At 64.7% G+C, this 52,782-nt stretch carries 64 protein-coding genes (2 of these 64 only partly in view); 17 read left to right on the forward strand and 47 right to left on the reverse strand.

The genetic code is table 11. The annotated features are described in order from the left end of the window. The 7 genes from pip to cysS form a co-directional block, all read right to left on the reverse strand. A protein-coding gene (gene pip / locus GGQ99_RS09435) for a prolyl aminopeptidase (RefSeq protein ID WP_183262226.1) crosses the window boundary here: on the reverse strand, positions 1-109 show its beginning. The gene continues 848 nt to the left of window position 1, outside the view; 109 of the gene's 957 nt are visible here — the first part of the coding sequence; it begins with the start codon at positions 107-109; its stop codon lies beyond the left edge, outside the window. Then, complete coding sequence (locus GGQ99_RS09440; RefSeq protein ID WP_108608730.1) at positions 106-582, reverse strand: GFA family protein; 477 nt, start codon at positions 580-582, stop codon at positions 106-108. The genes pip and GGQ99_RS09440 overlap by 4 nt, the downstream gene beginning before the upstream one ends. Continuing rightward, on the reverse strand, positions 579-1,055 hold the full coding sequence (locus tag GGQ99_RS09445; RefSeq protein ID WP_108608731.1) for a GFA family protein: 477 nt from the start codon (positions 1,053-1,055) through the stop codon (positions 579-581). The genes GGQ99_RS09440 and GGQ99_RS09445 overlap by 4 nt, the downstream gene beginning before the upstream one ends. After that, on the reverse strand, positions 1,052-1,543 hold the full coding sequence (locus GGQ99_RS09450; RefSeq protein ID WP_183262228.1) for a GFA family protein: 492 nt from the start codon (positions 1,541-1,543) through the stop codon (positions 1,052-1,054). The genes GGQ99_RS09445 and GGQ99_RS09450 overlap by 4 nt, the downstream gene beginning before the upstream one ends. Positions 1,544-1,555: 12 nt before the next feature. Then, entirely contained in the window at positions 1,556-1,936 is a 381-nt protein-coding gene (locus tag GGQ99_RS09455; protein WP_183262230.1) for a VOC family protein, read from the reverse strand. After that, complete coding sequence (locus GGQ99_RS09460; protein WP_183262232.1) at positions 1,933-2,331, reverse strand: endonuclease domain-containing protein; 399 nt, start codon at positions 2,329-2,331, stop codon at positions 1,933-1,935. Before GGQ99_RS09460 ends, GGQ99_RS09455 begins: the two co-directional genes overlap by 4 nt. A 223-nt stretch (positions 2,332-2,554) precedes the next feature. Next, on the reverse strand, positions 2,555-3,991 hold the full coding sequence (cysS, locus tag GGQ99_RS09465) for a cysteine--tRNA ligase (protein ID WP_246389458.1): 1,437 nt from the start codon (positions 3,989-3,991) through the stop codon (positions 2,555-2,557). Between the two features lie 348 nt (positions 3,992-4,339). Here cysS and GGQ99_RS09470 point away from each other — a divergent pair, with 348 nt between their 5' ends. Then, positions 4,340-4,495 (forward strand): transcriptional regulator, encoded by a 156-nt coding sequence (locus tag GGQ99_RS09470; protein ID WP_108608735.1) that lies wholly within the window; start codon positions 4,340-4,342, stop codon positions 4,493-4,495. Here GGQ99_RS09470 and GGQ99_RS09475 read toward each other — a convergent pair. Continuing rightward, positions 4,478-5,098, reverse strand: coding sequence for a LysE/ArgO family amino acid transporter (locus tag GGQ99_RS09475; RefSeq protein WP_108608736.1), 621 nt, complete (start codon positions 5,096-5,098; stop codon positions 4,478-4,480). The two genes, GGQ99_RS09470 and GGQ99_RS09475, sit on opposite strands and share 18 nt — an antisense overlap. A 20-nt stretch (positions 5,099-5,118) precedes the next feature. Further along, positions 5,119-5,898, reverse strand: a complete 780-nt coding sequence (locus GGQ99_RS09480) for an SOS response-associated peptidase (protein ID WP_183262234.1) — start codon at positions 5,896-5,898, stop codon at positions 5,119-5,121. 115 nt (positions 5,899-6,013) lie between these two features. Between GGQ99_RS09480 and GGQ99_RS09485 the strand changes: the two genes are divergently transcribed. The 4 genes from GGQ99_RS09485 to GGQ99_RS09500 all read left to right on the forward strand — a co-directional run bounded on the left by GGQ99_RS09485 (position 6,014) and on the right by GGQ99_RS09500 (position 8,264). Next, positions 6,014-6,436 (forward strand): NUDIX hydrolase, encoded by a 423-nt coding sequence (locus tag GGQ99_RS09485; protein WP_183262238.1) that lies wholly within the window; start codon positions 6,014-6,016, stop codon positions 6,434-6,436. A 58-nt stretch (positions 6,437-6,494) separates the two neighbouring features. Beyond that, on the forward strand, positions 6,495-6,872 hold the full coding sequence (locus GGQ99_RS09490; protein ID WP_183262240.1) for a TIGR02301 family protein: 378 nt from the start codon (positions 6,495-6,497) through the stop codon (positions 6,870-6,872). Positions 6,873-7,005: 133 nt separating this feature from the next. Further along, the gene (locus GGQ99_RS09495; RefSeq protein WP_055978591.1) at positions 7,006-7,263 is read left to right on the forward strand and encodes a hypothetical protein; all 258 of its coding nucleotides are present in this window, start codon (positions 7,006-7,008) and stop codon (positions 7,261-7,263) included. A 182-nt stretch (positions 7,264-7,445) separates the two neighbouring features. Then, positions 7,446-8,264, forward strand: a complete 819-nt coding sequence (locus GGQ99_RS09500) for a hypothetical protein (protein ID WP_183262243.1) — start codon at positions 7,446-7,448, stop codon at positions 8,262-8,264. A gap of 138 nt (positions 8,265-8,402) precedes the next feature. Here the strand turns inward: GGQ99_RS09500 and GGQ99_RS09505 are convergent, their stop codons facing one another. Continuing rightward, on the reverse strand, positions 8,403-9,734 hold the full coding sequence (locus GGQ99_RS09505) for a dihydroorotase (protein ID WP_183262245.1): 1,332 nt from the start codon (positions 9,732-9,734) through the stop codon (positions 8,403-8,405). A 71-nt stretch (positions 9,735-9,805) separates the two neighbouring features. Between GGQ99_RS09505 and ygfZ the strand changes: the two genes are divergently transcribed. Both ygfZ and GGQ99_RS09515 read left to right on the forward strand, forming a co-directional pair. Beyond that, entirely contained in the window at positions 9,806-10,660 is an 855-nt protein-coding gene (gene ygfZ / locus GGQ99_RS09510) for a CAF17-like 4Fe-4S cluster assembly/insertion protein YgfZ (protein WP_183262247.1), read from the forward strand. Further along, positions 10,660-11,271 carry an HD family hydrolase gene (locus tag GGQ99_RS09515; protein WP_246389460.1) on the forward strand — a complete coding sequence of 204 codons (612 nt, stop codon included), beginning with the start codon at positions 10,660-10,662 and terminating at the stop codon, positions 11,269-11,271. The genes ygfZ and GGQ99_RS09515 overlap by 1 nt, the downstream gene beginning before the upstream one ends. Here the strand turns inward: GGQ99_RS09515 and GGQ99_RS09520 are convergent, their stop codons facing one another. The 11 genes from GGQ99_RS09520 to GGQ99_RS09570 form a co-directional block, all read right to left on the reverse strand. Then, positions 11,272-11,898, reverse strand: a complete 627-nt coding sequence (locus tag GGQ99_RS09520; protein WP_183262249.1) for a glutathione S-transferase family protein — start codon at positions 11,896-11,898, stop codon at positions 11,272-11,274. Between the two features lie 52 nt (positions 11,899-11,950). Then, a complete protein-coding gene (locus GGQ99_RS09525) occupies positions 11,951-13,135 on the reverse strand; it encodes a low temperature requirement protein A (RefSeq protein ID WP_183262250.1) in 1,185 nt (394 codons plus the stop codon). An 82-nt stretch (positions 13,136-13,217) separates the two neighbouring features. After that, a complete protein-coding gene (locus GGQ99_RS09530; RefSeq protein ID WP_183262253.1) occupies positions 13,218-13,601 on the reverse strand; it encodes a DUF4087 domain-containing protein in 384 nt (127 codons plus the stop codon). An 84-nt stretch (positions 13,602-13,685) separates the two neighbouring features. After that, complete coding sequence (locus tag GGQ99_RS09535) at positions 13,686-13,958, reverse strand: DUF3303 domain-containing protein (protein WP_108609973.1); 273 nt, start codon at positions 13,956-13,958, stop codon at positions 13,686-13,688. A 62-nt stretch (positions 13,959-14,020) separates the two neighbouring features. Beyond that, on the reverse strand, positions 14,021-14,812 hold the full coding sequence (locus GGQ99_RS09540) for an SDR family NAD(P)-dependent oxidoreductase (protein WP_183262255.1): 792 nt from the start codon (positions 14,810-14,812) through the stop codon (positions 14,021-14,023). Between the two features lies 1 nt (position 14,813). Further along, the gene (locus tag GGQ99_RS09545) at positions 14,814-15,380 is read right to left on the reverse strand and encodes an SRPBCC family protein (protein WP_183262257.1); all 567 of its coding nucleotides are present in this window, start codon (positions 15,378-15,380) and stop codon (positions 14,814-14,816) included. After that, complete coding sequence (locus tag GGQ99_RS09550) at positions 15,377-15,766, reverse strand: ArsR/SmtB family transcription factor (RefSeq protein WP_183262407.1); 390 nt, start codon at positions 15,764-15,766, stop codon at positions 15,377-15,379. Before GGQ99_RS09550 ends, GGQ99_RS09545 begins: the two co-directional genes overlap by 4 nt. A 60-nt stretch (positions 15,767-15,826) precedes the next feature. Next, entirely contained in the window at positions 15,827-17,287 is a 1,461-nt protein-coding gene (locus GGQ99_RS09555) for a RimK family protein (protein WP_183262259.1), read from the reverse strand. Beyond that, entirely contained in the window at positions 17,284-18,390 is a 1,107-nt protein-coding gene (locus GGQ99_RS09560) for a peptidase C39 family protein (RefSeq protein ID WP_183262261.1), read from the reverse strand. Before GGQ99_RS09560 ends, GGQ99_RS09555 begins: the two co-directional genes overlap by 4 nt. A 178-nt stretch (positions 18,391-18,568) precedes the next feature. Next, entirely contained in the window at positions 18,569-19,363 is a 795-nt protein-coding gene (locus tag GGQ99_RS09565) for an anti-sigma factor family protein (protein WP_108608751.1), read from the reverse strand. After that, positions 19,360-19,878: an RNA polymerase sigma factor gene (locus GGQ99_RS09570; RefSeq protein ID WP_183262263.1), complete on the reverse strand. Its 519-nt coding sequence runs from the start codon at positions 19,876-19,878 to the stop codon at positions 19,360-19,362. The genes GGQ99_RS09565 and GGQ99_RS09570 overlap by 4 nt, the downstream gene beginning before the upstream one ends. Positions 19,879-20,105: 227 nt before the next feature. On the opposite strand from GGQ99_RS09570, the gene GGQ99_RS09575 reads away from it, so the two are divergent. Further along, positions 20,106-21,347, forward strand: coding sequence for an MFS transporter (locus GGQ99_RS09575; RefSeq protein ID WP_183262264.1), 1,242 nt, complete (start codon positions 20,106-20,108; stop codon positions 21,345-21,347). Positions 21,348-21,372: 25 nt separating this feature from the next. On the opposite strand, the gene GGQ99_RS09580 is transcribed toward GGQ99_RS09575, so the two are convergent. The 12 genes from GGQ99_RS09580 to GGQ99_RS09635 form a co-directional block, all read right to left on the reverse strand. Continuing rightward, positions 21,373-21,795, reverse strand: a complete 423-nt coding sequence (locus GGQ99_RS09580; protein WP_199914498.1) for a type II toxin-antitoxin system VapC family toxin — start codon at positions 21,793-21,795, stop codon at positions 21,373-21,375. Continuing rightward, a complete protein-coding gene (locus GGQ99_RS09585) occupies positions 21,792-22,037 on the reverse strand; it encodes a type II toxin-antitoxin system VapB family antitoxin (RefSeq protein WP_108608754.1) in 246 nt (81 codons plus the stop codon). The genes GGQ99_RS09580 and GGQ99_RS09585 overlap by 4 nt, the downstream gene beginning before the upstream one ends. 106 nt (positions 22,038-22,143) lie before the next feature. Continuing rightward, positions 22,144-22,773: an outer membrane protein gene (locus tag GGQ99_RS09590; protein WP_246389462.1), complete on the reverse strand. Its 630-nt coding sequence runs from the start codon at positions 22,771-22,773 to the stop codon at positions 22,144-22,146. Positions 22,774-23,078: 305 nt separating this feature from the next. Beyond that, positions 23,079-25,811, reverse strand: coding sequence for a DUF2339 domain-containing protein (locus GGQ99_RS09595; protein ID WP_183262268.1), 2,733 nt, complete (start codon positions 25,809-25,811; stop codon positions 23,079-23,081). A gap of 26 nt (positions 25,812-25,837) precedes the next feature. Then, the gene (locus GGQ99_RS09600) at positions 25,838-26,356 is read right to left on the reverse strand and encodes a PaaI family thioesterase (protein WP_183262270.1); all 519 of its coding nucleotides are present in this window, start codon (positions 26,354-26,356) and stop codon (positions 25,838-25,840) included. Further along, complete coding sequence (gene recO / locus GGQ99_RS09605) at positions 26,353-27,114, reverse strand: DNA repair protein RecO (RefSeq protein WP_108608758.1); 762 nt, start codon at positions 27,112-27,114, stop codon at positions 26,353-26,355. The genes GGQ99_RS09600 and recO overlap by 4 nt, the downstream gene beginning before the upstream one ends. Positions 27,115-27,168: 54 nt before the next feature. Beyond that, positions 27,169-28,350, reverse strand: a complete 1,182-nt coding sequence (locus GGQ99_RS09610) for an MFS transporter (RefSeq protein ID WP_183262272.1) — start codon at positions 28,348-28,350, stop codon at positions 27,169-27,171. A 168-nt stretch (positions 28,351-28,518) separates the two neighbouring features. Further along, entirely contained in the window at positions 28,519-29,871 is a 1,353-nt protein-coding gene (locus GGQ99_RS09615) for a PepSY-associated TM helix domain-containing protein (protein ID WP_183262274.1), read from the reverse strand. 54 nt (positions 29,872-29,925) lie between these two features. Further along, positions 29,926-30,318, reverse strand: coding sequence for a DUF2946 family protein (locus GGQ99_RS09620; RefSeq protein WP_183262276.1), 393 nt, complete (start codon positions 30,316-30,318; stop codon positions 29,926-29,928). A gap of 67 nt (positions 30,319-30,385) precedes the next feature. Next, positions 30,386-31,705: an MFS transporter gene (locus GGQ99_RS09625; RefSeq protein ID WP_183262278.1), complete on the reverse strand. Its 1,320-nt coding sequence runs from the start codon at positions 31,703-31,705 to the stop codon at positions 30,386-30,388. Between the two features lie 87 nt (positions 31,706-31,792). After that, positions 31,793-32,074, reverse strand: coding sequence for a metal-sensing transcriptional repressor (locus GGQ99_RS09630; protein WP_183262280.1), 282 nt, complete (start codon positions 32,072-32,074; stop codon positions 31,793-31,795). A gap of 100 nt (positions 32,075-32,174) precedes the next feature. Next, positions 32,175-33,083, reverse strand: a complete 909-nt coding sequence (locus tag GGQ99_RS09635) for an SDR family oxidoreductase (RefSeq protein WP_183262282.1) — start codon at positions 33,081-33,083, stop codon at positions 32,175-32,177. 94 nt (positions 33,084-33,177) lie between these two features. On the opposite strand from GGQ99_RS09635, the gene GGQ99_RS09640 reads away from it, so the two are divergent. Then, entirely contained in the window at positions 33,178-33,798 is a 621-nt protein-coding gene (locus GGQ99_RS09640; RefSeq protein ID WP_183262284.1) for a TetR/AcrR family transcriptional regulator, read from the forward strand. Here GGQ99_RS09640 and GGQ99_RS09645 read toward each other — a convergent pair. The 3 genes from GGQ99_RS09645 to GGQ99_RS09655 all read right to left on the reverse strand — a co-directional run bounded on the left by GGQ99_RS09645 (position 33,741) and on the right by GGQ99_RS09655 (position 36,330). Further along, complete coding sequence (locus GGQ99_RS09645) at positions 33,741-34,940, reverse strand: NAD-dependent formate dehydrogenase (RefSeq protein ID WP_183262286.1); 1,200 nt, start codon at positions 34,938-34,940, stop codon at positions 33,741-33,743. The two genes, GGQ99_RS09640 and GGQ99_RS09645, sit on opposite strands and share 58 nt — an antisense overlap. 215 nt (positions 34,941-35,155) lie before the next feature. Then, positions 35,156-35,386 (reverse strand): DUF4287 domain-containing protein, encoded by a 231-nt coding sequence (locus tag GGQ99_RS09650; protein ID WP_183262288.1) that lies wholly within the window; start codon positions 35,384-35,386, stop codon positions 35,156-35,158. 26 nt (positions 35,387-35,412) lie between these two features. After that, entirely contained in the window at positions 35,413-36,330 is a 918-nt protein-coding gene (locus GGQ99_RS09655) for a DMT family transporter (protein WP_183262289.1), read from the reverse strand. A gap of 50 nt (positions 36,331-36,380) precedes the next feature. On the opposite strand from GGQ99_RS09655, the gene GGQ99_RS09660 reads away from it, so the two are divergent. The 3 genes from GGQ99_RS09660 to GGQ99_RS09670 all read left to right on the forward strand — a co-directional run bounded on the left by GGQ99_RS09660 (position 36,381) and on the right by GGQ99_RS09670 (position 38,797). Next, entirely contained in the window at positions 36,381-36,932 is a 552-nt protein-coding gene (locus tag GGQ99_RS09660) for a MarR family transcriptional regulator (RefSeq protein WP_183262291.1), read from the forward strand. 156 nt (positions 36,933-37,088) lie between these two features. Continuing rightward, a complete protein-coding gene (locus tag GGQ99_RS09665) occupies positions 37,089-38,111 on the forward strand; it encodes a serine hydrolase domain-containing protein (RefSeq protein WP_210307757.1) in 1,023 nt (340 codons plus the stop codon). Beyond that, on the forward strand, positions 38,108-38,797 hold the full coding sequence (locus GGQ99_RS09670; RefSeq protein WP_183262293.1) for an HD domain-containing protein: 690 nt from the start codon (positions 38,108-38,110) through the stop codon (positions 38,795-38,797). Before GGQ99_RS09665 ends, GGQ99_RS09670 begins: the two co-directional genes overlap by 4 nt. A 71-nt stretch (positions 38,798-38,868) precedes the next feature. Here GGQ99_RS09670 and GGQ99_RS09675 read toward each other — a convergent pair whose 3' ends face one another. The 3 genes from GGQ99_RS09675 to GGQ99_RS09685 all read right to left on the reverse strand — a co-directional run bounded on the left by GGQ99_RS09675 (position 38,869) and on the right by GGQ99_RS09685 (position 42,017). Continuing rightward, positions 38,869-39,582 carry an outer membrane protein gene (locus tag GGQ99_RS09675; protein ID WP_183262294.1) on the reverse strand — a complete coding sequence of 238 codons (714 nt, stop codon included), beginning with the start codon at positions 39,580-39,582 and terminating at the stop codon, positions 38,869-38,871. Between the two features lie 150 nt (positions 39,583-39,732). Continuing rightward, positions 39,733-40,965, reverse strand: a complete 1,233-nt coding sequence (pepT, locus tag GGQ99_RS09680) for a peptidase T (RefSeq protein WP_183262297.1) — start codon at positions 40,963-40,965, stop codon at positions 39,733-39,735. Positions 40,966-41,108: 143 nt separating this feature from the next. Beyond that, the gene (locus tag GGQ99_RS09685) at positions 41,109-42,017 is read right to left on the reverse strand and encodes a LysR family transcriptional regulator (protein ID WP_183262299.1); all 909 of its coding nucleotides are present in this window, start codon (positions 42,015-42,017) and stop codon (positions 41,109-41,111) included. Between the two features lie 87 nt (positions 42,018-42,104). On the opposite strand from GGQ99_RS09685, the gene GGQ99_RS09690 reads away from it, so the two are divergent. Further along, on the forward strand, positions 42,105-42,740 hold the full coding sequence (locus tag GGQ99_RS09690) for an NADPH-dependent FMN reductase (RefSeq protein WP_210307758.1): 636 nt from the start codon (positions 42,105-42,107) through the stop codon (positions 42,738-42,740). 13 nt (positions 42,741-42,753) lie between these two features. Beyond that, positions 42,754-43,332 (forward strand): GNAT family N-acetyltransferase, encoded by a 579-nt coding sequence (locus tag GGQ99_RS09695; protein WP_246389464.1) that lies wholly within the window; start codon positions 42,754-42,756, stop codon positions 43,330-43,332. A gap of 17 nt (positions 43,333-43,349) precedes the next feature. On the opposite strand, the gene GGQ99_RS09700 is transcribed toward GGQ99_RS09695, so the two are convergent. Beyond that, positions 43,350-44,093, reverse strand: coding sequence for an SDR family oxidoreductase (locus GGQ99_RS09700; RefSeq protein WP_183262300.1), 744 nt, complete (start codon positions 44,091-44,093; stop codon positions 43,350-43,352). Positions 44,094-44,191: 98 nt separating this feature from the next. Between GGQ99_RS09700 and GGQ99_RS09705 the strand changes: the two genes are divergently transcribed. Then, positions 44,192-45,094 (forward strand): AraC family transcriptional regulator, encoded by a 903-nt coding sequence (locus GGQ99_RS09705; protein ID WP_183262301.1) that lies wholly within the window; start codon positions 44,192-44,194, stop codon positions 45,092-45,094. 71 nt (positions 45,095-45,165) lie between these two features. Here GGQ99_RS09705 and era read toward each other — a convergent pair whose 3' ends face one another. The 7 genes from era to rpoZ form a co-directional block, all read right to left on the reverse strand. Then, on the reverse strand, positions 45,166-46,119 hold the full coding sequence (era, locus tag GGQ99_RS09710) for a GTPase Era (RefSeq protein WP_183262302.1): 954 nt from the start codon (positions 46,117-46,119) through the stop codon (positions 45,166-45,168). Next, entirely contained in the window at positions 46,092-46,814 is a 723-nt protein-coding gene (rnc, locus tag GGQ99_RS09715; RefSeq protein ID WP_108608778.1) for a ribonuclease III, read from the reverse strand. The genes era and rnc overlap by 28 nt, the downstream gene beginning before the upstream one ends. Before the next feature lie 2 nt (positions 46,815-46,816). Further along, positions 46,817-47,563 (reverse strand): signal peptidase I, encoded by a 747-nt coding sequence (gene lepB / locus GGQ99_RS09720; protein WP_183262303.1) that lies wholly within the window; start codon positions 47,561-47,563, stop codon positions 46,817-46,819. A 77-nt stretch (positions 47,564-47,640) separates the two neighbouring features. Then, positions 47,641-48,057: a holo-ACP synthase gene (acpS, locus tag GGQ99_RS09725; protein ID WP_108608780.1), complete on the reverse strand. Its 417-nt coding sequence runs from the start codon at positions 48,055-48,057 to the stop codon at positions 47,641-47,643. Positions 48,058-48,289: 232 nt separating this feature from the next. Then, positions 48,290-48,868: an orotate phosphoribosyltransferase gene (pyrE, locus tag GGQ99_RS09730; RefSeq protein WP_108609978.1), complete on the reverse strand. Its 579-nt coding sequence runs from the start codon at positions 48,866-48,868 to the stop codon at positions 48,290-48,292. 43 nt (positions 48,869-48,911) lie between these two features. Then, positions 48,912-51,143, reverse strand: coding sequence for a RelA/SpoT family protein (locus tag GGQ99_RS09735; protein ID WP_108608781.1), 2,232 nt, complete (start codon positions 51,141-51,143; stop codon positions 48,912-48,914). A gap of 208 nt (positions 51,144-51,351) precedes the next feature. After that, positions 51,352-51,747, reverse strand: a complete 396-nt coding sequence (rpoZ, locus tag GGQ99_RS09740; protein ID WP_108608782.1) for a DNA-directed RNA polymerase subunit omega — start codon at positions 51,745-51,747, stop codon at positions 51,352-51,354. A gap of 280 nt (positions 51,748-52,027) precedes the next feature. Here rpoZ and GGQ99_RS09745 point away from each other — a divergent pair, with 280 nt between their 5' ends. Further along, positions 52,028-52,609, forward strand: coding sequence for a LabA-like NYN domain-containing protein (locus GGQ99_RS09745; RefSeq protein WP_108608783.1), 582 nt, complete (start codon positions 52,028-52,030; stop codon positions 52,607-52,609). Then, a protein-coding gene (locus tag GGQ99_RS09750; protein WP_183262304.1) for a uracil-DNA glycosylase crosses the window boundary here: on the forward strand, positions 52,609-52,782 show its beginning. The gene runs 486 nt beyond the window's last position; 174 of the gene's 660 nt are visible here — the first part of the coding sequence; it begins with the start codon at positions 52,609-52,611; the stop codon falls past the right edge of the window. Before GGQ99_RS09745 ends, GGQ99_RS09750 begins: the two co-directional genes overlap by 1 nt.

A 52,782-nucleotide genomic window follows, 5' to 3' on the forward strand; every position in this document is an offset into this window, starting at 1 on the left:
CCCTGGTGCCGGAGCGTTCCCAGTAGATATGGTGGCCGTCGCCGACATCCAGCATGCCGCTGTCGAAGGGCTCGATCTCGGGATAGAGGCCGCGCAGTTCGTCGCTCATAGTTTCAGCCCATGCTCCGGCCAGTTGGCCGTTTCCTCGTCCGGGTGCTGGAAGGAGATGATCTGCTCCTGCCGCCGGTAATAGTCGGGATTGTCATGTGGCGGCGCGGCGAAGATCGCCTCGACCCAGGGCAAGCGCGCGCCATGGTTGATCTGGACAGTTGGCGCGAGATCGGAACGATCGTCGAACGTGCCGATAGCGATCTCGAGTTCGCCCGGCTGGCGATAGGTCATCGGTGTGCCGCAGCGTTGGCAGAAACCCCGGGCGATGTTGACCGACGACTGGAAATAGCTCGGTTCCTCGCGGATCCACTCGATGCCATCAACCGGAACCGCAACGAAAGCGCCGAAGAAAGAGCCGAACTGCTTCTGGCACATGCGGCAATGGCAGATCGAGGTGCGCCCCAGCGCGCCGCGGATGCGAAAACGCACGGCGCCGCACTGGCAGCCGCCTGATCTAACAGTCTCGGTCATGACCTATTCTCCGGTGGCCATTGTTCAGTGTCGTGGTCGGGGTGCTGGTGGTTCGATGGCGCGATCGCGGCGTACCAGGACGTCTCGTCCGCCGACGGCTCGACCGCATCCAGTTCGCCGAACCAGGGCATCTTGGCCGCGGGTCCGCACTGGAATTCCGGCTTGACCGACGCCGGCTCGTCGAGCGAGCCAAGCACCACGTTGATCGTATCGCGGTCGACAACGTCGAACAGCAGCGGCGTGCCGCAATCGCGGCAGAAGCCGCGGCGCACGATGTCTGACGACTGGAACCAGCCGACCTCGCCGCGCGTGACGGCAAACTTGGCCTTGGCAGTGCGCGCCAGCGGCAGGAAATAGTTGCCGGAAGCCTTCTGGCACATGCGGCAATGGCAGATATGCGCATTCTCCAGCGCCTGGGCGATACGATAGCGCACGGCCCCGCACTGGCAGCCCCCCGTCGTCGCAGCGTTCATGTGCGCCCCTCCGGCGGCCAGCTGTCGGTGTCATGGTCGGGATGCTGGTAGGAGACGATGTCATTGACGAAGTCGGCCGCATCAGGGTCGTCCTCGGTCGAATAGCCCGGCAATTCATGGACATGGTCGACATAGGGCAGCTTGCCCTCGAGGCCCCACTGCCCAATCGGCGCGATCTCGGCCGGTTCGTCGAAGGCGGCGATCGCCAGGGCCACGCCATCCGGCGCTTCGTAGCTCAATGGCGTGCCACACTCGCCGCAGAAGCCGCGATAGGCAAAGTTCGAGGAGCGGAATTTCTTCGGCTCGCCGCGCGTCCAGGTAAGTTTTGCCTGCCGCACCGACACCAGCGGCGCGTAGAAATTGCCGAACGCCTTCTGGCACATGCGGCAATGGCACACCGAGGCGTCGCCGAGAGCGCCCTCAATGCGAAAGCGCACGGCACCGCACTGGCAGCCGCCGGAATAGACAGGCCGGTTGTCGAGGCTCATGGCAACATTCCCTCAGGCCGGGGCATGGCACACCGCCTCGATGTTATTGCCATCGGGATCGAATACGAAGGCAGCGTAGTAATCGGGATGGTAATGCGGCCGCGGACCCGGTCCGCCATTGTCGCGGCCACCAGCGGCGATCGCCGCGGCATAGAAAGCGTCGACCTCGGCCCGGCTGCGGGCCGTGAAGGCATAGTGCCGTCCCGGCCCGGCTGGCGCCTCGTGCAGCCAGAACACCGGCCGCTCACGCCCATAGCCGCCGACCTTGACCCCGCCGGTGTGTTCGCCCGGCACCATCATCAGCAGGGAAGCGCCGAGCGGAGCGAACGCCTTGTCGTAGAAGGCCTTTGCCGTGTCGAAATCCGTTACCGAAATGCCCGTGTGGTCGATCATTGCACGAACTCCTCCTTCATGCCGACGGCCGTTCCGCCCTGGCCGGCCGAGATCACGATATGGTGGCAGACATTGTCGATATCGCGAAGCACGTCGTCGTTCCAGAACCGGAGCATGGTCCAGCCGAGACCTTGCAACTTGGCAGTACGCAGAGCATCCGCTTCCGCAACATCGGCCGAGCCGTGTTGCGAACCATCGATCTCGACAATCAAGTTGTGTGTTGGGCAGGCAAAGTCGACTATGTAGCCAGCAATTGGCAATTGCCTCCGAAAACCCAATCCCATCAGTCGATGCGCCCTAAGCTCGTTCCAGAGCTTCAGTTCGGCATCCGTCATTTGCTTGCGCATCTTGCGCGCGTTCCGACGATTGGCCTGAGGAACTGGGTAGTGGGTCATCAGCAACCGCCCCCCTCTGCCCTGCCGGGCATCTCCCCCTCAAGGGGGGAGATCACGCCGTCATCAATGCGTCGCCCAACCGCAAGCGCAGCACCAAGCATTGAACGTCTGCAGCAAAATGTGAGGCGCAAAAGCTGCTGATCTCCCCCCTTGAGGGGGAGATGCCCGGCAGGGCAGAGGGGGGTATGAAGCCCCGTCTGTTCCACGCCGTGCAGCGTAGACATCACCGCTTCACTTCCCACGTCGTCACACGCTCACCACTCACCGGATCCTTGCCGTCCTTGAGCTGCACGCCCTGGGCCAAAAGCTCGTCGCGGATGCGGTCGGCCTCGGCCCAGTTCTTGGCGGCGATGAAGGCCAGACGTTCGGCGATGAATTTCGCAACCTCGCTTTCGTCGACCTCGGCCGCGTCGAGCCCGAATCCCAGGAATAGCAGCGCGGCCTTCAGGCTGGCTGCCGCGTCGACGTTCCCAGCCGCTTCGCCGGCCAGCTGCGACATGCCCTGAAAGACACTCGACGTCGCCAGGTCGTCACTCAGCGCGGCAACCAACCCAGCGGGAACCTCGGCCTCAGCCTCGCCGGCGCCGTCCGCCGCACGCTTCCACTTGCGCAGCGTGTTTTCCGCCTCTTCCAGCTTGCGCACGGAGAAGTCGATCGGCTCGCGGTAGTGCGTCATCAGCATCGCCAGCCTGAGCACCTCGCCCGGCCATTTGCGGCCACCGAAATTCTCCGTCGCCAGCAATTCCTGGATCGTGAAGAAGTTGCCCAGGCTCTTGGACATCTTCTGGCCCTCGACCTGCAGGAAACCGTTGTGCATCCAGTAATTGGCCATCACGTCGGTGCCGTGGGCGCAGCGCGACTGGGCGATCTCGTTTTCATGGTGCGGGAAGATCAGGTCAAGCCCGCCGCCATGGATATCGAAGACCTCGCCGAGATAGGCCGACGCCATCGCCGAGCACTCGATGTGCCAGCCCGGACGGCCTCGGCCCCAGGGGCTGTACCAGCCCGGCTCCTCGGCCGAAGACGCCTTCCACAAGACGAAGTCGCCAGGGCTCTTCTTGTGCGCCTCGACCTCGACGCGGGCGCCGGCCTGCTGCTCGTCGAGATTGCGCTTCGACAGTTGGCCGTAGTCTTCCATCGAGCCGGTATCGAACAGCACTTCGCCTTGTGCTTCATAGGCATGGCCGCGTTCGATGAGACTGAGAATCAAGGTGATCATGTCGGCGCGGCCGTCGGCGCGCGGCTGCACGAACTCCGTCGCCCGCGGCTCGACTGTCGGCTCGAGGCAGCCCAGCGCCTTGACGTCGGCCTGGTACTGGTTGGCGGTCTTTTCGGTGACGCGCCTGATCGCCTCGTTAAGCGGCAGATCGGGGAAGTCGCGCAGGGCGCGCGCGTTGATCTTGTCGTCGAGGTCGGTGAGGTTGCGCACATAGGTGACGGCATCCGCGCCATAGACGTGGCGCAGCAGCCGAAACAGCACGTCGAAGACGATCGCCGGACGGGCATTGCCGATATGGGCGAAGTCGTAAACGGTCGGTCCGCAGACATACATCCGCACGTTTTGCGGATCGATCGGCACGAAGTCTTCCTTCGTGCGCGTCAGCGTGTTGGTAAGCCGAAGGCCCCGAAACGCACCGGACTTCATCATTGAATCAGACATAAAACTCCCCTGGCCTGCTGGCCCGGGCGTTTGACCTGTCTCGTGTGAAGATGAGGCGAAAACGTCCTGACCAGCGCGAACGCTAGCCAATAATGCAAATGCCGAAAATGGCGAAAGACGTTTTCATCACCGGCTTTATCGCCTCGCCGGCCTGTTGCCGTCAAGACGCTGCGTCATGAAACTTTACCGCGCAAACCGGAACAGAAGCAGTACTGAAACAATTTATTAAATATCCCGGCACTGTAATGAAACATTGCCCGGATAAAAGGCGGCGCATGCCACGAATTCGACCCAATCAGTGAGCATTTGCAGCCGCTCTCAACACAGTTGACGTAAGGGAAGAGACCAATGAAACGAAAACAATCCGAACAGGACCGAGCGCGTAGCCAGTACGCAGAACTCACCAAGCACTACCGGGCCATCGGTCCCGCAGCAATTCTTGCCGCGCTGATCTGCGCGCCGAAGAAAGACAAGCAGTCTCCCAAGCTAAGCAAGGCGGCTTAGCAGGCTCAAGCCGATCGCGGCCATCACCAGGCCGATCAGGAGATCGAGCACGCGCCACGCGGCAGGCCGGGCAAAGACCGGCTCGAGCAGCCGGGCGCCATAGCCGAGCCCGAAGAACCACACGAACGATGCCGTTGCAGCGCCCAGCCCATAGGCAAGGCGTGCCTGACCTTCATAGGCGGCCGACAGGCCGCCGAGCAGAACCACCGTGTCGAGATAGACATGCGGGTTGAGGAAGGTGAAAGCGAGACAAGCGGCAATCGCCGGCCACAGCCTGGCCTCGCCGCTTTTGGCCGCCTTCAGCACCTCGGGCTTCATCGCACGTCGGAAGGCGATCGCCGCATAAGTAAACAGGAACAGCGCTCCGCCCACCGTCACGGCCATGATCAGCCGCGGCGACTGGGCGATCAGCGTACCCAGCCCGGCGACGCCGGCGGCGATCAGCAAGGCATCCGAGGCCGCGCAGATCAAACTCAGAATGAAGACGTGCTGGCGCAGCAGCCCCTGCCGCAGGATGAACGCATTCTGCGCACCGATCGCAATGATCAGCGACGCACCGAGCAGGAAACCGGAAAGGGCGGCGGACAGGACTGGCGTGGACACGCCGCTCTTCTAGCGTCTGGTCAGAACAGTTTCATCTGGCCGTCATCGCTGGACTTACGCTTTTCCACTTTTGGCTTCGCGGCCCGTTCAGGTGCTGCCTCCGGCAAAGGCTCGACCCGATCCTGGATCTCGGGGCCGACGTTGGCCACCTTGTTGACCATCTCCGACACCGGGATCTGCTCGAAGAAGTCGGGCTGCGCCGGCCGCATCAGTTCGGCCACGTCGCGCGGCTCCTGCGTACGGCAGTCGAGCCAGCGGGCAAAATCCTCCGGCTGGATCACCACCGGCATGCGGTCGTGGATGTGCAGGATGTCGGCGCTGGCGCCGGTGGTCAGGATCGCCGCCGTGTCGATCTCCGAGCCGCCCGGCTCGCTCCAGGTTTCCATCAAACCGGCAAGTGCCACCAGTCCACCCTTGCGCGGCCTCAGCCAGTAAGGCTGGCGCCGGTTGCCCGGCAGCTTTTTCCACTCGTAGAAACCCGAGACCGGGATCAGCGCCCGCCGGTGGCGCATCGCGGTCTTGAACGAGGCCTTTTCGATTGCCGATTCGGAGCGCGCGTTGAACAGCAGCGGCATGTCGGCCGGATTCTTCGTCCAGGCCGGAATCAGTCCCCACCGCGCCAGCATCGCCATGCGGTCGGGCAGGTTCGAGCCCGGCGGACGCTGCGGCCCGGCCATCACCACCAGGATCGGCTGTGTCGGCGCCACATTGTACCGCGGGGGAAAGCTCTCGAGCTCGCCTATGCCGACAAAGGCGGCCGTCTCCTCCGGCGAGGCTATCACCGCTATTCGTCCGCACATCGGCTCATGTCTCGCTTCATCGTCTGAAAGTGGCGATGGATCGCACCCGCCGCAACCGCTAAAGCGGATATGGCCGGCTGTTCCACAATGGAACGCGTTACCCAAGCGAGAGTTGATGATCGACGCGAAAATAGTCCCCGCCGTCTCCGTCGCCGTACTGCGCGACCGCTCGATCATGCTGGTGCGGCGCGGGCGCGCGCCGTCGAAGGGCCTCTATGCGTTTCCCGGTGGGCGTGTCGAAAGCGGCGAAACGCTCGAAGATGCCGCCCGCCGCGAACTGATGGAAGAGACCGGGATCGAGGTCGGCACGCTTGTTCCCTTGCGCGAGATCCTCATCGACAGCCGCGCCGAAGGTGCCTCGGTCTACCTGCTCACCGTCTTTGGCGCGCGCCATGTGCGCAGCGACCCGGTAGCGGCCGATGACGCCGACGAAGCCGCTTTCTTCTCCCTCGCCGAGATCGAGCGCCTGCCGCTCACCGATTCGACGCTGGAGATCGTGCTCGAACTGCTCGGCGGACAGGTCGCCTTGCCCGCATAGCGTTGGATAGCCGCGACTGTGGCCTTGCCGGCGACAAATTGTTTCGCCACAAAAGCTTATGATGCGCGCTTCGACCTACATCATGGCTATGATGCTTGCCGCAAGCGCCGTGCTTGCGGCGCCAGCGCGGGCCGTCGAAGCGCCGTTCGAACCGGGCCTTCTCAGGCTCGCCGAGGTCTTGGGCTCGCTGCATTTCCTGCGCAATCTCTGCGGCGAGAAGGGCACCCAGTGGCGCGGCGAGATGGAAAAGCTGCTGCAGGCCGAGAACCCCTCGCCCGACCGCCGCGCCCGTTTCATCGCGTCCTTCAACCGCGGCTACCGTTCGTTCGACGGAACCTACACCGCCTGCACGCCGTCAGCGACCGAAGCCATCGGGCGCTACATGAAGGAAGGCGAAGCGCTCAGCCGCGACATCGCCTCCCGCTACGGTAATTAACAGGCTATTTACTTTCCCGGCATTGCCTGCCGTACACGGACGGGCGATTGTGTTAGGTGTCTTAACGGGACATTAAAGGGATAGCTCAAGTTGATCCGAATCACCGGATCGCTTGGCAGGGTGAAAGACCGAAATGGAACAAAGCGTAAGCGATATCGACGCCCTGGTCCGGGAAGAAAAGCGCCTGACCGCCGTCGAGAGCCACAACGAGGCATGGGCGGAAGGCCTTTCCGCCGGCATCGAGCCCGAGATCATCGCCGAAGCCGCCCTTGCCACCGCCTTCGCCGAGATCGTGGCCGCCAATGGCGAGCGCGCGGCGCTGGCCATGCTCGACCGCATGCGCGCCAAGGTCGAAGCCGGCGAGTTCGAGCCGCTGCGCCTGCGGCATTGAGCGCTATCCCGGTTCTTTGACTAGCCGACACGGTTTCGGCATCATGCCGGCACATCACTGGCATCGGCCTGCGACCCGAATCGCGTTTCGGCAAGCACGATGCGCAGGTTTTGCAGTTTAGGGCGCCCATCGCGCATCCGGATCGGATGCACGGCGCCTGGGAAGACCGGAGCGTAGTTCTGATGCGGCCAAAGACTGAAATTACGGCCCGCGGCGCGTTGCGCATCGCGGCTCTCGGCCTTGCCGCTTCGTTTGCCTTTTCGCTGACTGCCACCAGCGCTCTTGCACTGAGCGAGATCAAGCGCGAAGAGATCCCAGCGCCCGTCACCCCGCCTAATCCGGCAACGGATGAGGGCACTGGGCCTGAAAACTCGGTGCCGATGCCCGACCCGATCCAGGCGCCTCCGGCGGCCAGCGCGCCTGGCGGAAGCGAAGAAGCGCCCGAAGATCAACCGGCCGAGCCGCAGGACGCCGAGCCGGACGCGCCCGACGCCACGGGGCCCGCCGCGCCGCATCTCGATCCCGATGGCCCGCTGCCCGAGATCGTCTACGACCTCAGCCGCCTGCCAGAGCCCGTCGCGCGCATGCGCAACCTGCTTGTCGAGGCGGCCAAGACCGGCGACATCGAAAAGCTGCGGCCGCTGATCGGCCAGGGCGAATCTATGCCGCAACTGTCGTTCGGCGAGATCGACGGCGACCCGATCGCCTTCATCAAGGGCCTGTCCGGCGACGGCGAAGGCCAGGAACTGCTGGCCATCATGGAAGAGGTGCTGAACGCCGGCTACGTGCATCTCGGCGAAGGCACCGACGAGGACCTTTATGTCTGGCCCTATTTCTTCGGCATCCCGCTCGAAAAGCTCGACGCGCGCCAGAAGGTCGAGCTGTTCAAGATCGTGACGGCCGGCGACTACGAGGACATGAAGCAGTACGGCACATATGTCTTCTACCGTCTCGGCATCACCCCGGACGGCCGCTGGGCCTTCTTCGTGGCGGGAGATTGATTCTTTTTCCCTTCGCCCCGTTTACGGGGAGAAAGGTGGTCCAAGGGGCCGAATGAGGGGCAGCGCATGCATCAATGAGGCTGGCTCCGCCCCTCATCTGCCTGCCGGTATATTCTCCCCGTAAACGGGGAGAATATACTACCGCACCACCGCTTCCGAAAACTCCACCGCCCTGCCCTGCGACGGGGTGGTGATCTCGCCCTGCCACATCACGCGGGTGCCGCGGACGATGGTGCCGACCGGCCAGCCGGTGACCTGCTTGCCGTCATAAGGCGTCCAGCCGGCCTTCGAACCGGCCTGGGCGTTGGTGATGGTTTCCTTGCGCTTCATGTCGACGACGGTGAAATCGGCGTCGTAGCCGGCGGCGATGCGGCCCTTGCGCGCCATGCCGAAGATGCGGTTGGGACCGTGGCTCGCGAGATCGACGAAGCGCTCCAGCGTCAGCCGGCCGGCGTTCACATGGTCGAGCATGATCGGCACCAGCGTCTGCACGCCGGTCATGCCCGAGGGCGAGGCCGGATAGGGTTTTGCCTTTTCGGCGAGCGTGTGCGGCGCGTGGTCGGAGCCGAGCACGTCGACGACGCCCTGGCCGATGCCGTGCCAGATGCCGTCGCGGTGGCGGGCGGCGCGCACCGGCGGGTTCATCTGCAGCAGCGTGCCGAGGCGGGCATAATCGTCCGCGCTCATCGTCAGGTGGTGCGGCGTCGCCTCGCAGGTGGCAACATCCTTGTGGTGTTCAAGGAAGGCGATCTCCTCGGCTGTCGAGATGTGCAGCACGTGGATGCGCGCGCGCTCCTGCCGCGCGATCCGCACCAGGCGCTCGGTGCACTGGAGCGCGGCGATCTCGTCGCGCCAGATCGGGTGCGAGGACGGGTCGTTCTCGACGCGCAGGCCCTGGCGCTCGCGCAGGCGGAACTCGTCCTCCGAGTGGAAGGCGGCGCGACGGCGGGTGTTGCGCAGGATGGAGGCCACGCCCTCGTCGTCCTCGACCAGAAGATCGCCGGTGGACGAGCCCATGAACACCTTGATGCCGGCAGCGCCCGGCAGGCGTTCGAGTTCGGCCACGTCTTTCGCGTTCTCGCGCGTGCCGCCGACCCAGAATGCGAAGTCGCAATGCATGCGCGCCGTCGCGCGGCTGACCTTGTCGGCAAGAGCTGCCTCGCTCGTCGTCAGCGGATTGGTGTTGGGCATCTCGAAGACGGCGGTGACACCGCCCAGCACCGCCGCGCGCGAACCGCTCTCCAGATCTTCCTTGTGCTCCAGTCCCGGCTCGCGGAAATGCACCTGGCTGTCGACCACGCCGGGCAGGATGTGCAGGCCGAGGCAATCGATGGTCTCGCCGGCCGATGCGCTGCCCAGATTGCCGATGGCGGCGATCCGGCCATTGGTGACGCCGACGTCGCGGACGCCGATGCCGTCATGGTTGACGACCGTGCCGCCCTTGAGGATGAGATCGAAGGTGGTAGCCATGTCGCGCGTGCCCTTGTCTGGGAATTGCCTGCGGCTTACGTAATGGCTCTCAGAAATGCAAGATCAGGTCCATGCCGACAGCCACTCTCGCAGACCGCGCCATCATCGATGTTTCCGGCCCCGATGCCGAGCATTTCCTGCAGAACATCCTGACGCTCGATCTGGATGCACTGCGTGACCGTGAAGCCAGGCCAGGCGCGCTGCTCGCCCCGCAGGGCAAGATCATGTTCGATTTCCTGGTGTCGCGCAGCGGCGAAAACGCGCTCCGACTCGAATGCCGCGCCGACATCGCCGACGATTTCGTCCGCCGCCTGACGCTCTACAGACTGCGCGCGAAAGCCGAAATATCGAAGCAGGATCAACCTGATATCGCTGTCTCATGGCAAGATGATTCAGCTGCCTCGCAATCTGATTCAACTGTCCGCGACAGCCGCTTCCTGTCCCCCGTCTTCCGTCACTATGGCGCAGCACCCGTCGCCGATGCCAGCGAAGCCGATTGGCACGCCTTCCGCATCGCCAACGGTGTCGCCGAGAGCGGCCCCGACTACGCGCTCAGCGATGCCTTTCCGCACGACGTGCTGCTCGACCTGATGGGAGGCGTCGGCTTCAAAAAAGGCTGTTTCATCGGCCAGGAAGTCGTATCGCGCATGCAGCATCGCGGCACCGCCCGGCGGCGCGTGCTTCTGGTCTCGGCTGCTTCCGACCTCCCCGCGCCCGGTACCGACCTTGTCTCGGGCGGCAAGTTGGTCGGCACCCTCGGCTCGGTTTCGGGAACGACGGGCATCGCCATCGCCCGCATCGACCGGGTGAAGGCCGCGCTCGACGCAGGCGCCGAAATCACCGCCGGCGACGTTGCCATCACCCCCGCAATCCCTGGCTGGGCTGGCTTCACCTATCCGGAAGCCGCCAGCGCGGAAGACGCCTGATGGCCGATCGTCCCGGCGCCCCGCCGCGTGCCTGGCAACGCATGCTGTCGGGTCGACGGCTCGACCTGCTCGACCCCTCGCCGCTCGACGTCGAGATATCGGACATCGCCCATGGCCTCGCCCGCGTCGCCCGCTGGAACGGCCAGACCTCGGGCGACTACGCCTTTTCCGTGGCGCAGCATTCGCTGATCGTCGAAGAGATCTTCCGCAGGATCGTGCCGGCCGCCTCGCCGGACGCGCAACTCGCCGCCCTGCTGCACGATGCGCCGGAATATGTCATCGGGGACATGATCTCGCCGTTCAAGTCGGTGGTCGGCGGGGGCTACAAGGCTTGCGAGGAGCGGCTGCAGCACGCCATCCACCTGCGCTTCGGCCTGCCGGCCGAGATCGGTGTGGGCCTGAAGAAGGACATCAAGCGCGCCGACCAGATAGCTGCCTATTTCGAGGCAACCGGGCTTGCAGGCTTTGCGGTGAACGAGGCGACCGAGTTCTTCGGCCGACCGCGCGGCATCACCATCGACGGGCTCGACCTTGCACCGCAGCCGGCAAAACGCGTGCAGGACACTTTCCTCGAACGCTTCGCGGCGATCGAAAAACAGCGCTGCAGGTAGTCAAGCCGGCGGGATGAACTCCTGGCTGATCTCCTGGAACACCGGCATCGCCTCCAGCCGTGCGGCGTCGGCAGCAAGCGCGGGGAAATCAGCCATGTTCAGCAGCCCCTGATGCGCATCGTTGATGAAGCGCAGCACGCATGCCACCCCGATATCGGCATGGCCGATGCGGTCGCCGAACCAGTAGTCACTGTCCCGTCCCGCACGATCGGCTTCGAGCACAGCCAGTACGTCGGTGATCTGCGTGCGGCAGCGCTCCACCCAGACGGTCGATACCTCCTTGTGCAGCCGCCGCTCGTAGAACAGGCTGACAGCCTTGTCGCCCAGCCCCATCGCCAGTGCCGAGACCTTCAGCGCCTGGTGGCGCGCCGGCTCGGCAATCGGGAACATCGCCTGCCCGCCCGGCGCCAGGCTGTCCAGATAGTCGAGGATGGCGTGGCTCTCGATCAGCACCTCGCCATTGTCGAGAACCAGCGTCGGCACCCGCGTCAGCGGGTTGTAGGCGCGGATTTTGTCGGCGTCGCCGAAGGCCGACCACGGCTCGTGCGCGAAGGGAATGCCATAAAGCCGGAGTGCTACGCCGACGCGGCGGACGAAGGGGCTGTCATACTGGCCGATGAGGATCATGGTGCGCCTTTCGACTGTTCAGGACAGATCGAACGCCATGGCCGGGCGCCGGTCAAGCCTTCGCATGCCGCACCGGCTGCCCCCTGAGTTCGAGTACCGTCACCAGCACCATGACCACGGTCGTGGCCGCGCCGATCAGCAGCGGCGACATTTGGCTGGCGAAAGGCACCATCGCGGCAAGGATCGCCAGGCCGATGATGTGCGACAGCGGCGCGCGGCCCACGACGTAGCGCTTGAACAACAGATTGCCGACCAGATAGAGCGCCGAGCCGCCGATGGAGGTCCAGATCACGGCAGCCTCCGCATGACCGAGCGGATGGGCGAGAATCAGCTCGTCCGACACGGCCACCACGATGATGCCGGCCACAAGCAGCACGGGGATATAGGTGTAGGCGACACGGGCGATCCGCCCCTTGTCCGTGGCCGACGAAATGCGGTGATGTGCCGCCTCCTGGCCGACATTGAAGTAGATCAGCCACATCGCCACCGAGGCGAAGAAGGTTGTCAGGAAGGCCGCGAAATTGACCCATGTCCATTCGAGCTCGGCAAAGGTTGCGCCCGAGACGAGGATCGATTCGCCCAGTGCGATGATGATGAAAAGCCCATTGCGCTCAGCCATATGGTCGGGATCGACGTCCCAGTCGGCGGTCGTTGAGGCGCCGTGCCACGGCGTCCAGAACCCGCAGGCCGGCGAAATGAGTTCTATTGCCAGCGCTACGGCCCAGATCGCAAAACGGTTCTCGGGACTGGCAATGCCACCGGCGATCCAGAACACGCTCGCCAGACAGACCCAGATGGCGATCCGTACGAAATTTGTATGATTTGCAGGATTGTGACGCCTGAGCGCCCACATCATGAACAGGGTGCGGCCCAGTTGCATGAACACATAGGCGGCAGCGAACTGCAGCCCGCGCGCCTCGAATGCCTCGGGGATCGACGTCGACAGCATCAGCCCGCCGAGCATCAGCGCGAACATCATGCCACGCACCGGCCGGCGGTTGGGGTCGAGCCAGTTGGTCACCCAAGCGGTGTAATTCCACACCCACCACACGGCGACGAGCATCAGTACCGCTTCGAGCGTGCCTTCGAGCGACAGGTCCTTGAGCAGGAAATGCGACAGCTGCGTCACCGCAAAGACGAAGACAAGATCGAAGAACAGTTCGACGAACTCGACCCTGGCGCTTTCGCCCTCCCTCCGTACGCGCTGATAGTTGTGGCTCGCGCCGGTCAATGCCATGTCCGTCCCCTCTTATGCACGATCAAAAATGGCCGTTCCGGGCGGCCGCAACTCAGGCCAACGCATCGTTCCGACCCGATGGTCAATCCGGTGGCGGTGGCAGCGACCTGTCGGCCTTGCATTTGCGCAACGGCAGGATGTCGCCGGCAAACACCTTGGTGATGCGCTGCTGTCTGGCGTCGGTTTCGACGGTCATGCAAGCGCAGCCATAGCCGTAGCCAGCCCCCGGCAAATTGGTCTCGACAAACTGCCTGGGATCGAAGTCCGGCGCCTTGTCAACGTCGAAGGCATCGGCCCCGTCCGCCTCGCCCTGCGAAGTGATCGTCCAGGTGGCGTCCTTGTCGATGAGCCAGAGATTGCCCGGAGTCGGGCTTGCGTACCAGCCGCAGCGCCGTTCGGCCGCCGAGGCCGCGGTCAGCGACGCGACGACGAGTGCTCCAGCTGCAAGGAAGAGAATCCGCCGCATGCGTGCCTCCAGCGCTTCGGCAGGAAAACAAGGCCCGAAGTCATTTGCAAGCGTCGATTGATACGACGGGCGACCACACGCGCATCAGAGATGCGGGGCAAGCCCCGCGGCGGTGTCCTTGCTCGTCGCTACCGGCACGATCTCGAAGCCGACAAGGTCGGCCCATTCGACGACCCAGCGCTGCAGCAGCGTCACATCGTCAGCTTCCACCAGCATGAAGCAGCGGCTCATGTCGGCCGCGATCCAGCTGTGGTGGACGACGAAACCCTCCGGCGCGAGCCGCCCCTTGTCGCGAAACCGGCGATAGATCGCCTTGGGATCGCGCCCGCGAAAATCCTCGATGACAAAGAAAAGCATGTCGTCCGTGTCCCGCTCTCCGTTGAGAAGATCAGGGGACGCGGGAATTGGCAAGGCAGCGGTCAGTCGACCAGCGTGCCGCAACTCAGATTGGCGATCGCGCCCGTCATCGCGCCCGCACGGTCGGAGGCAACGAAGGCAGCGAAATCGCCGATCTCGGCCAAGGTGGGGAAGCGCCGGAGCAACGGCCCCGACGCTGCACGGGCGGCGAGCATGTCGTCGACGCTCATGCCCGCGCGCTCGGCAAAGCCCTCGAAAGCGCTGCGCACATGCGACGCGGCCAAAGATTCGGGGATGGCGTCCGGGCGGAGGCAGATCACCCTTATGCCGCGCGGACCAAGCTCGCCGGCGAGGATGCGCGACAGCGCTTCGACCGCGGCACTGGCGACGCCGTTGCCGAGGAAGCCCACGCCTGACAGCCGCGCGCCTGGCGTCGACAGGGTCAGGATCACGCCCTTGCCCCGCATGTGCGGCGCGACGGCTTTTGCGGTGACGAAGTTGCTCCTGGCATAACCCGCGACCGGCGTCTCGAAATCGGCAAGCGACAGCTCGCCGAACGGCGTGCCCTGCACATGGGCAATACCGACCGCATTCATGGCGATGTCGATGCCGCCGGCCTGTGTCGCCACTTCGGCGGCATGGCGCTCGACCGCCTCCTCGTCAAGCGCGTCCAGCACCGCCGTTTCGGCAAAGCCGCCTTCAGCGCGGATCTGGCCCGCGACCATTTCCAGCCTGTCCGGCGTGCGCCCGGCCAGGAACACGCGGGCGCCGTCGCGGGCAAATGCCCTGGCCGCGGCCCCTCCGATCGCGCCACCGCCGCCATAGACGATAGCCGTCCTGTTCTTGAGCAGCATGTCACCCTCCCTTGGCAGCCGTCTGCGAGCCGTCGATGCGCCGGCCGTACTCGGCCACGAGCCGCGTATGCGTCCTCCAGAAGCCGTCGGGCTCGCTGCCCTCCAGCCTGGCTGCCAATATGTCGAGATGGGTGTGCCAGCCGGCGGCGACGTTCAGCAGTGCACCGTCTTCGGCGAGACGGCGGTGGGTCACCGTCAGCAGCACCTTGCCGTTGCGGGGTGCCAGTTCGAAGCGCACTTCCGAGCTTTCGCCCGGTGCGCCGCCCCAGCTGTAGGCGAGCAGATGCGGCGGCTCGCAGGCGATGATCTCGCCAGGCACCCGATGCTCGGCGAAGGCGGCCATGTGTGCCGGCGGCGGATCGTCGTTGCGGGTCAGCTCGGAATTGCGGAAGACGTTTTCGACATGTCCGCCAAGCTTCAGCTCCATCGGCCCGGCGGCGAGCCACTGCCGGCGCTTGTCCGAGTCGGTCAGATAGCTCCAGATGCGCTCGATAGGCCCAGGCAGCAGACGTTCGATGCGCACCGCGCCGGGTTCGGTGACGATGCCATAAGAAGTGTGGATGTTCATGACTTACTCCCTTTCTTCTTCGCGTCAGTGTTTGTTTCGGTTTGCTTCTTCGCCTCGCCGCGATCCTCGGCCACCAGAAGGGCTTCGAGGACATCGAGTTGCTGGTTCCAGAACCTCTCGTAGTGCCGCATCCATTCGACGCCGGCATGCATGGGCAGCGCGTCGAGGCTGCAGACGTGCGTGCGCCCCTGGACGCTGCGTTTCACCAGCCCCGCCTTTTCCAGCACCTTGATGTGCTTGGACGCCGCGGCCAGCGACATGTCGAAGGGTGCTGCCAGGTCGCCAACATTGCGCGGCCCCCTGGCCAGCCCGTTGAGCATCGCCCTGCGGGTCGGGTCGGACAGCGCGTGAAAAATTGTGTCGAGACGCTCTGAATCTTCAACCATAAGGTTGAATGTAGCACCGCCATTCCGAATGATCAACCATTTGGTATAATGATTTTCAGGCTACTTGCCGTTGCGCTCCAGCCGGTCGAGGAACCACTGGGTCAGCCGCACCCAGATCTCGTCCTTCTCGCCCGAATCCTCGACGCCGTGGTCGAGGTTGGGGTTGTCGTTGACTTCGATGACGAACACGCCGTCCTTTGTCTCCTTGAGGTCGACGCCATAGAGCCCGTCGCCGATGCAGCGCGCGGCGCGCACGGCGGTGTCGATGACATGTGCCGGTGCATGCTTGAGCGTGAACGTCTTGATGCCGCCCTCGACCGGCTTGCCCTTGCTGTCGTGATTGACGATCTGCCAGTGCTTCTTGGCCATCAGGTAGTGGATGGCAAACAGCGGCTGGCCGCCGAGCACGCCGACGCGCCAGTCATATTGCGTCGGCATGAACTTCTGGGCGATCAGCAGATCGGAATCCTCGAGCCACGCCGTCGCCAGCGCCTTCAGCTCGTCGAAGTTCGACGCCTTCTTGACGCCGCGCGAGAACGAGCTGTCGGGGATCTTCAGCACCAGCGGAAAACCGAGTGTATCGGCCGCGAACTGCAGGTCCGACAGTCCGGCGATCATCACCGTCGGCGGCACCGGCACGTTGTTGTAGGCCATCAATTCGTTGAGATAGACCTTGTTGGTGCAGCGGATCATCGACAGCGGGTCGTCGATGACAGGCATGCCCTCCTGCTGTGCGCGGCGGGCGAAGCGGTAGGTGTGGTTCGAGATCGACGTCGTCTCGCGAATGAACAACGCGTCGTAGTTGGCGAGCTTGGCGAGGTCCTTCTTGGTGATCGGCTCGACCTCGACGCCCATCTTCTCGGCGATGCGGGCCCAGTGACGCAACGAAGAGATCGCCGAAGGCGGCAGCTGCTCGTGTGGGTCTATCAGGGTGGCAAAGGTGAAGCGCGAAGGCGTGCGGGCCTTGGTGTCGCGCCATTCCCGGCTGGTATAGGTGTCGAGGGCTGCCACGAAGCGCTTCTTGTCGGCGTCGTCGAGCCGGCCGAGCGCAGCAAAGCCGATCTTGTGGATCGCAGCCCATTCGCCGTCCTTGATCGCCACTTCCAGCGCCGGCGCGCGGAACCAGTCGAACAGAAGCTTGGCAAAACGATCCCAGGCCTTGGACGGGCCGATGCCGAAAAAGATCGTCACCTTGGCCGGAAAGCTGCCGCCCAGATCCTTGCGGCACTTGTTGAGCGCCAATTCCAGTTCCGGCAGCGCGTTTTCGTAGAGCTTGCGCTCCGACAGGTCGATCATGGTCTCGACCGTCGGGATCACCTTGTGCCCGCGCGAGCTCGCCAGCAGCGAGGCGTAGTAACCCCGGCTCTGGTAGCTGTAGCGGTTCGACAGGTTGATCACCTTCGGCCGCTGGCCGCGAAACAGCGAGGGATGGGCGAGATAGTCGCGGTTGGTGATGATCTTGTGCGGCGTCGCCGTCTGGTCGAGATCGCTTTGGCGGCCGGTAAGAATGACCCAGGTCATCGTTTCCTAAGCTTTCCGAGAATGATCGCGGCGCGCAGGCCATCGCGGCCGAACTGCGCCATGCGCATGAAGATGTCGTAGGGAACCGGAATGTTGGCGGCGTCAGATGCCGTCTCGCGCTGTTCGTCCTCGATCCACGGGTCGTGGATCAGGATGTGGCCGCCATCGTCGCCGATGGCCAGAACCCAGTGCGGCACCTTCTTGCCGAACATCAGGAAGCCCGAAATCAGCACCAGCACGAGCTTGCCTTCGGCGAGCCTCGACCTGATGTCGTCGATGCCGAACGGGCGGTAGGTCACGGGAATCGCGTATTTCTCGGCGCGGTTGCGGAAGTCGGCCTGTGCCAACTCCATGACCCGCCGCTTTTCGGCGGTGCGGACCGACTGCAGGAACAGCACGCCCTCCGCCGAGACGAGGATCTCGGTGCCGAGCCCCGCCTCGTGCGCCGCCACCGCAAGGCCAAACGGCTCGCAGCCGCCGGGCCCCGACATCATGAAGATGGTCGTCGCCTCGCGCCACAGCCGAACCTCCATCACAGGGTCCGGCACGAACTTGCGGTCGAAATTGGCCATCGCCATCATCAGGCAGCACGGCCCGCAGGTGAAGTCGCAGGTCTGGGCGTAGAACGGCACATTCGTGGCAATGGGCACGTCGCCGCGCAGCGTCTTTTCGAAGCGAAGTGCGACCATGCCGTCTTCGTAGTAGTCGGGCTCGTGGCCGATCCTGCGATAGCCGTTCCGCTCGTAGAGGCCAATGGCGCGCTGATTGTCCTCGCGCACCTCGAGCCGCATCATCATGCGGCCGTGCCCATAGGCGACATGCTCGGCGGCATCGAGCAGGAGGCGGCCAAGCCCCTTGCCACCGAAATCCGGGCCGATGGCGAAGGAGTAAAGCCGCGCCACGCCGCTGCCCTTGCGAAACAGCACCATGGCGTAGCCGGCGACACGTCCGCCGACCTCGGCGACAAGCGCCTCGGCGGTTTCGTGATCGATCAACTGGCGGAAGGAACGGCGGGAAATCCTGTCGCCATCAAAGACGGCGTTCTCGATGGCGACGAGCGCATCGACATCTTCTGCGCGGGCCGTACGGATGTCGGCAACCATGCGGTTCTGAGGACCTCGATTGGGCGGAGAAATGCCCGGAAGGATATGCCCCTGCGAAGCACGCTCGCGCTCGCATTGCCAGCGCAGTCACGCCTCGATTCGGGCCTTATTGTGACATGACGCCCGGGCTGGAGGGATATGAATCTCGTAGGAAAGGACGCCGAAATATCGGTGCGTCCTATGACTGGCTCAGGCCCGCCCCTGCGAGCAATTGCTTGTAGGCATCCTTCGCAACCAGCCGGAGTTCCGCTGGCGGCAGGGTTCCGACGACGGCGCAGCCATAGCCCTTTTCCTGCCAGTAGACGGCTTCGGGGCCACCGCCCGCGAGCGTATAAGTGCCCTTCGAGAGCTCGCTGCCGCCGGTGGTGACATAGACGGAAATACGATTGCCCTGCGCGTCGGCGTAGAGCATCAGCGCCGCCGTACTGCCTTCGGCCGGCACCAGGCGTCCGCCCAGGAGCTGGAAGCCATTGACGCTGAGATCCGGCGCCACCAGCTTCAGCCCGGTCCGCTTCGACAGCCAGCCGGTCAGGTAGGCCGGATCGCTGCCGTCGACCTCGACCGGCCGGTTCTTGTCGGCGGCAAAGGTCTGATGCGCGGCAATCGCCAATTCGGCCATGCGATCGTCGGAATCGGGACCAAAGCCGAAACCGCTCGCTCCGACCAGATATCCGCCGAGACCGCCGGCGACCAGAAGTGCTGCCGCCGCAGCCATGCGCCACCATGGCGGCGTGCCCTTGCGCTTCGGCGCATCGCCCTTGACCACTGCCGTCAGCCGCGCCGGCACGGGCTCGTCGAGGACGCCCGTGAACAGGCCGCGCAAGGCGGCATTGTCGGCGGCGAAACGCAGGCTCCTCGCCTTCATGTCAGGATTGGCCTCCAGCCAGGCCTGGTAGGCGGCGCGCTCGTCCTCCGGCAGCTCGCCGTCGAGCGCCAGGTGGATATCGCGGTCGGTGAAGCTGCGCGCGTTCATTTCTCGACGATCCTTATCGTCCGGCGCCGCGCCTGGTCGTCGAGCAGCGCCCGCAGTTCCTCGCGGCCCCGGGCAATGCGCGACATCAGCGTGCCGGCGGGCACGCCGAGCATCGTCGCCGCCTCGGCATAGGAAAATCCTTCGATGGCGACCATCACCAGTGCGGCGCGCCGGTCGGGGCTGATCTGCTGCAAGGCGTCGACGATTTCACGCGAGGCCGCGCTTTCAGCCTGGATGGCCGGCGTTGCCATCGCTTCGCCGGCGTCGAGCGGCAGGACCGCCGCTTCGCCGCGACGCTTCACCTTTCGCATCTGGTCGATGAACAGATGATGCATGATCGTAAACAGCCACCTCCTGGGGCTTTCTCCCGTTCGCCAGTTGTCCAGGCGCATCAATGCCCGTTCGAGGCAATCCTGGACGAGATCATCGGCAGAGTCGCGGTCGCGCAGCAGCGCGCGCGCATAGCGCCGCAGGCGCGGGATTTCCTGAAGTATCGCTGCCTTCTTTTCTTCCATCACTGCGGATCGTGGATCGCCCTTTGAACGTGCTGATAGAACGCGCCTTGCCTCAGCGACGCAAGCGGCCGTCGAATTCAGCCGCCAATCACCCAAGCATGCAACTAACGCTTGCTGCGGCCCTCCTATTCCCATCCATCAGAAATGTTGAAGCATGCGCTAGTTCAATTGATTTTGAACATGCGATGGGATCGGCTAAAAGTGGCTTCCTCACGGGAGAAGCGACGATGACGGCAGCGGCGGCAACCACCAGGTCGGGCAATACGGTGCCGTGGCTGATCATCATCTGCGGCTGCCTGATCGCGGCGCTTACCTTCGGGCCGCGTTCGGCGATGGGCTTCTTCCAATTGCCGATGCTCGCCGAAAAAGGCTGGGACCGCACCACGTTCGGTCTCGCCATGGCGATCCAGAACCTGTGCTGGGGCCTGGGACAGCCGATCTTCGGTGCGATCGCCGACCGCTTCGGCACATGGCGCGTGCTGACGCTCGGCGCGGTGCTTTATGCGCTCGGCCTCTATCTGATGGCCTCTGCCGACAGCCCCGGCATGCTGCACCTGAGCGGCGGCGTGCTCGTGGGCCTCGGCGTCGCCGCCGGTTCTTTCAGCATCGTGCTGGCGGCCTTTGCCCGCAACACCAACCCGAACAACCGCAGCATGGTCTTCGGCATCGGCACCGCCGCCGGGTCGGCCGGCATGTTCATCTTCGCCCCGATCAGCCAGGGCCTGATCGATGCCTATGGCTGGTCCGATACGCTCGTCTACATGTCCATCGCCATGCTGGTCATCCCGGTGCTGGCGATCCCGCTGATCGGCAATTCCAGCTCGGGTAAGGTCTCCCAGGCCGAAATCCAGCAAACGCTCAGCCAAGCCCTGTCAGAAGCCTTCGGCCACAGGAGCTACATGCTTCTGGTTTCGGGCTTCTTCGTCTGCGGCTTCCAGGTCGCCTTCATCACCGCCCATTTCCCGGCCTATATCAGGGACATCGGCATCGACGCCCGCTATGCGGTGATCGCGCTCGCCCTGATCGGCTTCTTCAACATCATCGGCTCGCTCGCCTCCGGCATCATCGGCCAGAAGTACTCGAAACCCCGCTTCCTCGCCTGGATCTATCTCGCCCGGTCGGCACTCGTCGCGGCGTTCCTGCTGCTGCCGCAGACGCCGACCAGCGTCGTCGTCTTCGCCATCGTCATGGGGTTGCTCTGGCTATCGACAGTGCCACCTACCAATGGCCTCGTCGCCATCATGTTCGGCACCCGGCACCTCGGCATGCTGGGCGGCATCGTCTTCTTCTCGCACCAGATCGGCTCATTCCTCGGTGTCTGGCTCGGCGGCTACCTCTACGACCACTTCGGTTCCTACGATGCGGTGTGGTGGCTTGGCGTCGCCCTTGGGCTGTTCGCCGCCGCCGTCCACTGGCCGATCAAGGAACGGCCGGTCACCAGGCATCCGGCACTGGTGCCGGCGGAGTAGTACCGGTTCCTGGCCTGACGTCCGATCAGGCCAGGTCGGTCTGGGCGAAGTCGTTGCCTTTGTAGACTAGCTTCGCCTTCAACGCCTTGGCGCAGGCATAGGCAAAGCAGTCGCCGAAGTTGAGATCAGCGGAATGGCCGACCGCCTTGCCGTAGCGTGTTGCGGCATCGACCGCCGCCCGTCCGATCTCATCCGAAATCGGGATCTCCTGGGCGTCGATCTCGACCATGAAGTCGTCAACCACTTGCCCTGCCTGCAAGACAAGCTCCGGGGCCGGCTTCCGGCCACCACCGGCCCTGGCCCGAGCAAGCGACATGATTGCTTCGAAACGAACCAGCGGCGAAACGTATCTCTCGCCGGCGGCGCTGGTGAGTTGCTTGACCAGTTCCTCCCAGCCCGGCTCCTGGTTGAGGACGGCAACGATGACGGACGCGTCGATGAAAATCACTCGCCGTCCCACATTTCGTCGGTGAACTTCTTCATGTCGAAGTCGCGGTCGGGCAGGCCCAGTTCCGCCACTCTCGCCTGCAGTTTGGCAAGGCGATTGCGCAGGGGGATCTTGGCGCGGTTGCGAGCAAGCTCGTGAAGCAGTGCGGTCCGCACCGCTTCGGTCTTGCTCGCGGCGCCGGATACGGCCTGCAATTCGGCTGCCAGCGCATCGACTTCGTTATCTCTGATGTAGAGAGGCATCTACATATCCCTTCTGGATATACAGATATTCCTCAACGCATATTCATTCAAGTATAAAAAAGGCGGGCATGACCTGCATGCCCGCCTTCGGAAGTGCCTAGGTCGCTCAGAACCGGTAGTTCAGGCCGGCCTTCAGCGTGTTGCTGTCGAGCTCGTCGGCCTGCTTGACGCCGCCGACGGTCGACCGCACCTTGCCATAGTCGACACGGTTGTACTCGATCTTGGCGGTGACCTTGTCGCTGATCGCCTGTTCGACGCCGGCGCCGAGCAGGAGGCCGCCTTCCCAGTTGCTGCCGGAGCTGACGTTGCGCCTGGCGTCAAACTTGGAGACGCCGTAGCCGGCGGTTCCATAGACCAGCGTGCGGTCCATCGCGACGCCGGCACGGGCCTTGGCGGCCGCGTCGAACTTGCGCTCGAGCTGGGCCCCATTGGCGATGTTGTGGCGGGCGCCGTTGGAGAAGCTGGCGTCGGCCTCGGCGCCGTAGACGAACATGCCGGACTGGAAGTTGGCGCCGACCTGGCCGCCAAGCTGCCAGCCGGTCTTGCTCGAGAACGGGTTCGGGAAACCGTCATTGGAAAGCCCGACATGGCCGCCACCATAGATGCCCGACCAGTCATAGGCGCCAGAGCTTTCCTGGGAGTAATCCGATGCCACGTCGGCCGCATTGGCGACGACGGAAGTGACAAAGGGCGCGAGGGCCGCGAAGAGGACGAAATACAGATTTCGCTTGGACATGATGTAGTGCTCCGACATTGCTTGGGACAGCAAAGCCCGAGGCTTTGCGGTCCTGTGACGGGCTTTCGACGCAGCGGCAAACGGGGGAGGAAGTCCGCAGGCCGAGTCCCGTGCGCCATATCATTGGCGCGAGGCGACCTTCGTCGCCATTCGTTGCCGAAACCTTGCTCGATCTTAATAAATGCCGATCCGATCAGGCAATCTTTCGGTAATGTTAACAGATGGTTAACGGCATGCGCACCAGGCATCGAAGGCAAGCCGTGCAGCGCTTCGACCTTCCGGCAATCTACATTGACTTCCTTGCGCTACGAGCGCGCCGCTCGCGTCAGCAGGCGCTGGTAGAACAGCCCGATTCCGATCAGCACAGCGCCCAGCCCGATGAAGGACAGCGCGCGCAGCACGCCTTCCAGTTCGGACATGTCGAACAGGAAGACCTTTGCCACGGCGATCGAGATCAACGCCGCCGAGGCGATGCGCAGCACCTGCGACTTCAGTGTCACGCCGGCGACCAGCAGGCCGACGCCCATGGCAAGCCACAGCGCCGAATAGGAATAGGTCTCGACCTGGCCGAGGCCTGCCCACAGGCCGATATGCTCGCCCTGGAACAGCCGGCGCACCGACAGGGTGGCATAGGCAAAGGCGAGCAATGCGGCGACAAAGGCCAGCATCGCCGAATACCATTTCGGCCGCTTGCCCCTGGCGTAGTACGCCAACGCTGCTGCTGCCAACGCCGGCAGGAGATAGGCGAGGAACAAGAGGTTGAAGAATGGAATGCTGCCCGTGCCTTCGTCGGTGAACAGCGGATTGAGCACCAGGAAGTGCTGGCCCAGCACCGAAAGCACCGACAGCACGCCGATGGCGAGCGAGCCATAGCGCAGCACAGGGCTCGGCGAACGCATGTCGAGCGCCACCAGGATGCCGCCGCCGCCGAGCGCGATCAGCGTGTAGATCGCCTGTTCGGCCAGCGTCGGTGCGTCCGACGTAATGACGCCGCCATTCATCGCATGACGCACCAGCATCGCCACGGTCAGCAGCGAAAACAGGGCGGCCACCGCCTCCATGACCAGCCGCGGCCGGCCGTTGGTGGTGCGCGCCAGCTGCCAGGCAGCGAAGCCGAAGGCAATTGCCGGGATGCCGTAGCCGGGCAGGATCCAGTTGAAGACGGGCGTCATGCCGAGCCTGTCCGCCCCGACAACCGTCGGGTCGAAGGCGATTCGCGCCAGCACGGCAACCGCCGCCCCGACGCTCAGCCAGCCGAGCACCGGGTAGGCACGCTGCCGCGTCGCCAGTGCCGGAACCACCGCCGCAAGGCCAAGCAGGACCGTGGTCAGGCCCGAACCGAAGCCCATGTGGAGGGCCAGCAGCAGCGCCACCCCTGCCCCGCCAAGCACGAAGGAGACCGCCGGCCCGCCCTGGAGCGGCGGCTGTTCGGCACGGGCGATCCATTCGCCGCCGGCAATGAAGCCAGCGACCAGGACGGCTGAGATGAGCGCGCGCAGGAGATCGCGGTCGGGGTTGCCATAGGCGATCCACAGCGAAGTCAGCACGACCAGCGGCACCGCCACGCCCCACCCGGCCCAGGCTGCCGCGCGCCAGGGCGCCGTCGCCGCCAGCCGCTGCGCGCTCCACAGGCCGGTGCCGGCAAAGACGAGCCCAAGCAGCCAGCCGATGCGGGTCAGCGACGTACCGGCGATCTCGATCGGCAGGCCCTCAACCATCAGCCCGCCGATAGGCAGGTCGAGTTCGAAGGTGCCGCCCAGCGCGTTGCGCAGATAGACCAGCACTGTCGCGATGCCTGCCGCAAACAGCAGCGAAACAGCAGCCGGCCGGTAAAGTGCCACCGCCAGCAAGCCGACCAATAGAATGGTCCCGCGCAGCGGCCCGCCGAGCGCGGCGTAGGTCGGGTGGATGAACAGCACCATGGCGGTCACGGCCACGAAAAACGCCGGCACCATCGACGGCCAGTCCAGCGCCGTCATGTCGTCGCGGCGTCCAAGCCAAAGCAGGGCGAGAGCCGCCAGCGTGACCGCACTGATGAACAGGACGATCGTGAAATCGGCCAATGGCGCGTCGGCTAGGTAGAGCAGCGTCCACAGGCCGGTGCCGATGAAGGCTGCCCCCATCAGCAGCGACCATCTGCGCGTCCGGGCGACCGCCGCGGTCGCCACGAGAACGATGGCGAGGTAGCCGAACAAGGCCCAGAAATTGGGCGCCGCGGACGCAATCAGCGCCGGTGTCACCATCGCGCCAAGCAGGCCGAGGCCCGCCAGCGGCTGACCGTGGGCGAGTGCGGCGCCGATCGTCGCCACGCCGACGATCCCAAGCAGGACGAAGGCGGTCCCGGCACCGATGAAGCCATAGAGCCCGTGCGCGGCATAGATGGTGCCGAACAGGGTGAAGGCGCCCGCTGCCGTCAGGATCGCCGGGATGTAGGCGCTGCCGCCATTCTGGATCGGCACGCGGAAGCCGGTGCGGCGGATGAACTCGCCGCCGCCGACCAGCACCAGGCCGAGCAGTGCAGCCATGGTCAGCCGCGCTCCGGGGCCGAATAGGCCGGATTCGATCGAATAGCGGATCAGGAACACGCCGCCGAAAGCAAGCGCCAACCCGCCGACCCACACCGCCCAGCGCGTGCCGAGCGCCGTTTCGATATCGGGTCTGGCCGGCGCGGGTGCAGGTTCCGGCGTGGAAGTTGCCTGCGTGCCGCCCCACGGCCCTGCCTCGCCGGCTTCAGCTTCGGCATTGGCCGCCGCAGGCAGCTCTGCCGCGACGTCTGCGTCCGCTGCGGTGGCAATCGCTGACCCCGCCTTGGCAGGCATCTCCGCTGCAGCTGCAGCCAGCGCCTCGGGCACCCCTGGCTCCGCCGTCTCCGTCGAAGCCTCGGCAGCCTTTGCAGCCGGTGCAGGCACGGCCCCCGACAGCACCAGGCTGCGCAGCGCGCCCAGTTCGCGTTCGAGCAGGCCGAGCCGCGACTGCTGCTTCGATATGATGATGAACAGCGCGACAATGGCGATGACGCCCAGAAGGCTCTCAAGCATGGCCGTTCCCCCTCAGATTGGCCGGCTCACCGCGCCGCCAGATTGGCGACGGGAAAGATCGAACATGTTTCGGTGCCGAAGGCGAGCAGCTTGCCGTTGCTGTCCTTCAGCGTCGCCTCGGACACGGCGAGCGTGCGCCCTTTGTGGATCACCCTGCCTTCGCAGACGATCTCGCCGGTGTCGGGCGTGATCGGCCGCGTCAGGTTCACCTTGAACTCGACCGTGGTGTAGGCCTCGCCTTTTGCAAGCGTGCTGTGCACGGCGCAGCCGAGCGCCGAATCGAGCAGCGTCGCCGCCCAGCCGCCATGCACCATGCCGAGCGGATTGAGATGGCGCTTGTTGGGCACGCCGCGAAACACCGTCCGCCCCTCTTCCACGCCGGTCAGGGCAAAATTCAGCACCGCGGCGATCGGCGGCGCCGGATAGAGACCGTCGACGACCCGCTGGAGCAGTTCCCTGCCGGAATAAAGATGCACGTCCTCATGCGGGATCGTGCCCAGGCCAAGCGGCGAGACATGGCCGGGAAACAGTTCGACGTCGCTCATGCGGCGGTGTCTCCACGGGAGATGGCTTGGGCGGCATAGAATTTCCTCAGCGCCATCAGCAGGCCGCTGCGGGCATCGGGCACCTCGATGCCGCGTGGCTCGTAGACGTGGCGGGCAAAGAAGAAGCTCGACAGCCGGAACGCATCCTCGATCGCCGCGAGGTCGGCCCCTTGCCGCGCGCCGCGCTGCAGGAACAGCGGCAGCGGGAGCAGCTTGTCGCGCCACGGCTCGCCGGCGGCGTGCGATACGGCGCGGCCCGACTTCGGCGAGACATAGGTCAAATCCTCGAGGGCGCCGGTGGCGGCACATTCGGAGAGGTCGAGGCCGAAGCCGAGTTCGTCGAGCACCAGAAGCTCGAAGCGAACCACCAGTTCGCCGACAGCTTCGGCGTCGTTGAGATGCGCGATCAGGATCGCCAGCGTTTCGTAGAGACCGGCATGCGGGTCGCGCTCTGGCAAGAGCCTCAGATGCGCGGCCAGCGTCTGCAGGGCGTAGACGGCCACGGCACTGTCGATCAGCCTGGCGGCATTGAGCTCGATCGGCTCGGCCTGGAAAGTGCCGAGATGCTCGTCGAGCCGCGCCCGCCAGATCAGGTCGACGCGGTTGCCGGCCTGTAGCACGGGTTGCTGCTTGCGCGAGCGGCCGCCGCGCACCAGGCCGAGATGCCGGCCATGCGCACGCGTCATCACCTCGAGCACGGCCGAGGTTTCGCCATGCTTGCGGGTGCCGAGGATGATTCCTTCGTCGCGCCATTCCATGGCCGGACCATCAGCCGGTTGCGCGGCGAAATCAAGAATAATGGCGCGGCGCAATCACCGTTCCGGCAGCGGCGGGATGAGGGCGATAAGCAGCAATGCCGCAACGACCAGCGCTGCGGCCGCAATGGCAAGCGGCAGCAGGCCGAGCGTGATGAAGGGCGCAACCGCCGCGGTGCCCGCCGCCGTGGTGCCGAGGATCGCCACCACCACCAGCGCTGCACCGCGGGCATCGTCGCCCTGCGAGGCCACGACGGCGCGGTGGAAGCCAGGCGGGCCGCGGAACCCGAGGCCGAGGTTGAAAGGCACAAACAATGCGGTCACCACCAACGTGTTGGCGCCTCCCATCAGCGCATAGGCGAGCATCGCCACGCCACCAAGCGCGGACAGGCCCGTGCCGAACCAGATCATGCGCTCGGCGCCGAAGCGCCCGGTCAGCCTGCCGGTCCAGTTGGCAGCAATGATGAAGGTGGCGATGCCCGTGATCTGCATGATGATGAAGTCCTTGAGCCCGGCGCCAAGTGCGGCGACGAACACCGTCGGTGCGGCAAAGACGATCACCAGCAGCGCGCCGAGCGTGAAGGCATGGCTTACCGCGTATCGCAGGAAGGTGGCATCGCGCAGCAGATGGGCATAGCCGCCGGCTCCCTTGCCGGTCGTCAGCGCCGGCAGATGGCGGCTCAGTGCGCCGACAGCGGCTGCCAGCAGCAACGCCAGCACGGCAATGACGTCGAACGAGGCGGTCCAGCCGGCGAGCGACAGCAGCCACACGCCAGCTACAGGCGCAAGCGCCGGCGTCAGCGACTCGATGGAGCCGAGCAGGCCGAGCTTGCTGACCGCGCGATCGTCGCCAAACAGCGCCCGGATCATGCCCGGCGCGAAAACCGCAGCCGCCGAACCCGCCGCGCCCTGCAGGAAGCGCAGGCCGATCAGCATGTCGAGCGACGTGCTCATACCGGCAACCGCGGAGACCAGGCCGTAGGCGACGAGCGAAGCCACAAGCAGGCGGCGCTGGTCGAAATGCGCGCCAAGCGTGCCGAAGGCGAGCAGGCCGACCGCCGAGCCGGTGACGAATGCCGCCAGCACGAACTGCGCCTGGCCATAGGTTCCGCCCAGCACCTCGGGCAGGCTCGGCACGGCCGGCAGCACGAGATCCGTGCCGGCTATGCCGAGCACAGTGCTGGTCACGACGAGAGCGAAGGCGATGCCTGCATGGCCGCCATGCTTGCCGGTGGTCATTGTCTAGCCAGTCTTGGATTGAGGGCTTTTTTCGGGAGGGCGTCAGTGCCCCATCACAGACGGCGGGTCAAGCAAAGCCGTTTGGTCCAGTTGCATCGCCATCGCAGCACAACCTGCCAATGTCCAGTGCCAAAGCGGCCGCCGCCCGGGGACGGCGGCCGCCTCGCGTCAGGCCAACCGGGGGCGCAGCACGCGCGTTCCGGCCCAGTCGAGTGCCAGCATCGCCAGCAGCGAGATGCCGACGAGCGGAAAGGCGATGCCGCCGATGGCAAGGATGGCGATCAGCCCGCGAAACACCCTTGGATCTTCGGGCAGCGGCGGCACGCCGAGCGAGCCCGCCGGTCGGCGCTTCCACCACATCACCCCTGCCGATACGGCGAGCAGCACGATGCCCAGGCAGGCCGCCAGCAGCACCAGCTGGTTGGCGAGACCGAATTCCTGGCCCATATGCACAGAGATGCCCCATTCCATCCATTTGCCACCCGCACCGTAGTCGGCAAAGCCCATGTCGATCAGCGGCTCGCCGCTGTACTGGTCGAGATGGATCACCCGCTGCTGGCTGGCATCATCAGGATAGACTGAGCCGGTATAGACGCCCGTCGGCTTGCCAGGGATCGCGACCGCATAGCCGCGATGCAGGCCAAGCCTGTCGAAAGTCTCGACCGCTCTGTCCAACCCGATCGGCGTGCCTGAGGTGGCGGATGATTCCGGCAGCCTGGCCTGCTCCAGCGACCACGACGTCTTGGAGACATGGTCGAGGTGTTCGCCCGATATCGGCACGTCGACGCGCACGCCCGAGGGGTAGCCGAAATTGCTGCCGTTGGCCCATTCGTTGACCTTCTCGCCCCAGACACCCGACCAGGGCATGCCGGTGATCGCCAGGAATACGATGAAGAGGCCGACGAACAGTCCGGTCACCGCATGCAGGTCGCGCCAGAACATGCGGTTCTTCGGCTTGCCGCGCACGGTGACGACGCCGCCCTTCCTGCCACGCGGCCACCAGAGATAGATGCCGGTGCCGACGAGCAGGATCGACCAGCCGCCGGCAAGCTCGATCAGCATGCGGGCGCCGTCGCCGAAATATTTCAAGCTGTGCAGATAGCGTATGGTCCACATAACCGTACCTCGATCGGACAAGGCGCCCAGCACGGCCCCGCTGTAGGGGTTCACATAGATGGCCAGCTTGCCGAAATCGGACGTGGCGACGGTGATCTCGGCCGAGCTCTCAGGCGTCGCCGGGTCGAGGTACTTCACCGCCGTGCCGGGAAAGTCGGCCAGCGCGGCGTCCACCATGGCTTCGGGTGTCGCTTTGCTCTGCTCGACAGCGACCCGCTTGAGTTCGGAATAGACGGCAGCGTCGATCTCGTCCTTGAAAAGATAGAGCGCGCCAGTGACGGCAAGCGTGATCATGAAGGGCAGCACCAGCAGCCCGGCGTAGAAGTGCCAGCGCCAGACGGCGCGGTAGAGGTTGGACGCGGAGCGCACGGCGGCGTTCTCCCGTCCGAGGGTGATTTCGGACATTGATATCTCCATAGGCGTGGAAGCGCGGGCCGCGTGAGCCCGCAGGTTTCGACGTCAGACGGAGTTGTGCGGAGGTGCCCTCGCCTCGGCGATCACGCCGCGCAGGCCTTGGGGTGCCGCCTGCCGCAGCTCCGCAACGACGATGCCCTGCGCCTCGGGTCGGTCAATGATGAAGGCAAGCTGCTCGCCCGGCAGGCCGGGCACTGTTGCTGCCGCCAGCTGGCAGAGCGTGCCGCAAGGGCAGTCGGCGGGGCTGCGGGAGGGCTGCTGGTCGCCGCCTGCCGGGCCCATGCCGTCCATGGTGCAGATGACGCCGAGCGGATCGGCGGCGGAGGCGGCCATGGCACCTGTCGCTGCACCTGAAAGCAGCGCCTGGAACAGCAGCATGAAAGCGATCATGCCGGCGATGGCGCCAGCCGACAGCCTGTCCCGCAAGATGAGGCGCATCCCCTTCATGCCAGCGAAATGGCACGATTCCACAGCCGCGTCACTGCGGCACGAGTGTCAGGTTGCCTCAGCCGTGGCGCGGCCATTGGTGGTGGAGCGTGTCGATGACGAAGCCATGGGCGTGGCGGTGCCCGAGGCGGTGTCCGCCTTCGGCCCAATGCGGATCGTCGTCGGCAAGGCCATGATGGTGATGGTCGACGACATCGGGATCGGATGACGGCCACAGGAGCAATGCCACGGCGATGGCTGCCGCCGCGATGCCGGCCATGACGACGAAGGTCGCAGGCAGGCCGACCGTCACGCCGAGCCAGCCGGCGAGCGGATAGGTGACCAGCCAGCAGGCGTGGGACAGCGCGAACTGGGCGGCGAACAGCGCCGGCCTGTCTTCGGGACGCGACGAGCGCCGGAGCAACCTGCCCGCCGGGGTCTGTGCGATCGAATAGCCGAGGCCAAGGACGAACCACAGCGGCATGAGCGACGCGAAGCCCTGCACCAGCGTGCCGCAAACGAGCCCGACCGCCAACAAGGATATGCCCGCCAGCATGATCGAGCGATCCGGTACCCGGTCGAGTATCCTTGGCAGCATCAGCGCGGCCATCATAGACCCGCCGCCATAGGCAGCGAGCGCCATCGCCGTCGATCGCTGCGTCAGGCCGTATTCGCCCTGCACGATGACGACGGTGTTGACGATCACCATGGCGCCGGAGGCGGCAACCGCCATGCTGACGGCCAGCAGGCCCTGCAGCCGGGGTGTCGCGAGATAGATGCGCAAGCCGCGCGTCGTCCGCTCATAGATGCCGCGCGGGGCGGTCGCGTGCGGGCTGGGCAGCGTGACCGAGACCACCAGCGCCGCCGAGGCCAGAAAACCAACGACGGTGCCGGCGAACAGCTCGTGGAAGCTGACCACCGTCAGCAGCGCCGCCGCCAGGACAGGGCTGACCAGGCTCTCGAGGTCATAGGCAAGCCGGGTCAGCGACAGCGCGCGCGTATAATCCTTCTCGTCGGGCAGGACGTCGGGGATCGTCGCCTGGAACGCCGGGGTGAAGCCGGCCGATGCCGACTGCAGCACGAAGATCAGCACATAGACCTGCCAGACCTCGGTGACGAACGGCAAGAGCAGCACCACCGCCGCACGCACCAGGTCGAGGCAAACGAGCATCGAGCGCCTTGGCAGCCGCTCGGCAAAGGCCGCCGCCACGGGTGCCACGGCGACGAAAGCGATCATCTTGATCGCCAATGCGGTGCCGAGCACCACGCCTGCATCCGGCCCCGCCAGCTCATAGGCCAAAAGCCCGAGCGCGACGGTGGCCAGGCCGGTGCCGATCAGGGCGATCAGCTGCGCCGCGAACAGATGGCGATAGGTTCGGTTGGAGAGTATCTGGAGCATCTGTCGCCCTGGCGGTCTTCGGCGGCCCGAAGGCCAGTCAGTCGTTCGGCATCGGGCGCGACCGGCGTGGCCGGCAGCGGCGCCGTCCTAGAGGTACTTGGTGATTTCCTTGAACTCGTCGATCGACTGGCGCTGCTCGCGCGGCAGTGGCCCGACGGCCTCTTCCAGGCAATGGTCGAGATGGTCCTGGATCAGCGTGCGCTTGGCCTGGCCGACGGCCTTTTCGACCGCATGCAGCTGCTGCGCGACATCGAGGCATGGCCTGCCAGCCTCGATCATGGCGATGATGCCCCGAAGATGGCCCTCGGCCCGCTTCAGCCGCTTGAGCGTATCCGGATGGGATGCGTGGGTGTGCGCATGCGTTGTCATACCAGATGCTATCCCCCAGGGGGGTATACGGTCAATCCGCCTGACGCATTGAATTATGGATAGCTGAAGCAGGTGACGCGAAATCAGCCGTGCCGTGCGCTCAGCGATAGCCTGTCGTATCGGCCGGCTTGCCGGCATCCTGCACCTCGACGACATAGGGCCAGGCATTCGGCCGGGAGCCGTCGAGGTCGGTGAAGCCATAGACCTGGGCCAGGCCGCCACTCGACAGCGACTGGCCGTTCCACCGCGCCACGTCGGGATCGGCCGCAAGCGCCACCACAGCTCGGCCGACGAAGCGCGGCGTCTCCGAGATGGCAAAATGCGGGATGTTTCTGGTCGCGTCGCGCCAGTTGGCTTCGGTGACGCCGAAATGCTCGAGCATCATCTCCGAGCGCAGCCAGCCCGGCGTGATCGCCACCGAGGTCGCGCCATGCGGGGCGAGATCCTTGGCATGCGCCCAGGCCATGCGCAGCACCGCCGACTTGCACAGGTCGTAGAAGGGCGACAGGCGGTAGTTCACGGCGTTGTACTCGGCCGTGCCGTCCGTCACCTCGACCAGAAGCCCGCCCGGCTTTTCGATCATCAGCGGCAGCGCGTGATGCGCGGTGATCAGATGGGTGTCGATGGATAGTCTCAGCATCCGCAAGCCATTGTCGAGATTGTGATCCCACACCGGCTTGTTCCATTCGAAGAGCTTCTCGCCGCCCCAGATGTCGTTGACCAGGACGTCGAGCCGGCCCTGCTCCCTGCGGATACGGGCGACGAGGTCGCGCACCTCGTCGGAAACCAAATGATCGGTCGGCACGGCCACGCCCTTGCCGCCGGCGGCGGTGACCAGCTCGGCGGTTTCCTCGATCGTCTCGGGCCGGGCATATTCGGACTGGCGGTCGCGGGTGGTTCGTCCGGTAACATAGACCGTGGCGCCGGCAGCGCCCAATTCGGTGGCTATGCCCCGCCCTGCCCCGCGCGTCGCGCCGGCGACGAGAGCAACTTTGCCTTGCAGCGTCATCGAACTCTCCCAAAACTACGTTTCGTCGAATTGGCTCGCAGTCAGCATCAAAGCCGTATATAAATGAATACTCGTTTATAAATGAAAGTTCAACATGCCTCGCCCCAAGACGCTGTCCAACGAGAACGTACTCGAAGCTGCCAGCCGGCTGATCCACGACCATGGGCCTGATGCACTGACTTTCGACAGCCTGGCGCGCGCCTGCGGCCTGTCGCCTGCGACGCTGGTGCAGCGCTTCAAGACCAAAGCCGGGCTCAAGCAGGCCGCCCTGCTCCACGCCTGGGACGGGCTCGACGCCAAGACCACCGCCCTCGCCGCGTCCACGCCAAACACGCCCGAAGGCGCCATCGAGTTGCTGGTCGGCCTGTCGCATTATGGCGGCATCGAAACCTATGCCGAAGGGCTGCTGCTGTTGCGCGAGGATCTGCGCGATCCCGCATTGCGGGCGCGCGGCGCGGCCTGGAAGGTGGCGCTGTGCGCAGCACTCGAGGTGCGTTTCACCGGGGTGGCCGGCGCGCCCCGGGGCATCGGGCTGCTGATGGCCTCGCAATGGCAAGGCTCGCTCCTGTGGTGGGGTTTCGACCCGCAGGGCCGGGTCGAAGATTTCGTCGCCGCCGGCCTGCGCAGCCTCATTGCCGCGGCCGTTCCCGCGACAGGTCACCCCTTGAACCGGGCCGCCTCCTCCGATCCACGCGTGGCATCGCCCGCACTGTAGGAATGCGCGCCGACGCCGGCGAGCTTGCCGCCATCGACGATCAGATATTCCTCGCGGATCGGCCGGCCGGCGAACCAGCATTCGAGGATTTCGCGTGTTCCGGCGGCATAGCGCGCCTGGGCCGACAGCGACGACCCCGAAATATGCGGCGTCATGCCATGATGCGGCATCTCTCGCCACGGATGGTCCCTGGGCGCCGGCTGCGGGAACCAGACGTCGCCGGCATAACCGGCGAGCTGGCCGTTATCGAGCGCCCGGGCGACAGCATCGCGATTGCAGATCTTGCCGCGCGCCGTATTCACCAGATAGGCGCCGCGCTTCATCTTCGCGATCATCGCCGCATCGAACAGGTTTTCGGTCTCGGGGTGCAGCGGCGCGTTGATGGTGACGACGTCGCAGACCGGCACCATGTCGGCCGCCGTCTTGTGGAAGGTCAGGCCAAGTTCCTTCTCCACAGTCTCGGGCAGGCGGTGTCGGTCAGTGTAATGCAGCTTGACGTCGAACGGCTTGAGCCGCCGCAGCACGGCTGTGCCGATCCGCCCGGCGCCCACCGTTCCGATCTGCATGCCCTCGACGTCATAGGACCGTGCGACGCAGTCGGCGATGTTCCAGCCGCCGTCCACCACCCATTGGTAAGAGGGGATATAGTTGCGCACGAGGCCGAGGATCATCATCACCACATGCTCGGATACGCTGATCGAATTGCAAAAGGTGACCTCGGCCACGGTGATGCCGCGCTCCATCGCCGCCTGCAGGTCGACATGGTCGGAGCCAATGCCGGCGGTGATGGCGAGCTTCAGGCGGCCGGCCTTGGCGATCCTCTGCTCGGTCAAGTAGGCCGGCCAGAACGGTTGTGAAATGACGATCTCGGCATCGACGAGTTCGCGCTCGAAGATGCTGTCGGGTCCGTCCTTGTCGGAGGTTACGGCCAGGCTGTGCCCGGCACCTTCGACAAACTTGCGCAAGCCGAGTTCGCCCGACACGCTGCCAAGCAGCACGCCCGGCTCGAAGTCGATGGCTTCCGGCGTGGGCAATGCCTGGCCGCCCGGATAGCGGTCGAGTTTTGGCAGGCCGTCCCGCGCATACCGCTTGGGGTAGCCATCCACCGGATCGTCGTAAAGGACGCAAACAACCTTGGCCATTTCGTATCTCCCTTCGTCTGATGGACGAGGAGACGCTTGGAAAACTGACGCTACCCGAAATTTGCACGCGTGTGACGGAGCGAACCAGCCTTCAGGATTGTTCGTGGCCGGCCGGCTTGCCGCCTGGCGCTTCCTCGTTCGAGATGTTGCGCGCTCCAGAAGTTAAATGGCGGAGCCGGACACGGTTTCAAGGCCGCGGGCCGGCTGTCCCGTCGCTACTTTTCGCCGGGCTTCTTCTTGCCGGTCAAGAGCGCATAGACCGCCATCGAATGACCGTGGCCGAGGCCGAACTCGTCGCGCAGCCATTCGATGATCTGCCCGGCCTTTACATCAGGCTTCAGCTTGCCGCTGTGGGAAAATCCCTTGCCGTCAGCGAGTGCCAGCAGTTCCTCCGGTCCCTTGCCGGTCTTGGTCTTGATGGTGTCGAGATAGGCCTGGAAGGACATTTTTTCTTCTCCTGATTTTTGGAAAATCACAGTTCGCGCCGCCGGTTGGCGAGCACGCCGCCGGCGATGATGGCCACAAGTCCCACGACCGACAGCAGGGTCAGCACGTCGTTGAACAGGATTGCCGCCAGCACCACGCCGAAGCCCGTGCCCCAGTAGCCGAGCTGGCTGAAGAACACCGGCCCGCCGATCTCCTGCAGGCGGAAGTTGAGCAGGTAGGACGCCGCCGAGGTGGCGACCATGCAGCCGATCCAGAACAGGATGTCGCTGTCGAGAAAGACCCAGCTCGACGGCGCCTCGAAGAACGGGGCCACCAGCGCCACCAGCAGGCTCGAACTCAGCAGGATACCGCAGGAAAACGCGAGCGCCGACGAGCCCTTGGGCCAGTAGGCCGAGCGGATGATGTTGCCGGCGGCGGCGCAGGCCGGGATGGTGACGCCGAGCAGCACCCATACCGTCTGCGAGAAATCGATCTCGGCCAGTTGCTGCTGCACCAGCGCCGCCATGCCCGCAAGGCCGATCAGGATGCCGGCGAAGCGCCTCAAATACATGCGCTCGATGCCGAGCCCGGCGGCGAAGCTCATCGTCAGCAGCGGCGACAGCGAATAGACGGTCGAGGTGTATGCCGGCCCGACCCGGTCGACGATGTAGTAGCCGAGCACGGTCGGGATGGTGAAGCTGATGATGCCGAGCACTAGGTAGAGCACGAGATGCTGCCGCTCGCGCGGGATCCCCTGCCCCGAGGCGGCCAGAAGCGGCAGAAGGATCGCACCTGCGCCGACATTGGCGACCAAAGCCAGCTGGAACGGCTGCATGCCGGCATTCAGCGCAGCCTTGGAGATCATGATGCGCGTGGCGAAGACGAGGCCGCACAGCGCCAGCAGGATCAGCGGTGACCGCGCGGCAAGCGAAGCCGGGGAACGGAGAACTTCCTGTTGCGTCATGGCCGGCTCCAATATATCTTACCGGTAAGATAAATGACGGAATTATCTTAGTGTCAAGACATCTCGGCGAAAATATTGGGGAGTTGATCGACGACGGCCTGCAGGACGGCATCGATATCAGGCGGGCGCAATGGGCGGCGGAACTGCCCGGGCTCGACACCCGCGGCATGGCGATCCTCGGCCGTGCCCGCTGGATCACTCTCGCCGCCCGGCCCAAGATCGAGGCGATCTTCGCCTCCTATGGGCTGGACACCGGCGAGGCCGACGTGCTGTTCACGCTGCTGCGCTCGGGCCCGCCCTACCGGCTGCGCCCGACCGAGCTCTACCGCTCGATGATGATCTCGTCCGGCGGCGTCACCAACCGCATCGTCAAGCTGGTCAAGGCAGGATTGGTCAGGCAGGTCAGCTCGGACGGCGACGGGCGCAGCCTGCCGGTGGAACTGACCGAGGACGGCCTTGCCCGCGCTCGCGAGGCCTTCGAGGCCGACATGGCGGTCGAGACACTCATGCTGGAAAGTCTGAGCGAGGACGAACAGGCGCAGTTGGCCAAGCTGCTGCGCAAGCTGGCGCTATCGCTCGGCAGCTCGCCGTCGATGGAGTGAGGCGGCCGCCCCTGCCTCGGCAGCCGACCCCCTCGACGCCGCGCCTCCTTGCCGGATGGAGCTGGCCAAGCCCCTGCACAAACTGGCGCTATCCTTCGACAGCAGCACCGCGCCAGAGTGGCGCCGGGAATCACATGCAATGCCGAGGGCAACCGAATGAACCGCGACGAACTTGCCGCAATCCTGAGCCGGCAACCGGCTGCGATGGCGCTCTACGTCACCGGCAAGGGGCTCGACCGCCCCTGGGACATTGCGTCTGGCATGGCCGATGCCACGACCGGCCGGCCGCTTTCTGCAGACACGCCGCTGCGGGTCGCGAGCAACACCAAGACCTTCGTTGCCGCCACGATTCTGCGCCTGTGGGAACAGGGGCTGGTCGACCTCGACGGCCCGATCGCACCGTTGCTCACGCCCGTGTTGAACGGGCTGCTCACTTCTGCCGGCTACCGCACGGACAGGATTAGCGTTCGCCAGCTTCTCAACCACAGCGCCGGCCTGAACGACCACGCCGACGATCCGCGCTACTTCGAGACCGTGCTTCGCGAGCCCACGCGTTTCTGGGCGCGCGAGGAACAGGTTCGTCTCGCGGTCGAATATTCTAGCCCTCTCAGCGAAGCCGGAACCAGCTTCCGCTATTCCGACACCGGCTACATCCTGCTCGGCGACATCATCGAGCGCATCTCGGGTGAAGCGCTGGCAGCCACTGTCCGGCGCCAGATGTCATTCGACCGGCTCGGCCTCGAAGCCACTTGGTGGGAGATCTCCGAACCGCAGCCGGCAACGGCCGCGCCCCGCGCCCGCCAGTTCCTCGGCAAGACCGACGCCACCGACATCAGCGCCTCGATGGACCTTTATGGCGGCGGCGGACTGGTCATGTCCGCGCGGGACCTAGCCACGCTCTTCGCCGCCCTTTTCGAGGGCCGCGTCTTCACAAGCCCGGACACGCTTCGCCAGATGCTTTCCACCGGCAGCCATGAAGATGCCGACGGCTACCGCCTCGGCATTTCAGCCAGCCGCATAACCGATGTCGAATGCTACTCGCATCTCGGTTTCTGGGGCACCGCGGCCTACTATTCGCCAGCCACAGGCACCGCCGTCGCCGGCTTTGCGACCAACCGCGAGGCACGTGGCGCACTGGTATCGATCATCGAGCAGGTGTTGGCTGCAAAAGAAACATGATGAGCCCTTCGCAGATCGAGGACCTCGCCCGCCTGTTCGCGCCGCACGAGGCGCTGCTCGCCGAACTGCTCGCGCGCTGGGACGGCGCCATGGCCGACGGCGACGGCTCGCATGATCGCTCGCACCTGATGCGGGTGTGGAACCTCGTCTGCCGCATCGCGGCGACGGAGCCGGGCGCTGACATGGAGGTTCTGGCGGTGGCGACGCTGTTCCACGACTGCGTTTCGGTCGAGAAGAACTCGTCGCGGCGCGCCATGGCCTCGCGCCTGTCCGCCGATGTGGCGCGCGGGCTGTTGCGCCAGGCCGGCTGGCATGAGCACCGCACCGAGGCGGTCGCCCACGCCATCGAGGCGCACAGCTTCTCGGCGAACATCGAGCCGCGCAGCTCCGAAGCGGCCATCCTGCGCGATGCCGACCAGCTCGACGCGCTGGGTGCGCTTGGCATTGCCCGGGTCTTCTATGTCGCCGGCCGGTTGGGATTGCCGCTCTACGATGCGGACGACCCGTTCGCGCAACACCGCCCGCTCGACGACAGGCGCTTCGCGCTCGACCATTTCGAGACCAAGCTGTTCCAGCTGTCGGCAGGCCTGCTCACCGCCGCCGGCCGCGAGATCGGCCGCCAGCGTACCGAACTGATGAGGGCATTCGTCACGGATTTCGGCCGCGAGATTGCTGCAGAGCAATGAAATGCGAAGCGGCGCGGTCTGGCATCGGCAACGGCCCGGGCCTGACCGGCACCTTTGCCGATTTCACAAAATCAGAACTTGTAGTTGAGGCCGATCTTGACAGCGTGAATATCGAAATCGTCGTCATAAACGCGGAACGGCGCTGGCTCATCCACCGCCAGATTGGCGTCGAATCTGTAGAACTGATACTCGCCCCGGATCGTCCACTTGTCGTTCAGAGCGTGCTCGACGCCGGCACCAACGGTCCACCCAGTCAAAGCTTCCGAACCGCTCGCGTTAAAGCCCCCGCCGTTCGGGATATCGCTCATCGAGAGCTTGGTGAAGCCAACACCGCCCTTGGCGTAGAACAGAGTGCGGTCCATCGCATAGCCAAGTCGGCCGGTGATGCTGCCGAGGTAATCGAATTCATTCTCGTTGATTGCGACCGGACCAGCACCACTCGGAAACGCACGGATGTCGGATGTTCCGTCCGCCCACGAATAGGATAATTCGCCTTCGAGCCCGAGCACGACGGAGCCCCACTGGTAATTGTATCCGACTTGTCCGCCGAGCAGAGCTCCCTTCGCTTCCGGGAAAGCGGTCTCTATTCTGGCTCCGCCCGGAAGGAGGTAGGCGCCTTCACCGCTACCGGTGCCATATCCGAGCTGGACACCGATATATGCTCCCGTCCAGTTGTACGGTGCCGTTTCTGCCGGAGGAGCTGTCTCAGACCCCAAAGCGTCGGCCGCCGCTGCGGCTCCGGCAGCTGCGAAAAGCAGTGCGGACGCAAGTGCTACAATCTTCATGCGAATCCCCAACCCATTTAGATATCGCTAATGTAGATGGATATTCGCGAGCAGCAACTTGTCCTCACACCAGGCAGTTGCTTTGCATGCAAACAGTTGCAGGCGTACAACAGTCGCAACCGCCCATAAGCCGGTCTGCGCTATCGCCGCCTAAGCCCGCTCTTCCCAGACCCTGGCCAGTTCGACGATCGTCTTCACCGCCTTTTCCATGTCCTGGCGGCTGACCCATTCGAGCGGCGAGTGGAAAGCATGGCCGCCGGCGAAGATGTTGGGACATGGCAGCCCCATGAACGACAGGCGCGAACCGTCGGTGCCGCCGCGGATGCTGCCGCGCACCGGCTCCATGCCGGCGCGCCGGATCGCCTCGACTGCGTTCTCGACGATCTCGGGGTGGCGGTCGAGCACCACCTTCATGTTGCGGTACTGCTCCTTGACCGTGAAACTGTAGGTCGAGCCGGGATAGGCGGAGATGACTTCCCTGACGATCTTTTCGAGCATGGCCTCCTTCTCGGCCAGGCCCTCGTCGCGGAAATCGCGGACGATCAGGCTGATCGTCGCCTTCTCCATCGACCCGCTGACGCTGGTCGGATGGACGAAGCCCTGCCGGCCCTCGGTCGTCTCGGGCGCCATGTCCTGCGGCAGCCGGTCGATGATGGCGCCGGCGATCTTGATGGCGTTCTCCATCCGGCCCTTGGCGAAACCGGGATGCATGGCAACGCCTGATATCGCGATCTCGACGCCGTCGGCGGAGAAGGTCTCGTCTTCGATGGTGCCTGCCGTCTCGCCGTCCATGGTGTAGGCGAACGCAGCGCCGAGCTTGGCGAAATCGACCTTGTCGACGCCGCGTCCGATCTCCTCGTCGGTGGTGAACAGGATCTTGACCGTGCCGTGCCTGATGTCGGGGTTGTCGACCAGCACCTTGGCCGCCGCCACGATCTCGGCAACGCCGGCCTTGTCGTCGGCGCCCAAAAGGGTGGTGCCGTCAGTGGTGACGATGTCGTTGCCGATCTGGTTGTTCAGCTCCGGATGCTCGCTCACCCGGATGACCCGCGAAGGATCGCCCGGCAGCACGATGTCGCCGCCGGCATAGTTCCGGATCAGCTGCGGCTTGACGCCGGTGCCGGTAAAGTCGGGTGCGGTGTCCATGTGCGAGCAGAAGCAGATCACCGGCACCTGCTTGTCGCTGTTCGACGGAATGGTGGCATAGACATAGCCGTGCTCGTCGAGATGGGCGTCACGAAGGCCGATCGCCTGCAGCTCCTCGACCAGCAGGCGGCCGAGGTTCTTCTGCTTTTCGGTCGACGGCTGCGTCGTGGAGCTTCCATCCGCCTGGGTGTCGATGACGACGTAGCGCAGGAAACGGTCGAGAACGGTGTCGGTCATGGCAAGGGATCCAGTGCATCAGGTCGGGCCTGTATAGCCGCCCGCGCAGCCGCGGTGAATGCGTTTCTCCGTGCCAGCCACTATGCCAGCAGCTCGGGGCGCACGGCAGCACACGTCATGCCGCCAAAGATGCATGACCGCTTCTAGTGCTGACCGGAGACGAGTTCCCGGCTGTGAAACCAGCCCATGACGAGCTCGATGAAGCCGCGCAAGCGCGGTGACGATTGCTTGTGGGCCGGAAAGACGATCGACAAGGGGACGGGCGGGCATTGCCACTCTGACGCGATCGACACAACGCGTCCGGCCTTGAGGTCATCGCTGACGAAGAAATCAGGCAAAAGTGCCGCGCCGAGCCCATCGAGAACGGCGGCACGGACCGCGTGAAGGCTGCCAAGGTATGCGCGAGGCTTGACGGCGAGCAGGATCGGCCGCCCGGCCTCTGTCATTTCCCAGTTCTTGTTGCCTGGCGCGTCCCTGCCGAACCAGAGCGTGGGCCAATTCGTGAAGTCAGCCGGCGATTTCGGACGGCCGATGCGGTCGACAAGCGACGCAGACGCCACCACAATGTTCTGCGAGTGGGCAAAGACCCGTGCCATCGCACTCGAATCGTCAAGCGCCCCGACCCTGATCGCGCAATCGAAACCTTCGCCAACGATGTCGACGCGCCTGTCTTCGGCAACGACTTCAATCACCATTTTCGGGTAGCGTGCCAGGTAGGCCGCCGCAATCTTGCCCATGAATGTCTGCTCAAACAGGACAGGGACGGAGACGCGGAGTGTGCCACGCGGCGTACCGCTCTGCTCGTGCAGCGCCTGTTCGAGTTCCCTCGCCTCCAAGAGCAGTCGCTCCCCGCGACTGAAGAGCATCGAGCCCTCGGCAGTGGGCCGAATTTGTCGTGTCGTGCGCTCGATGAGTCTTGTGCCGAGACGCGCTTCCATCTCGTTGACCCTGTTTGCCACAGTGGATTTCGGAATGCCCAGCTCGCGCGCAGCCCCTGAAAACGAGCCCGCGCGAATGGTGGCGATCAGACTTTCCAGCTCTGCGAGATCCATTTCGTCGTCCATAATTTGGGAAACAGAAGCCAGAATCTATACCATTCCTCCCAAATTCCGTACGGCTATGTTGATGGCTGATAGCGCATGCGCGCTGCCAACTCTTCTCAGAGGCTTACCATGTCGCCGTCCCCACTCAAGCTGCTTGTCATCACCGCCAGCGTCCGCGAAGGGCGGTTCGGGACCGTCGTCACGCGTTGGTTTGCCTCTCACGCACGCAACAATGAGAGGTTTGAGACGACGTTCCTCGACCTTGCGGAAGTCCAATTACCCGAACAATTGCCGCCGACGATCGAGGCGCTGAGTACTGCCGAGGGCAGATCTCCGGAAATGCGCGAGCTGTTTGCCAGGCTCGACGACGCCGAGGCCTTCGTCATCGTCACGCCGGAGTACAATCATGGCTACACGGCCTCGATCAAACATCTCATCGATTGGCATTTCTCGCCGTGGAGGTGCAAGCCCGTAGCATTCGTCTCCTATGGCGGGATCTCCGGAGGCTTGCGGGCAGTGGAACAGTTGCGGCTGGTCTTTTCCGAAATGCATGCCGCCACGCTGCGGGATAGCGTAAGTTTCGACAGATTCTGGGAAAAATTCGACGAAACAGGCGCGCTCATCGATCCGCAGGAGCCGGATCAAGCTGCCGCAGCACTCCTCGAAACGCTGTCCTGGTGGGCGTTGACGCTTCGCCGAGGCCGCGCGCAGTTGCCTTACCGTGCGCAGTGATCGTTGCGCGTGATTGCTGCGCCTTCCCAAACAGCGAGCCATCCCCTATCCGCAGCTTGACTTAACCGGATCGATGGATCGCAACGTGATCAGGCCAGCCAACTTTACGGATGCTTCCAGCCTCGCCGCGCTTGGGCTGGAAGTCTGGCTGAACACCTACATTCGCAACGGCGTCAACGCCTTCTTCGCCGACTATGCCCTGGAACATTTCACCGCCGCACGTTTCGAAGAGATGCTGACGCAGGCAGGCCAGACGATCCTGGTCTCGCAGAACTCCGTCGGCATCGACGGATTCATCCATGTCGCATCAAACTCGCCCGCGCCTGTGCCGGCGTGCTCCGACCTGGAGATCGCCAAGCTCTACGTCCAGCCCCGCCATCAGGGCTCAGGCGCCGGAGGCCGGCTTCTCGCAGCGGGCCTGCAGTGGTGTGCGTCCACCGGACATCAGGACGTCTGGCTCGCGGTCAACGCCGAAAATGACCGCGCGACCGAGTTTTATCTGAGGAAGGGTTTTGCCAAGGTCGGCGAAACCCGCTTCCAGATCGACGACCGGTCCTACCCGAACCACGTGCTGCGGTACGATCTGGTCTAGACGGGTGCACGCACCGTTCAGCTTGCCCGCGCCAAGGCCACCGCGTCTGGCCCGGCCGGAAAACGGAGCTGACCTGAGACATCGTTTGCGGCCTGCCAGACGGCTTCAGCAACGTCGGTTTCCCTGGTCACCATCTCAGGTGTTGCGAACCCGGCGAAGATCGGCCCTGCGAACGCGGCATAGGCCTGGGGAATAAGGTCCTCGACGCGCAGTTCCGTGTTGTGGGCAAAGCGCGTGCTTGGCGCATAACCGGGCTCCACCAGTTTCACCCTCACGTCGAAAGCGCCGAGTTCATGGGACAGCGACCCGGTAAAACCCTCGATCGCCATCTTGCTTGCGGTGTAGGCGGCGGCGAGCGGCATCGGGGCGAGCGTCACGCTTGAAGTGACGTTGACGACGACGCCCGATCTCCGTGCGCGGAACTGCGGGATCACCGCCTGGGTCATCGCCATCACGCCGAAAGTGTTGGTCTCGAACAGCTTGCGCACATGCGCCATCGGCATCGCCTCGAAGGCGCCGACGAGGCCGATGCCTGCATTGTTGACCAGCACGTCGATCGGGCCACTGGCGTCGAGCGCTGCGGCAATGCTTTCGTCATTGGTTACGTCGAGCGGCAAAATACGCATCCGCTCCGAACGCGGCAGGATGTCCTGGCGCGGATTGCGCATGGTGGCGACGACGTTCCAGCCCCGGGCATGGAAGTGGCGGGCGGTCTCGAGGCCGTAGCCTGAAGAACAGCCGGTGATCAGTGCGGTTTTCATGGACTTTTTCCTGATTGATGTTGACGCCATGAAAATACAGTCCAAAATCCGGACTATCATCAATCTAAAGTCCGGAATTTGTTGGCTATGGTCCTGATATGACCGACCCTCTTGCCCAGGTCATCGAACTGCTCCAGCCACGCACCGTGTTCTCGAAGGGGATCAGCGGCGCGGGACGCTGGGGTGTCCGCTACTCCGAATTCGGCCAGCCCGGTTTCTGCGCGGTGCTCGAGGGGCGCTGCCGCCTCGTCGTCGACGGTGAGGCTCCCGTCACCCTTGAGCAAGGCGACTTCGTGCTGTTGCCCGCAACGCCTGCCTTCACCATGTCCGGCTTTGAGCCGGTGACGCCCAGGCGCATCGATCCCCGGGCGACGCCAGCGCCGACGGAGGAGGTCCGACACGGTCGGCAGGATGGCCCGGCCGATGTCCGCCTGCTCGGCGGCTATTTTCTCTTCGGCTCTCCCGATGCGGCACTGCTGGTGTCGCTGCTGCCGGCGATGGTCCACATGCGCGGGGTCGAGCGGCTTTCGACGCTGGTGCGCCTCGTCGGCGAGGAAGCCAGCCAGCAGAGTGCCGGCCGCGATCTCGTGCTCGGCCGCCTCGTCGAAATCCTGCTGATCGAGGCGTTGCGGGCAAGCCAGGCAAAGGGCTCGCCGCCCGGCTTCCTGCGCGGGCTGGCCGATGCGAGGGTGTCAGGGGCGATAAGGCAGATGCACGGCGATCCGCAGCGGCCGTGGACGGTGGCCGAGCTTGCCGGCGAGGCCGGCCTGTCCCGGTCGGCCTTCTTCGACCGCTTCACACGCACCGTCGGGCTACGGCCGATGGAATATCTGCTCGCCTGGCGCATGGCGCTCGCCAAGAACCTTCTCGGCGGCAAGGGGATCGCGCTCGATGAAGTCGCCCGGCAGGTCGGCTATGGCTCGGCCAGCACCTTCAGCACCGCCTTCAGCCGTCATGTCGGACAATCGCCAGGCCGCTACGCGCGCAGTGATCGGAGGTGATGAAAAATCGGCCACCCCTTCCCGTGCATGACAGTGACCGTGAGGAGACCTCTACAGGGCCTCGCCCGGCCTTAATGCGGGAAGTCCAGCCCCATTTCGCGGTAGCGCTCGGGGTCGTCGCCCCAGTTCTCGCGCACCTTGACGAACAGGAACAGGTGCACCTTCTGCTCGAGGATGCCGGCGATTTCCATGCGCGAGGCCTGGCCGATGGCGCGGATGGTCTCGCCCTTGTGGCCGAGCACGATCTTCTTCTGGCTGTCGCGCTCGACGAAGATAACCTGCTGGATGCGCACCGAGCCGTTGGGCATCTCTTCCCACTTCTCGGTCTCGACATGCGACGAATAAGGCAGCTCCTGGTGCAGGCGCAGATACAGCTTCTCGCGCGTGATCTCGGCTGCCAGCTGGCGCATCGGCAGGTCGGAAATCTGGTCCTCGGGGTAATACCAGGGCCCTTCGGGCAGCCGCTTGGCGAGGAAGTCGAGCAAATCCTTGCAGCCCGAACCGGTCAGCGCCGAAACCATGAAGGTGCTTTCGAAATCGACAGCCTCATTGGCAGCCGAGGTCAGTTTCAGCAGCACCTCGGGATTGACCCGGTCGACCTTGTTGAGGATCAGCACCTTGGGCTGGCGCACGTCCTTGAGCCGTTCGAGGATGGCGGCTGCGTCGCCCTTGATGCCGCGTTCGGCGTCGATCAGCACCAGGATCACGTCGGCATCCTTGGCCCCGCCCCAGGCGGTGGTCACCATGGCGGTGTCGAGCCGACGCTTCGGCTTGAAGATGCCGGGCGTGTCGACAAAGACGATCTGGGCATTGTCGTGGGTGGCGATGCCGCGCACGATGGCGCGCGTGGTCTGCACCTTGTGGGTGACGATCGACACTTTGGCGCCGACAAGCTGGTTGACCAGCGTCGACTTGCCGGCATTCGGCGCGCCCAAAAGGGCGACGAAGCCCGAGCGGGTGGCACCCGTTGCAGGCGCAGCGGTCTCAGGGGCATCGGTCACGATGCGGTCTCCTCGTTCTTCCATACGCCCTCGCGCACCAAAAGGGCAGCGGCGGCATTCTGCTCGGCCTCGCGCTTGGAGCGGCCGGTGCCGGTGGCGGGCAAAAATTTGCCGACCCGCACGCTCACCGAAAAGACGGGGTCGTGATCCGGGCCGGTGCGGCTTTCGATCTGGTAGGCAGGCACTGCTGTCGACGCCTGATGCGCCCATTCCTGCAGTTCGGTCTTGGGGTCGCGGCGCGCCGCGCCCGCGGCTTCGGCACGCGGTTTCCAGAATTTGTGGATGAAGCGCTTGGCGGCATCCATCCCGCCGTCGAGATAGATGACGGCAAGCAGCGATTCCAGCGCATCGGCGCGCAGGTTGACGCGCTTGCGCTCGGCGAGGTTGCGCACCTCGGAGCCGGCGCGGATCAGTTCGGCGAGACCGATCTCGTCGGCGATCTGGGCCAGCGCCTCGGCATTGACCAGCGCGTTGAGCCTGACCGACAGCTCACCTTCGGGCGCGTTCGGGAAATCGGCCAGCAGCATGTCGGCAACCGCCAGCCCGAGCACCCGGTCGCCCAGGAACTCGAAGCGTTCGTAGTCGACGCCGGCATTGGCGCTGCGCGCGCTGCCATGCGTCAGCGCCCGTTGCAGGCGCTGATGGTCGCGGAAGATGTGGCCGGTGCGGAGTTGCAGCGCGTCGGCGAGTTCCGTTGCGGTGAGCCGCTTGCCTGCCATGCCTATCGGACGAAGTTGAACAGGCGCGAGGCGCGCATCTCGGTCGGCCACTTCCAGATTTCCAGCGGGCTTGCGCCGTTGGCGATCGAGAAGAAGATGATGTTGGCGCGGCCGACGAGGTTTTCTCCCGGCACGAAGCCGACATTGAAGCGGCTGTCGGTCGAATTGTCGCGGTTGTCGCCCATCATGAAGAAATGGCCTTCGGGCACGACGAACTCGCGGGTGTCGTCGCCGATCGAATTCGGCGTCAGGTCGAGCGTGTCGTAGGACACGCCGTTCGGCAGCGTCTCGCGGTAGACGTCGACCGGGCGATTGACCTCGGTGATGTCGGGATTGTCGATCTGGCCGACCTTCTCGCGCGCAACGGCCGTACCGTTGATATAGAGCTGGCCTTCCTTCATCTGGATGCGGTCGCCCGGCAGGCCGACGACGCGCTTGATGTAGTCGAGCGAGGGGTTCGGCGGGAACTTGAAGACGACGACGTCGCCGCGCTCGGGATCCGAGCCGAAGATGCGGCCGGAGAACAGGTTGGGCGACAAGGGCAGCGAATAGCGCGAATAGCCGTAGGCCCACTTGGTGACGAACAGATAGTCGCCCTCGAGCAGCGTCGGCCGCATCGAGCCCGAGGGGATCGAAAACGGCTGGAACAGCAGCGTCCGGATCACCAAGGCGAGCAGCAGCGCCTGGACGATGACGCTTACGGTCTCGCCGAGCCCGCCGGACTTCTTCTGTTTTTCAGCCACGCTCATGTCGTCCTCGATTGTAGGTCGCGATGGGTATAAGGGCTCGCCGCCGCCGGGGCAATGTCCCAGCCGCCGCCAAAACCCTAAGATAGTGGCGGTTGTTCGACCGGCACCGCCTCGATGATCACAAAGGCTTGTGCGAGGGGAAAATCATCGGTGATGGTCAGGTGCACCACCGCGCGATGCCCGCCCGGCAGCATCGTTGCCAGCCGCTTCGCAGCTCCCCCCGTCAGCTCCATCGCCGGGCGCCCGCCCGGCAGGTTGACCACGCCCATGTCGCGCCAGAACACGCCCTCGGCGATGCCGCAGCCGAGCGCCTTGGAACAGGCTTCCTTGGCGGCGAAACGCTTGGCGTATGAGGCGATGCGCCCGCGGCGCCCTTCGGCCCTCTCCTGCTCGACCTCGGTGAAGATGCGCTGGATGAAGCGCTCGCCGTGACGGGCGATCGATTTCTCGATCCGCCTGATGTCGACGAGGTCGCTGCCGATACCGATGATCATAGGTTCAGCCCTAAGCGGCACGTCTCACCGGCGAGGCGCGACGCGGACGCCCTCCTCTCCCCGTTCTTCACGGGGAGAGGGTAAGGGTGAGGAGCAATCTGGCAACGTCTGCGCCGCCCCTCATCTGCCTGCCGGCATCTTCTCCCCGTGAAGGACGGGGAGAAGACAGCCGTCCGCAACGCCGCTTCCCGTTCTGCACCGATGGGCGCGATCAGCCTCACCGCCATCCGCCTCAGATATTCCGGCTGCCCGGCTTGACCGCCGGGATCGCCGCCAATTCAGGCGGTAGCTGGTCGGCCGGATAGGCCGGCACCTCATATTCGGCGAGGGCAATCAGCGGAACGCCGACATCAGTCTTTCCCGCCGAACGGTCGATGATGCAGGCCGCTGCCACCACTTCGGCGCCGAGTTCGCGCAGGCACGCAATGGTCTCGCGAATCGACAGGCCGGTGGTGACGATGTCCTCGACGATGACGACGCGAGCGCCCTTCTCGATCTCGAAGCGGCGCAGGCGGAACGTGCCCTGCTCGCGCTCGACCCAGATCGCCGGAACCTTGAGGTGGCGCGAGGTCTCGTAGGCCGGGATCAGCCCACCGATGGCCGGTCCGACGACATAGTCGATGTCGCCCTTCACTTCGGCGCGGATCTTTTCGGCCAGCGCCTTGCACAGCACTTCCGTCTTGTCGGCATGCATGAACACCCGCGCCTTCTGCAGGAAGGTCGGGCTGCGCAGGCCGGAGGTCAGGATGAAATGGCCCTCCAGCACGGCACCCGCCGAGCGGAAGATGTCCAGGACGTCGCTTGTCTGCATCGGTTTCGTCTTTCCTGTCATGCGTCCAGCCGCCTGCCTGTCGTCAGCCGTTGACGCGGCGGGCATCGCTGACGCTGGTGTTGTCCTTGAGCTGGGAGATCAGCCGGTTCAGGTGCTTCAGGTCCCAGACCTCGAGATCGAGCAGCATCTCGGTGAAGTCGGGGGCAGTGCGCACCATCGACAGCGTGTGGATGTTGGCATCGTTGGCCGCCACAACCTGGGCGATGTCGGCAAGCGAGCCCGGAGCATTGATCGCCGTCACCGTCAGGCGCGCCGGGAAGCGTTCCTTCGAGCCCTCGTCGAGGTCCCAGCGCACGTCGATCCAGCGCTCGGGCTGGTCGTCGAAGGCCATCAGCGACGGTGACTGGATCGGATAGATGGTGATGCCCGAGCCCGGCTGCATGATGCCGACGATGCGGTCGCCCGGCACGGCACCCTCGGGCGCAAAGCGCACCGGCAGGTCGCCGCTGACGCCGCGGATCGGCACCGCAGGCCCCCAGCGCTTGCTTTCCTTGCGCGGCGGCGTCGACGAACGGCCCGGAATCTGGAACAGCATGCCGGCGGCATTGCGGATCTTCGACCAGCCTTCCTCGCGCGGCTTTGCCGTCTGGGTGACGCGCTCTTCCTTGTAGTCGGGGAAGACGGCGCGGACGACGTCGTTGGAGGCCAACTCGCCACGCCCGACGGAGGCCAAAACATCCTCGATGTCCTTGCGCGCCAGCCGGTGCAGCACCGATTTCAGGCTGTCCTTGGAGAACTTCTTGCCGGCACGCTCGAAGGTACGTTCGAGGATGCGGGTGCCCAGCCCCGAATATTGCTTGCGGATGGCGTTCTTGGTCGCCCGGCGGATCGCCGAGCGTGCCTTGCCGGTGACAACGATCGATTCCCACGCCGCCGGCGGCACCTGGGCCTTGGAGCGGATGATCTCGACCTCGTCGCCGTTCTTGAGCTCGGTCATCAGCGGCATCACCCGGCCGTTGACCTTGGCGCCGACGCAGGTGTCGCCGACATCGGTATGCACCGCATAGGCGAAATCGATCGGCGTCGCCCCGCGCGGCAGGGCGATCAGCATGCCCTTCGGGGTGAAGCAGAAGACCTGGTCCTGGAACAGCTCGAGCTTGGTGTTCTCGAGGAAATCCTCGGGATTGTCGCCGTCGGCCAGTTGCTCGATCGTCCGCCTGAGCCAGCCGTAGGCGTTGGTTTCCTTGGAGATCTGGTGCCCGACGCCATTGGTCTTGGGCACGTTGTCCTTGTAGATCGAATGAGCGGCGACGCCGTATTCGGCGATCTTGTTCATCTCGCGGGTGCGGATCTGCAGCTCGATGCGCTGGCGCGACGGACCGACGATGGTGGTGTGGATCGAACGGTAGTCGTTCTGCTTGGGCGTCGAGATGTAATCCTTGAACCGCCCCGGCACCATCGACCAGGTGGTGTGGATCGCGCCGAGTGCGCGATAGCAGTCCTCGACGCCGTCGACGACGACGCGGAAGCCGAAGATGTCGGACAACTGCTCGAAGGACAGCGCCTTGGTCTCCATCTTGCGGAACACCGACCACGGCTTCTTCTGCCGGCTCTTCACCGTCGCCTTGAGGTCGTATTTCTCGAACTGCGCCGACAGCGCCTTTTCGATGTCGGCGAGCACGCCCTTGTTGCGCTCGGAGAGATCGGCCAGCCGCTCGGTGACGGTACGATAGGCCTCTGGATTGATGTAGCGGAAGGCGAGCTCTTCGAGCTCTTCGCGCATGCCCTGCATGCCCATGCGGCCGGCCAGCGGCGCATAGATATCCATCGTCTCCTCGGCGATGCGCAGGCGCTTGCTCTCCGGCACATGGTGCAGCGTGCGCATGTTGTGCAGGCGGTCGGCCAGCTTGACCAGCAGGACGCGCACGTCCTCGGAAATCGCCAGCAGCAGCTTGCGCAGGTTTTCCGCCTGCTCGGCCTTCTTGGAGACGAGGTCGAGCTTCTTCAGCTTGGTCAGCCCCTCGACCAGCCTGCCGATGTCGGGACCGAACAGCTCGTCGATCTCGGCGCGCGTCGCACTGGTGTCCTCGATCGTGTCGTGCAGCAGTGCGACCGCGATCGTCGCCTCGTCGAGATGCATGTCGGTGAGGATCGCCGCCACTTCGAGCGGATGCGAAAAATAGGGATCGCCCGAGGCGCGGCGCTGATGGCCATGCTTTTGCATGGCATAGACATAGGCCTTGTTGAGCAGCGCCTCGTTGACGTCAGGCTTGTAGCGCTGGACGCGCTCGACAAGCTCATACTGACGCATCATGGGCGGCTTCCCGGAACTCGAAATGAATCATGCGCCGCAAGGGCTTGCGACGCATGTCATAGATAAACACTGATATGGCGGCGCGGAAGTGCCGATTGGCCGGTTTGGCGCGAGTTTAGCTCGACGCGAGGCCTTTTTGGGAATTCGCCCTGCCGGAAGCGGAGAAAGCTGCCTCAGGTGGCCGGCAGGGTAGAATTCTCAACAGGTCTCAGTAGTCGTCGCTCTTTTCGGGCGCCACCAGGCTCTCGATGCCGGCGAGCAGGTCTTCTTCCGACATGCGGTCGAAGTTGATGTTCTCTTCCGGCTCATCGCTGTCGACGGCGGAAGCCGTGGTCTGGTCGGCAGCCTCGGGCGCCTCCGGCTCCGGCTCGTCGACCTCGACGTGCTTCTGCAGCGAGTGGATCAGGTCTTCCTTGAGATCGTCTGGCGAAAGCGTCTCGTCGGCGATCTCGCGCAGCGCCACGACAGGGTTCTTGTCGTTGTCGCGGGGAAGCGTGATCTGCGCGCCCTGCGAGATCTGGCGGGCGCGATGGCCGGCGAGCAACACCAGCTCAAAGCGGTTGTCGACCTTGTCAATGCAGTCTTCAACGGTTACGCGGGCCATGAAGTGCCCCTTTCATGCATGGATTTGACGGAAAGCTGGCGCGTGCATTAACCTGAAAGGCCGCGCAATTCAAGCGTGAAGCCTGCTTTGCCTTCCAAGCGACAGCGTCGCGCCACCAACCCACCCACAATTATTTTACCGCTTCACAACCCTGCCCCTCTTGGAATGATCCACCGCGGGCGATATTTGCCGCATGGGGCAAGTCATTGATTTGGGGAGAAACCGGACGCTCGATATCGACGTATTTGGCGACAGCCTATTTCAACAAGGAAATTTTCCTATGTTTGATCCGCGCGAGAAAATCGCACTCTTTATCGACGGAGCCAACCTTTACGCGACCTCCCGTGCGTTGGGCTTCGACATTGACTACCGCAAACTTCTCTCCACCTTCCAGAAGCGCGGCTACCTGCTGCGTGCCTATTATTACACCGCCCTTGTCGAGGATCAGGAATACTCCTCGATTCGCCCGCTGATCGACTGGCTCGACTACAACGGCTTCAAGGTCGTCACCAAGCCGGCCAAGGAGTTCACCGACGCCACGGGGCGACGCAAGATCAAGGGCAACATGGACATCGAGCTGACCGTCGATGCCCTGGAACTGGCCGATGTCGTCGACCACTATGTCATCTTCTCCGGCGACGGCGATTTCCGCACGCTGGTCGAAGCACTGCAGCGCCGCGGCCGCAAGGTCAGCGTGATCTCGACCATGGCTTCGCAGCCGCCGATGATCTCGGACGATCTGCGCCGCCAGGCCGATCATTTCATCGACCTGATGACGCTCAAGGCCGATATCGGCCGCGAACCCTCGGAACGTCCGGTCCGCAAGGCCGACCCGGTCGAACCGGCGCCCGACGACGTTTGATGCTGTCGTCGCCCCTGCCTGTCGATCCCGACCGGGATTGCCCGCTCTGCCCGCGCCTGCATGATTTCATAGCCGGCTGGCGGCAGCGCGAGCCGGGCTGGTACAACGCGCCCGTCCGCTCCTTCCTGCCCCCGGAAGGCGAGGAGGCCGTGCGCTTCCTCATTGTCGGGCTG

The sequence above is a fragment of the Aminobacter niigataensis genome (genome assembly GCF_014200015.1).
In the GTDB taxonomy this organism is placed as follows: domain Bacteria; phylum Pseudomonadota; class Alphaproteobacteria; order Rhizobiales; family Rhizobiaceae; genus Aminobacter; species Aminobacter niigataensis.

What these genes read in the sequence shown, in the direction of transcription:
- GGQ99_RS09505 (WP_183262245.1), bottom strand. Translation starts at nt 9,734, where the DNA reads ATGGCTACCACCTTCGATCTCATCCTCAAGGGCGGCACGGTCGTCAAC.
- GGQ99_RS09640 (WP_183262284.1), top strand. Translation starts at nt 33,178, where the DNA reads ATGCCTCGCCCCAAGACGCTGTCCAACGAGAACGTACTCGAAGCTGCC.
- GGQ99_RS09590 (WP_246389462.1), bottom strand. Translation starts at nt 22,773, where the DNA reads ATGTCCAAGCGAAATCTGTATTTCGTCCTCTTCGCGGCCCTCGCGCCC.
- GGQ99_RS09470 (WP_108608735.1), top strand. Translation starts at nt 4,340, where the DNA reads ATGAAACGAAAACAATCCGAACAGGACCGAGCGCGTAGCCAGTACGCA.
- GGQ99_RS09445 (WP_108608731.1), bottom strand. Translation starts at nt 1,055, where the DNA reads ATGAACGCTGCGACGACGGGGGGCTGCCAGTGCGGGGCCGTGCGCTAT.
- GGQ99_RS09450 (WP_183262228.1), bottom strand. Translation starts at nt 1,543, where the DNA reads ATGAGCCTCGACAACCGGCCTGTCTATTCCGGCGGCTGCCAGTGCGGT.
- GGQ99_RS09565 (WP_108608751.1), bottom strand. Translation starts at nt 19,363, where the DNA reads ATGAACGCGCGCAGCTTCACCGACCGCGATATCCACCTGGCGCTCGAC.
- pepT (WP_183262297.1), bottom strand. Translation starts at nt 40,965, where the DNA reads ATGACCGACACCGTTCTCGACCGTTTCCTGCGCTACGTCGTCATCGAC.
- GGQ99_RS09655 (WP_183262289.1), bottom strand. Translation starts at nt 36,330, where the DNA reads ATGACGCAACAGGAAGTTCTCCGTTCCCCGGCTTCGCTTGCCGCGCGG.
- GGQ99_RS09500 (WP_183262243.1), top strand. Translation starts at nt 7,446, where the DNA reads ATGCGGCCAAAGACTGAAATTACGGCCCGCGGCGCGTTGCGCATCGCG.
- GGQ99_RS09635 (WP_183262282.1), bottom strand. Translation starts at nt 33,083, where the DNA reads ATGACGCTGCAAGGCAAAGTTGCTCTCGTCGCCGGCGCGACGCGCGGG.
- GGQ99_RS09440 (WP_108608730.1), bottom strand. Translation starts at nt 582, where the DNA reads ATGACCGAGACTGTTAGATCAGGCGGCTGCCAGTGCGGCGCCGTGCGT.
- GGQ99_RS09545 (WP_183262257.1), bottom strand. Translation starts at nt 15,380, where the DNA reads ATGAACATCCACACTTCTTATGGCATCGTCACCGAACCCGGCGCGGTG.
- GGQ99_RS09570 (WP_183262263.1), bottom strand. Translation starts at nt 19,878, where the DNA reads ATGGAAGAAAAGAAGGCAGCGATACTTCAGGAAATCCCGCGCCTGCGG.
- GGQ99_RS09690 (WP_210307758.1), top strand. Translation starts at nt 42,105, where the DNA reads ATGCGCGCTGCCAACTCTTCTCAGAGGCTTACCATGTCGCCGTCCCCA.
- GGQ99_RS09520 (WP_183262249.1), bottom strand. Translation starts at nt 11,898, where the DNA reads ATGATCCTCATCGGCCAGTATGACAGCCCCTTCGTCCGCCGCGTCGGC.
- GGQ99_RS09745 (WP_108608783.1), top strand. Translation starts at nt 52,028, where the DNA reads ATGTTTGATCCGCGCGAGAAAATCGCACTCTTTATCGACGGAGCCAAC.
- GGQ99_RS09615 (WP_183262274.1), bottom strand. Translation starts at nt 29,871, where the DNA reads ATGTCCGAAATCACCCTCGGACGGGAGAACGCCGCCGTGCGCTCCGCG.
- GGQ99_RS09560 (WP_183262261.1), bottom strand. Translation starts at nt 18,390, where the DNA reads ATGGTTGCCGACATCCGTACGGCCCGCGCAGAAGATGTCGATGCGCTC.
- GGQ99_RS09530 (WP_183262253.1), bottom strand. Translation starts at nt 13,601, where the DNA reads ATGCGGCGGATTCTCTTCCTTGCAGCTGGAGCACTCGTCGTCGCGTCG.
- rpoZ (WP_108608782.1), bottom strand. Translation starts at nt 51,747, where the DNA reads ATGGCCCGCGTAACCGTTGAAGACTGCATTGACAAGGTCGACAACCGC.
- GGQ99_RS09585 (WP_108608754.1), bottom strand. Translation starts at nt 22,037, where the DNA reads ATGCCTCTCTACATCAGAGATAACGAAGTCGATGCGCTGGCAGCCGAA.
- GGQ99_RS09645 (WP_183262286.1), bottom strand. Translation starts at nt 34,940, where the DNA reads ATGGCCAAGGTTGTTTGCGTCCTTTACGACGATCCGGTGGATGGCTAC.
- GGQ99_RS09700 (WP_183262300.1), bottom strand. Translation starts at nt 44,093, where the DNA reads ATGAAAACCGCACTGATCACCGGCTGTTCTTCAGGCTACGGCCTCGAG.
- GGQ99_RS09620 (WP_183262276.1), bottom strand. Translation starts at nt 30,318, where the DNA reads ATGCGCCTCATCTTGCGGGACAGGCTGTCGGCTGGCGCCATCGCCGGC.
- GGQ99_RS09525 (WP_183262250.1), bottom strand. Translation starts at nt 13,135, where the DNA reads ATGGCATTGACCGGCGCGAGCCACAACTATCAGCGCGTACGGAGGGAG.
- GGQ99_RS09455 (WP_183262230.1), bottom strand. Translation starts at nt 1,936, where the DNA reads ATGATCGACCACACGGGCATTTCGGTAACGGATTTCGACACGGCAAAG.
- cysS (WP_246389458.1), bottom strand. Translation starts at nt 3,991, where the DNA reads ATGTCTGATTCAATGATGAAGTCCGGTGCGTTTCGGGGCCTTCGGCTT.
- ygfZ (WP_183262247.1), top strand. Translation starts at nt 9,806, where the DNA reads ATGCCGACAGCCACTCTCGCAGACCGCGCCATCATCGATGTTTCCGGC.
- GGQ99_RS09460 (WP_183262232.1), bottom strand. Translation starts at nt 2,331, where the DNA reads ATGACCCACTACCCAGTTCCTCAGGCCAATCGTCGGAACGCGCGCAAG.
- GGQ99_RS09705 (WP_183262301.1), top strand. Translation starts at nt 44,192, where the DNA reads ATGACCGACCCTCTTGCCCAGGTCATCGAACTGCTCCAGCCACGCACC.
- GGQ99_RS09665 (WP_210307757.1), top strand. Translation starts at nt 37,089, where the DNA reads ATGAACCGCGACGAACTTGCCGCAATCCTGAGCCGGCAACCGGCTGCG.
- GGQ99_RS09595 (WP_183262268.1), bottom strand. Translation starts at nt 25,811, where the DNA reads ATGCTTGAGAGCCTTCTGGGCGTCATCGCCATTGTCGCGCTGTTCATC.
- rnc (WP_108608778.1), bottom strand. Translation starts at nt 46,814, where the DNA reads ATGGCAGGCAAGCGGCTCACCGCAACGGAACTCGCCGACGCGCTGCAA.
- era (WP_183262302.1), bottom strand. Translation starts at nt 46,119, where the DNA reads ATGGAAGAACGAGGAGACCGCATCGTGACCGATGCCCCTGAGACCGCT.
- GGQ99_RS09675 (WP_183262294.1), bottom strand. Translation starts at nt 39,582, where the DNA reads ATGAAGATTGTAGCACTTGCGTCCGCACTGCTTTTCGCAGCTGCCGGA.
- GGQ99_RS09485 (WP_183262238.1), top strand. Translation starts at nt 6,014, where the DNA reads ATGATCGACGCGAAAATAGTCCCCGCCGTCTCCGTCGCCGTACTGCGC.
- GGQ99_RS09735 (WP_108608781.1), bottom strand. Translation starts at nt 51,143, where the DNA reads ATGATGCGTCAGTATGAGCTTGTCGAGCGCGTCCAGCGCTACAAGCCT.
- GGQ99_RS09535 (WP_108609973.1), bottom strand. Translation starts at nt 13,958, where the DNA reads ATGCTTTTCTTTGTCATCGAGGATTTTCGCGGGCGCGATCCCAAGGCG.
- GGQ99_RS09630 (WP_183262280.1), bottom strand. Translation starts at nt 32,074, where the DNA reads ATGACAACGCATGCGCACACCCACGCATCCCATCCGGATACGCTCAAG.
- GGQ99_RS09555 (WP_183262259.1), bottom strand. Translation starts at nt 17,287, where the DNA reads ATGACCTGGGTCATTCTTACCGGCCGCCAAAGCGATCTCGACCAGACG.
- GGQ99_RS09550 (WP_183262407.1), bottom strand. Translation starts at nt 15,766, where the DNA reads ATGGTTGAAGATTCAGAGCGTCTCGACACAATTTTTCACGCGCTGTCC.
- GGQ99_RS09480 (WP_183262234.1), bottom strand. Translation starts at nt 5,898, where the DNA reads ATGTGCGGACGAATAGCGGTGATAGCCTCGCCGGAGGAGACGGCCGCC.
- pyrE (WP_108609978.1), bottom strand. Translation starts at nt 48,868, where the DNA reads ATGCAGACAAGCGACGTCCTGGACATCTTCCGCTCGGCGGGTGCCGTG.
- GGQ99_RS09540 (WP_183262255.1), bottom strand. Translation starts at nt 14,812, where the DNA reads ATGCTGCTCAAGAACAGGACGGCTATCGTCTATGGCGGCGGTGGCGCG.
- GGQ99_RS09610 (WP_183262272.1), bottom strand. Translation starts at nt 28,350, where the DNA reads ATGACCACCGGCAAGCATGGCGGCCATGCAGGCATCGCCTTCGCTCTC.
- GGQ99_RS09625 (WP_183262278.1), bottom strand. Translation starts at nt 31,705, where the DNA reads ATGCTCCAGATACTCTCCAACCGAACCTATCGCCATCTGTTCGCGGCG.
- lepB (WP_183262303.1), bottom strand. Translation starts at nt 47,563, where the DNA reads ATGAGCGTGGCTGAAAAACAGAAGAAGTCCGGCGGGCTCGGCGAGACC.
- acpS (WP_108608780.1), bottom strand. Translation starts at nt 48,057, where the DNA reads ATGATCATCGGTATCGGCAGCGACCTCGTCGACATCAGGCGGATCGAG.
- GGQ99_RS09600 (WP_183262270.1), bottom strand. Translation starts at nt 26,356, where the DNA reads ATGAGCGACGTCGAACTGTTTCCCGGCCATGTCTCGCCGCTTGGCCTG.
- GGQ99_RS09650 (WP_183262288.1), bottom strand. Translation starts at nt 35,386, where the DNA reads ATGTCCTTCCAGGCCTATCTCGACACCATCAAGACCAAGACCGGCAAG.
- GGQ99_RS09575 (WP_183262264.1), top strand. Translation starts at nt 20,106, where the DNA reads ATGACGGCAGCGGCGGCAACCACCAGGTCGGGCAATACGGTGCCGTGG.
- recO (WP_108608758.1), bottom strand. Translation starts at nt 27,114, where the DNA reads ATGGAATGGCGCGACGAAGGAATCATCCTCGGCACCCGCAAGCATGGC.
- GGQ99_RS09515 (WP_246389460.1), top strand. Translation starts at nt 10,660, where the DNA reads ATGGCCGATCGTCCCGGCGCCCCGCCGCGTGCCTGGCAACGCATGCTG.
- GGQ99_RS09685 (WP_183262299.1), bottom strand. Translation starts at nt 42,017, where the DNA reads ATGGATCTCGCAGAGCTGGAAAGTCTGATCGCCACCATTCGCGCGGGC.
- GGQ99_RS09670 (WP_183262293.1), top strand. Translation starts at nt 38,108, where the DNA reads ATGATGAGCCCTTCGCAGATCGAGGACCTCGCCCGCCTGTTCGCGCCG.
- GGQ99_RS09490 (WP_183262240.1), top strand. Translation starts at nt 6,495, where the DNA reads ATGATGCGCGCTTCGACCTACATCATGGCTATGATGCTTGCCGCAAGC.
- GGQ99_RS09495 (WP_055978591.1), top strand. Translation starts at nt 7,006, where the DNA reads ATGGAACAAAGCGTAAGCGATATCGACGCCCTGGTCCGGGAAGAAAAG.